Annotated in this window: 55 protein-coding genes (1 of these 55 cut by a window edge); 33 read left to right on the plus strand and 22 right to left on the minus strand. The window is 68.8% G+C overall.

Features of this window, described 5'->3' with window-relative positions; all coding sequences use genetic code 11:
* The first annotated feature begins 221 nt into the window (after positions 1–221).
* Both DIE22_RS32135 and DIE22_RS32140 read left to right on the plus strand, forming a co-directional pair.
* A complete protein-coding gene (locus tag DIE22_RS32135; RefSeq protein WP_124606945.1) occupies positions 222–806 on the plus strand; it encodes a hypothetical protein in 585 nt (194 codons plus the stop codon).
* A 113-nt stretch (positions 807–919) separates the two neighbouring features.
* Positions 920–2,341, plus strand: a complete 1,422-nt coding sequence (locus DIE22_RS32140; RefSeq protein ID WP_124606946.1) for a sigma-54 dependent transcriptional regulator — start codon at positions 920–922, stop codon at positions 2,339–2,341.
* Positions 2,342–2,365: 24 nt separating this feature from the next.
* Here DIE22_RS32140 and DIE22_RS32145 read toward each other — a convergent pair whose 3' ends face one another.
* Positions 2,366–2,857: a hypothetical protein gene (locus tag DIE22_RS32145; protein WP_124499217.1), complete on the minus strand. Its 492-nt coding sequence runs from the start codon at positions 2,855–2,857 to the stop codon at positions 2,366–2,368.
* A 361-nt stretch (positions 2,858–3,218) separates the two neighbouring features.
* On the opposite strand from DIE22_RS32145, the gene DIE22_RS32155 reads away from it, so the two are divergent.
* Complete coding sequence (locus DIE22_RS32155; RefSeq protein WP_124499216.1) at positions 3,219–3,896, plus strand: response regulator transcription factor; 678 nt, start codon at positions 3,219–3,221, stop codon at positions 3,894–3,896.
* 123 nt (positions 3,897–4,019) lie between these two features.
* On the opposite strand, the gene DIE22_RS32160 is transcribed toward DIE22_RS32155, so the two are convergent.
* On the minus strand, positions 4,020–5,573 hold the full coding sequence (locus DIE22_RS32160) for a methyl-accepting chemotaxis protein (protein WP_124606947.1): 1,554 nt from the start codon (positions 5,571–5,573) through the stop codon (positions 4,020–4,022).
* A 257-nt stretch (positions 5,574–5,830) separates the two neighbouring features.
* On the opposite strand from DIE22_RS32160, the gene panE reads away from it, so the two are divergent.
* The 8 genes from panE to DIE22_RS32200 all read left to right on the plus strand — a co-directional run bounded on the left by panE (position 5,831) and on the right by DIE22_RS32200 (position 15,151).
* Complete coding sequence (gene panE / locus DIE22_RS32165; RefSeq protein WP_124606948.1) at positions 5,831–6,769, plus strand: 2-dehydropantoate 2-reductase; 939 nt, start codon at positions 5,831–5,833, stop codon at positions 6,767–6,769.
* A 314-nt stretch (positions 6,770–7,083) separates the two neighbouring features.
* Entirely contained in the window at positions 7,084–8,043 is a 960-nt protein-coding gene (locus DIE22_RS32170) for an AraC family transcriptional regulator (RefSeq protein WP_124499213.1), read from the plus strand.
* Positions 8,044–8,161: 118 nt separating this feature from the next.
* Entirely contained in the window at positions 8,162–9,103 is a 942-nt protein-coding gene (locus tag DIE22_RS32175; protein WP_124606949.1) for a substrate-binding domain-containing protein, read from the plus strand.
* Entirely contained in the window at positions 9,022–10,686 is a 1,665-nt protein-coding gene (locus tag DIE22_RS32180) for a sugar ABC transporter ATP-binding protein (protein WP_409410207.1), read from the plus strand. Before DIE22_RS32175 ends, DIE22_RS32180 begins: the two co-directional genes overlap by 82 nt.
* On the plus strand, positions 10,673–11,680 hold the full coding sequence (locus DIE22_RS32185) for an ABC transporter permease (RefSeq protein WP_124606951.1): 1,008 nt from the start codon (positions 10,673–10,675) through the stop codon (positions 11,678–11,680). The genes DIE22_RS32180 and DIE22_RS32185 overlap by 14 nt, the downstream gene beginning before the upstream one ends.
* Before the next feature lie 48 nt (positions 11,681–11,728).
* Positions 11,729–12,817: an alcohol dehydrogenase catalytic domain-containing protein gene (locus tag DIE22_RS32190; protein ID WP_124606952.1), complete on the plus strand. Its 1,089-nt coding sequence runs from the start codon at positions 11,729–11,731 to the stop codon at positions 12,815–12,817.
* 31 nt (positions 12,818–12,848) lie between these two features.
* Positions 12,849–14,396, plus strand: coding sequence for an FGGY-family carbohydrate kinase (locus DIE22_RS32195; RefSeq protein ID WP_124606953.1), 1,548 nt, complete (start codon positions 12,849–12,851; stop codon positions 14,394–14,396).
* On the plus strand, positions 14,393–15,151 hold the full coding sequence (locus DIE22_RS32200; protein WP_124606954.1) for an SDR family oxidoreductase: 759 nt from the start codon (positions 14,393–14,395) through the stop codon (positions 15,149–15,151). The genes DIE22_RS32195 and DIE22_RS32200 overlap by 4 nt, the downstream gene beginning before the upstream one ends.
* Before the next feature lie 100 nt (positions 15,152–15,251).
* Here the strand turns inward: DIE22_RS32200 and DIE22_RS38385 are convergent, their stop codons facing one another.
* From DIE22_RS38385 to DIE22_RS32230, 7 genes are all read right to left on the minus strand, one after another.
* Positions 15,252–15,395, minus strand: a complete 144-nt coding sequence (locus DIE22_RS38385; RefSeq protein WP_006752960.1) for a hypothetical protein — start codon at positions 15,393–15,395, stop codon at positions 15,252–15,254.
* 190 nt (positions 15,396–15,585) lie between these two features.
* Positions 15,586–16,170, minus strand: a complete 585-nt coding sequence (locus tag DIE22_RS32205; protein ID WP_124499206.1) for an NTP transferase domain-containing protein — start codon at positions 16,168–16,170, stop codon at positions 15,586–15,588.
* 370 nt (positions 16,171–16,540) lie between these two features.
* On the minus strand, positions 16,541–16,936 hold the full coding sequence (locus DIE22_RS32210; protein WP_124606979.1) for a type II toxin-antitoxin system VapC family toxin: 396 nt from the start codon (positions 16,934–16,936) through the stop codon (positions 16,541–16,543).
* Positions 16,933–17,172: a type II toxin-antitoxin system Phd/YefM family antitoxin gene (locus DIE22_RS32215; RefSeq protein WP_010089452.1), complete on the minus strand. Its 240-nt coding sequence runs from the start codon at positions 17,170–17,172 to the stop codon at positions 16,933–16,935. The genes DIE22_RS32210 and DIE22_RS32215 overlap by 4 nt, the downstream gene beginning before the upstream one ends.
* Before the next feature lie 120 nt (positions 17,173–17,292).
* The gene (locus DIE22_RS32220; RefSeq protein WP_124606955.1) at positions 17,293–17,976 is read right to left on the minus strand and encodes a Fe2+-dependent dioxygenase; all 684 of its coding nucleotides are present in this window, start codon (positions 17,974–17,976) and stop codon (positions 17,293–17,295) included.
* On the minus strand, positions 17,973–18,728 hold the full coding sequence (locus DIE22_RS32225; protein WP_124606956.1) for a tetratricopeptide repeat protein: 756 nt from the start codon (positions 18,726–18,728) through the stop codon (positions 17,973–17,975). The genes DIE22_RS32220 and DIE22_RS32225 overlap by 4 nt, the downstream gene beginning before the upstream one ends.
* Before the next feature lie 3 nt (positions 18,729–18,731).
* Positions 18,732–20,975, minus strand: a complete 2,244-nt coding sequence (locus DIE22_RS32230; RefSeq protein ID WP_124499203.1) for a TonB-dependent siderophore receptor — start codon at positions 20,973–20,975, stop codon at positions 18,732–18,734.
* Positions 20,976–21,288: 313 nt separating this feature from the next.
* Between DIE22_RS32230 and DIE22_RS32235 the strand changes: the two genes are divergently transcribed.
* Positions 21,289–21,528, plus strand: a complete 240-nt coding sequence (locus DIE22_RS32235) for a FitA-like ribbon-helix-helix domain-containing protein (protein ID WP_124499283.1) — start codon at positions 21,289–21,291, stop codon at positions 21,526–21,528.
* On the plus strand, positions 21,525–21,944 hold the full coding sequence (locus tag DIE22_RS32240; RefSeq protein ID WP_124499202.1) for a type II toxin-antitoxin system VapC family toxin: 420 nt from the start codon (positions 21,525–21,527) through the stop codon (positions 21,942–21,944). Before DIE22_RS32235 ends, DIE22_RS32240 begins: the two co-directional genes overlap by 4 nt.
* Positions 21,945–22,081: 137 nt before the next feature.
* Here the strand turns inward: DIE22_RS32240 and DIE22_RS32245 are convergent, their stop codons facing one another.
* Positions 22,082–23,377, minus strand: coding sequence for an aspartate carbamoyltransferase (locus DIE22_RS32245; protein ID WP_124499201.1), 1,296 nt, complete (start codon positions 23,375–23,377; stop codon positions 22,082–22,084).
* 204 nt (positions 23,378–23,581) lie between these two features.
* On the opposite strand from DIE22_RS32245, the gene DIE22_RS32250 reads away from it, so the two are divergent.
* Positions 23,582–23,716: an entericidin A/B family lipoprotein gene (locus tag DIE22_RS32250; RefSeq protein WP_009688930.1), complete on the plus strand. Its 135-nt coding sequence runs from the start codon at positions 23,582–23,584 to the stop codon at positions 23,714–23,716.
* Positions 23,717–23,817: 101 nt separating this feature from the next.
* Here DIE22_RS32250 and DIE22_RS32255 read toward each other — a convergent pair whose 3' ends face one another.
* From DIE22_RS32255 to DIE22_RS32265, 3 genes are all read right to left on the minus strand, one after another.
* On the minus strand, positions 23,818–24,366 hold the full coding sequence (locus tag DIE22_RS32255) for a permease (RefSeq protein ID WP_124499200.1): 549 nt from the start codon (positions 24,364–24,366) through the stop codon (positions 23,818–23,820).
* Between the two features lie 125 nt (positions 24,367–24,491).
* Positions 24,492–25,451, minus strand: coding sequence for a DMT family transporter (locus DIE22_RS32260; RefSeq protein WP_124606957.1), 960 nt, complete (start codon positions 25,449–25,451; stop codon positions 24,492–24,494).
* Between the two features lie 203 nt (positions 25,452–25,654).
* Positions 25,655–26,449 (minus strand): AraC family transcriptional regulator, encoded by a 795-nt coding sequence (locus tag DIE22_RS32265; protein ID WP_124499198.1) that lies wholly within the window; start codon positions 26,447–26,449, stop codon positions 25,655–25,657.
* A gap of 170 nt (positions 26,450–26,619) precedes the next feature.
* On the opposite strand from DIE22_RS32265, the gene DIE22_RS32270 reads away from it, so the two are divergent.
* Both DIE22_RS32270 and DIE22_RS32275 read left to right on the plus strand, forming a co-directional pair.
* On the plus strand, positions 26,620–27,453 hold the full coding sequence (locus DIE22_RS32270; protein ID WP_124606980.1) for a molybdenum cofactor biosynthesis F family protein: 834 nt from the start codon (positions 26,620–26,622) through the stop codon (positions 27,451–27,453).
* The gene (locus DIE22_RS32275) at positions 27,450–28,259 is read left to right on the plus strand and encodes an SDR family oxidoreductase (protein ID WP_124606958.1); all 810 of its coding nucleotides are present in this window, start codon (positions 27,450–27,452) and stop codon (positions 28,257–28,259) included. Before DIE22_RS32270 ends, DIE22_RS32275 begins: the two co-directional genes overlap by 4 nt.
* Before the next feature lie 99 nt (positions 28,260–28,358).
* Here the strand turns inward: DIE22_RS32275 and DIE22_RS32280 are convergent, their stop codons facing one another.
* Positions 28,359–29,036, minus strand: coding sequence for a dihydrodipicolinate reductase C-terminal domain-containing protein (locus DIE22_RS32280; RefSeq protein WP_124499196.1), 678 nt, complete (start codon positions 29,034–29,036; stop codon positions 28,359–28,361).
* 568 nt (positions 29,037–29,604) lie between these two features.
* Between DIE22_RS32280 and DIE22_RS32290 the strand changes: the two genes are divergently transcribed.
* Together DIE22_RS32290 and DIE22_RS32295 are read left to right on the plus strand one after the other, a co-directional pair.
* Positions 29,605–30,318: an SDR family NAD(P)-dependent oxidoreductase gene (locus DIE22_RS32290; protein ID WP_124499195.1), complete on the plus strand. Its 714-nt coding sequence runs from the start codon at positions 29,605–29,607 to the stop codon at positions 30,316–30,318.
* Between the two features lie 191 nt (positions 30,319–30,509).
* A complete protein-coding gene (locus DIE22_RS32295) occupies positions 30,510–30,707 on the plus strand; it encodes an oxidoreductase-like domain-containing protein (RefSeq protein ID WP_124499281.1) in 198 nt (65 codons plus the stop codon).
* Positions 30,708–30,782: 75 nt separating this feature from the next.
* Here the strand turns inward: DIE22_RS32295 and DIE22_RS32300 are convergent, their stop codons facing one another.
* Positions 30,783–32,234: an MFS transporter gene (locus tag DIE22_RS32300; RefSeq protein ID WP_124606959.1), complete on the minus strand. Its 1,452-nt coding sequence runs from the start codon at positions 32,232–32,234 to the stop codon at positions 30,783–30,785.
* 160 nt (positions 32,235–32,394) lie between these two features.
* Here DIE22_RS32300 and DIE22_RS32305 point away from each other — a divergent pair, with 160 nt between their 5' ends.
* Genes DIE22_RS32305 through DIE22_RS32315 form a run of 3 tightly spaced genes read left to right on the plus strand, consistent with a single transcriptional unit; the run spans position 32,395 to position 33,933 of the window.
* The gene (locus tag DIE22_RS32305) at positions 32,395–33,267 is read left to right on the plus strand and encodes a LysR family transcriptional regulator (protein ID WP_059509127.1); all 873 of its coding nucleotides are present in this window, start codon (positions 32,395–32,397) and stop codon (positions 33,265–33,267) included.
* 7 nt (positions 33,268–33,274) lie between these two features.
* Positions 33,275–33,586, plus strand: coding sequence for a hypothetical protein (locus DIE22_RS32310; RefSeq protein ID WP_124499193.1), 312 nt, complete (start codon positions 33,275–33,277; stop codon positions 33,584–33,586).
* 26 nt (positions 33,587–33,612) lie between these two features.
* Positions 33,613–33,933, plus strand: coding sequence for a hypothetical protein (locus DIE22_RS32315; protein ID WP_124499192.1), 321 nt, complete (start codon positions 33,613–33,615; stop codon positions 33,931–33,933).
* Between the two features lie 42 nt (positions 33,934–33,975).
* Here DIE22_RS32315 and DIE22_RS32320 read toward each other — a convergent pair whose 3' ends face one another.
* Complete coding sequence (locus DIE22_RS32320; protein WP_124499191.1) at positions 33,976–34,875, minus strand: LysR family transcriptional regulator; 900 nt, start codon at positions 34,873–34,875, stop codon at positions 33,976–33,978.
* Positions 34,876–34,974: 99 nt separating this feature from the next.
* Here DIE22_RS32320 and DIE22_RS32325 point away from each other — a divergent pair, with 99 nt between their 5' ends.
* Positions 34,975–35,955, plus strand: a complete 981-nt coding sequence (locus DIE22_RS32325; RefSeq protein WP_124499190.1) for an NAD-dependent epimerase/dehydratase family protein — start codon at positions 34,975–34,977, stop codon at positions 35,953–35,955.
* 76 nt (positions 35,956–36,031) lie between these two features.
* On the opposite strand, the gene DIE22_RS32330 is transcribed toward DIE22_RS32325, so the two are convergent.
* The 5 genes from DIE22_RS32330 to DIE22_RS32350 form a co-directional block, all read right to left on the minus strand.
* Positions 36,032–36,733: a DUF2848 domain-containing protein gene (locus DIE22_RS32330; protein WP_124499189.1), complete on the minus strand. Its 702-nt coding sequence runs from the start codon at positions 36,731–36,733 to the stop codon at positions 36,032–36,034.
* 48 nt (positions 36,734–36,781) lie between these two features.
* Positions 36,782–38,101, minus strand: a complete 1,320-nt coding sequence (locus DIE22_RS32335) for an MFS transporter (protein WP_124499188.1) — start codon at positions 38,099–38,101, stop codon at positions 36,782–36,784.
* 89 nt (positions 38,102–38,190) lie between these two features.
* On the minus strand, positions 38,191–38,877 hold the full coding sequence (locus tag DIE22_RS32340; protein WP_124499187.1) for a DUF4286 family protein: 687 nt from the start codon (positions 38,875–38,877) through the stop codon (positions 38,191–38,193).
* Between the two features lie 100 nt (positions 38,878–38,977).
* A complete protein-coding gene (locus DIE22_RS32345) occupies positions 38,978–40,024 on the minus strand; it encodes a LysR family transcriptional regulator (protein ID WP_124606960.1) in 1,047 nt (348 codons plus the stop codon).
* A gap of 172 nt (positions 40,025–40,196) precedes the next feature.
* Entirely contained in the window at positions 40,197–40,988 is a 792-nt protein-coding gene (locus DIE22_RS32350; RefSeq protein WP_124606961.1) for an SDR family NAD(P)-dependent oxidoreductase, read from the minus strand.
* Positions 40,989–41,410: 422 nt separating this feature from the next.
* Here DIE22_RS32350 and DIE22_RS32355 point away from each other — a divergent pair, with 422 nt between their 5' ends.
* The 11 genes from DIE22_RS32355 to DIE22_RS32405 all read left to right on the plus strand — a co-directional run bounded on the left by DIE22_RS32355 (position 41,411) and on the right by DIE22_RS32405 (position 54,395).
* Complete coding sequence (locus DIE22_RS32355; RefSeq protein ID WP_124499185.1) at positions 41,411–42,286, plus strand: neutral zinc metallopeptidase; 876 nt, start codon at positions 41,411–41,413, stop codon at positions 42,284–42,286.
* Between the two features lie 327 nt (positions 42,287–42,613).
* On the plus strand, positions 42,614–43,345 hold the full coding sequence (locus DIE22_RS32360; protein ID WP_124499184.1) for a helix-turn-helix transcriptional regulator: 732 nt from the start codon (positions 42,614–42,616) through the stop codon (positions 43,343–43,345).
* A 212-nt stretch (positions 43,346–43,557) separates the two neighbouring features.
* Entirely contained in the window at positions 43,558–45,060 is a 1,503-nt protein-coding gene (locus DIE22_RS32365; protein ID WP_124606962.1) for an aldehyde dehydrogenase family protein, read from the plus strand.
* 79 nt (positions 45,061–45,139) lie between these two features.
* A complete protein-coding gene (locus tag DIE22_RS32370) occupies positions 45,140–46,480 on the plus strand; it encodes an aspartate aminotransferase family protein (protein ID WP_124606963.1) in 1,341 nt (446 codons plus the stop codon).
* A 260-nt stretch (positions 46,481–46,740) separates the two neighbouring features.
* On the plus strand, positions 46,741–48,243 hold the full coding sequence (locus tag DIE22_RS32375) for an APC family permease (protein WP_124606964.1): 1,503 nt from the start codon (positions 46,741–46,743) through the stop codon (positions 48,241–48,243).
* A complete protein-coding gene (locus DIE22_RS32380) occupies positions 48,240–48,830 on the plus strand; it encodes a DUF3156 family protein (RefSeq protein WP_124499180.1) in 591 nt (196 codons plus the stop codon). The genes DIE22_RS32375 and DIE22_RS32380 overlap by 4 nt, the downstream gene beginning before the upstream one ends.
* A gap of 59 nt (positions 48,831–48,889) precedes the next feature.
* A complete protein-coding gene (locus DIE22_RS32385) occupies positions 48,890–49,828 on the plus strand; it encodes a helix-turn-helix domain-containing protein (protein WP_124499179.1) in 939 nt (312 codons plus the stop codon).
* Between the two features lie 171 nt (positions 49,829–49,999).
* Positions 50,000–51,208, plus strand: coding sequence for a porin (locus tag DIE22_RS32390; protein ID WP_124499178.1), 1,209 nt, complete (start codon positions 50,000–50,002; stop codon positions 51,206–51,208).
* A 187-nt stretch (positions 51,209–51,395) separates the two neighbouring features.
* On the plus strand, positions 51,396–52,634 hold the full coding sequence (locus tag DIE22_RS32395) for an ABC transporter substrate-binding protein (protein WP_124606965.1): 1,239 nt from the start codon (positions 51,396–51,398) through the stop codon (positions 52,632–52,634).
* 34 nt (positions 52,635–52,668) lie between these two features.
* Complete coding sequence (locus DIE22_RS32400; protein ID WP_124606966.1) at positions 52,669–53,538, plus strand: carbohydrate ABC transporter permease; 870 nt, start codon at positions 52,669–52,671, stop codon at positions 53,536–53,538.
* Positions 53,535–54,395 (plus strand): carbohydrate ABC transporter permease, encoded by an 861-nt coding sequence (locus DIE22_RS32405; RefSeq protein ID WP_124606967.1) that lies wholly within the window; start codon positions 53,535–53,537, stop codon positions 54,393–54,395. The genes DIE22_RS32400 and DIE22_RS32405 overlap by 4 nt, the downstream gene beginning before the upstream one ends.
* 9 nt (positions 54,396–54,404) lie before the next feature.
* Here DIE22_RS32405 and DIE22_RS32410 read toward each other — a convergent pair whose 3' ends face one another.
* Positions 54,405–55,369, minus strand: partial view of a LacI family DNA-binding transcriptional regulator gene (locus tag DIE22_RS32410; protein WP_124606968.1) — the 3' portion only. It continues 58 nt past the right edge of the window; 965 of the gene's 1,023 nt are visible here — the last part of the coding sequence; its start codon lies off the right edge, out of view; it ends in the stop codon at positions 54,405–54,407.

Consider the following 55,369-nt stretch of genomic DNA (forward strand, 5'->3'; position numbering starts at 1 on the left):
CGCCCCCGCCGCCCGCGGGGCCCTGCCGGCCCCGCCCCTCACCCGGCTCGCCCCCGCGTTAAACCGCCGGGGGCCCGGCCGGCCGTGCCGCGCCCCGGCGGGGCGCACGAGAGCCGTCGGGATTCGCTGTGCGATGCACGTTGCAAGTTTGACGGGTGTTGGTCCCATCCCCGAGGTCAACACCTCTTTTTGCCTGACGAGGGTACGAGGAGGCCTCAATCATGAGGATCTTTTTGGTCGCTCTGCTGCTGTACGGCACACAAGCCGCCGCACAGTCGGTTTTCCGGAACCCTGCGGTCTTCGTCATCCTGAGCGAGCAGACCCTCGCGAACGCCGCGAGCGTTCAGCAGGCGCTGACGACGCTCGGCCGTCCGGACAACACGGCATGCGTGCCGATGATGATGGTCGGCGACCCGCAGATGATTTACATGATGCCGGAGGAAGGGCACGCGCCGTCGTGGCAATCGCCGGTGTACGGTCGCGGCGCGCCGTTCGAGGCGCAGAACGGGCCGGCCCCGACCGGCAAGACGGTCGGGGCGATGCAGCACGCGGAGGACATGCGGACGCAGCCTTGGAGCGACAGCAGCGCGATCACGCAGAAGATCGCCGGCGAGCCGAGCCTGTCCGCGTCGGCGCGGGTCAGCGACTGGCAACGCAAGGGGCTGAACACGATCGAGACGGCGCCTGCGACGGAGGTGACGGTGAACGGAAAGACCTACCGCACCTATCGCGAAGACCTCAACCAGGCCGCGCGGCCCGTCGTCGAACCGCAGATCTACACGCAGCGTGTCGTGTTCTGCCGATGACGAAACTTTCCCGAGCGGAGAGGCCGGCAGCGGTAGCGCGCGGGCAGGGAGGCCCGTCGCGCACCGGTGCGCGACGCCCGCTCCGCCAGACAACCCTACGCGGCGAGGCCATCATGAACCATTGCTGCCCGATCAGACTGTCAGGCCCGCAGGAGGGCGAACGGGCCGCATGCCCGAGCCCGTTCGTCGCGCTCCGGCTTCACCATACCGTGCCGTCGCGCCCGCTCGTGTATCTGTCGCAGCATCCCGACGCGGGGCTCGTCGACTGTCTCGCATCGCGCGGCTGGGACGTGCGGCGCGCGAAATCCGTTGCGGACGCACTCAATCTCGTGAAGGCGAACCGCCTGCATGCGGGCATCGTCGATTTCGGCGACTTCGCGTCACCCGACGTCGCGTCGTTCGAGGCGCTGCTGCGCGATTCGCGTATCGGCTGGGTCGCGCTCGCCGACGACGCGCGGCTGCGCGACGCCACCATCGCGCGCCTGATCCGCCAGTGCTGCTTCGGTTACGTGCGCAATGCGTCGGCCTGCACGACGATCGGCTATCTCGTCGGCCATGCGTACGGGATGCTGAAACTGGCGGACAGCGAACCGGCCGTCGATGCCGCGCCGCCCGGCGGTGCGATGATCGGCGCATGCGACGCGATGCGCCGCCTGTTCGCGACGATCCGCAAGATCGCGAACACCGAGGCCACCGTGTTCATCGCCGGTGAATCCGGGACCGGCAAGGAACTGACCGCGGCGGCGATCCACCAGCATTCGTCGCGCGCCGACGCGCCGTTCGTCGCCGTGAATTGCGCGGCCATTCCGTCGACGCTGCTGCAGGCCGAGCTGTTCGGACATGAGCGCGGCGCGTTTACCGGCGCGCACCAGCGCAAGATCGGCCGCATCGAGTCCGCGCACGGCGGCACGCTGTTTCTCGACGAAATCGGCGACATGCCGTTCGAGAGCCAGGCGAGCCTGCTGCGGTTCCTGCAGGAGGGCAAGATCGAGCGGCTCGGCGGGCGCGCGTCGATTCCGGTGGACGTGCGGATCGTGTCCGCGACCCACGTCGATCTCGAGGCCGCGATGCAGGCGGGGCGGTTTCGTGCGGACCTGTATTACCGCCTGTGCGTGCTGCGCATCGACGAGCCGCCGCTGCGCGCGCGCGGCCGCGACATCATGCTGCTCGCCGACCACGTGCTGCGGCGTTATCGCGGCGACGGCTCGCACCGGATTCGCGGCTTCATGCCGTGCGCGATCGAGGCGATCCACAGCTATGCGTGGCCGGGCAACGTGCGCGAACTGATCAACCGGATCCGCTTCGCGGTCGTGATGACGAACGGCCCGCTGATCTCGGCCGTCGATCTCGAACTGAACCAGTACACGTCGCACCGGCCGCCGACGCTCGCCGACGCGCGCAGGCAGGCCGAGCGGCGCACGATCGAGGAAACGCTGCTGCGGCATCGGCACCAGCATGCCGACGTCGCGGCGGAACTCGGGATTTCGCGCGCGACGCTGTACCGCCTGATGAGCGCGCACGGCCTGCACGGCTGACGCCGGTTGCGCCGGCGCGTGGCGTCAGGCCGGCCGTTCGAAGCCCGATTCGACCCAGCGCGCGGCGCTGGCCTTGTTGAGCTTGAACCCGGCGGACACCTTCGCGTCGGCCAGCAGCTCGCCGTACGGGTCGAACGCCTTCAGTTGCGCATACGGCTCGAATTCGTCCGGCACGATGTCGAGCGTCACCGACACATCCTGCCCGTCGTCGTCCTGGACCGTCACTTCCTTGTGCAGCATCGCGCGGCGCTGCTGCTCGTGACGCATCAGCACCTCGGTCGCGGTCTTCACCAGCGTGCGGAACGCGTTCGCGTCCATCGGCTTCGGGTTCTTCTTGTCGCGGCCCATCGTCCACGGGCCGACGAGCGCGGGCTCGGCTTCGCCGTCCTTGATCATCTCGACGGCCCAGCCGTCGTCGTCTTCGTTCTTGATGATGCGGGCCGTCCAGCCGTTGTCGCGCCAGAGGCCGTCTTCGTGGAGGGTGGTGTCGTCGGATTGCAGATCGGATTCGGTCATGGAGGAAGCGCGGCGAACGAGCGGGGCGCGCGGCCGGGAGCGGCGCGCTGCCCGCGGCCGGTCGCCCGGAGTGGCATGCAAAGGCCGCAATTTTAACCCGCGGGCCGTCCGTGCGGCCCGCGCCGCCCGCAACGTCGGCCGTCCGGCCGACTCAGGCCGCCGCCGAACGGTCGGACCGGCGCAAATATCAAACTCGTATTACGTTCCCGCAGGCCAATCTATACGCCGTCCGATATCCCGGCGGAGCGCCGCTTCCTAGAATAACGACCGGGATAAAAATATCCCGAACGTCCAACCAACGCCGATCCGGCCGCGCGCGCATGTCGCGCCGCGCGGCCCGGCGAACCTTCTGGAACTGCGCATGGGGAAATTCAGTATTCGCACTGTGTTCGCGTACGACTGGCCGCTGACACTGGCGGGCATGGAGCACATTGCCGGCAACGCGTGCGCGATCGATCTCGTCGGCGTCTCCCGGACGCCGGGCGAACTGGTCGAGGCGCTCGGCAGCATCGACTGCGACATCGCGCTGGTCGACTACGCGATCGGCCGCGACGCGCAGATGGACGGCCTCGCGCTGTTCGACTGGCTGCGCCGCTCGCGCCCGAACGTCGGGATCGTCGTGCTGGTCGGGAACGAGAATCCGGTGATCTTCCGCTCGATCCTCGCGCAAGGCGGCGCGAGCCTCGTCAGCAAGTTCGACGACGTCGGCCACATCGTCACCGCGATCCATTCGAGCTACAGCGGCGGGCGCTACCTGTCACCGCTCGTCCGGCGCGCGCTCGAGGCGCTCGCCGAGCACGACCAGCCGCCGGTGAAGCTGTCGACGCGCGAAATCGAGGTGATTCGCCTCTATCTGGCCGGCGTGCCGATCAAGACGATTGCGCAGCGGCTGAACAAGGGGAAGCAGACGGTCAGTGCGCAGAAGATCAGCGCGATGAAGAAACTTGGCGTGACCAACGACATCGAGCTGGTCCAGCGGGCGGCCGGGCTGGGGTTCGGTGGCGGCAAGGCCGTGAGCCGGCCGGCCGGCGCTGGGTAGGCGTGAAAGAGGCGTGAAAGAGGCGCGGGTCGGGCAGGGGCCGGCACCGCGCGGCGCCGGCCCGTCAGGTGGAATCCGCCCGAATCGGCGGGATTCGGCCGGATTCGGCCGGATTCGGCGATGTCAGGCCGGCAATGCGAATCGCGTGACCGCGTCGCGCAGCGCTTCGGCCTGGTCGCGCAGCGAATGCGCGGCGGCCGCGGCTTCCTCGACGAGTGCCGCGTTCTGCTGCGTGACCTGGTCCATCTCGCCCACCGCACGGTTGACCTGCTCGATTCCCGCGCTCTGCTCGCGCGACGCGTGGCTGATCTCGTCGAGGATTTCGTTCACGCGCCGCACCGACTGCACGATTTCGGCCATCGTCTCGCCCGCGTGCGTGACGAGCGTCGCGCCGTGCTCGACGGTTTCGTTCGATGACACGATCAGCGACTTGATCTCCTTCGCAGCCGTCGCCGAGCGTTGCGCGAGGGAGCGCACCTCGGCCGCGACCACCGCGAAGCCGCGGCCCTGTTCACCCGCGCGTGCCGCTTCGACGGCTGCGTTCAGCGCGAGGATGTTGGTCTGGAACGCGATCCCGTCGATCACGCCGATGATGTCGCCGATCTTGTGCGAGCGGTCGGTGATCTCGTTCATCGTGCGCACGACATCGTCGACCACCTCGCTGCCGCGCGTCGCGACCTGCGCGGCCTGGCCGGCAAGCGTCGCGGCCTGGGCGGCGCTGTCCGCGTTCTGCTTCACGTTCGCGGTCATCTGGTCCATGCTCGACGCGGTCTGCACGAGCGCGGCCGCCTGTTCCTCGGTGCGCTGCGACAGGTCGGTGTTGCCCGACGCGATCTCGCTCGCGCCGACGTTGATGTTTTCCGTGCCCATCCGCACGCGCGACACCATGTCGATCAGCCCGGCCTGCATTGTATGCAGTGCATGCAGCAGGCTGCCGCGATCGTCCTGCTTCACGTTCACGCGCGCGGTCAGGTCGCCCTGCGCGATCCGCTGCGCGGCGTCGAGCGCGACTTCGAGTTCGCCGCCGAGGTTCGCGCGCACGCTTTTCAGCACGAGCACCATCACGGCGGTCGCGATCGCGCCGAGCACGGCCGTCATCGCGAGCCAGCGGCCGACGCTCGCGAGCACGGTCGAACGCACGTCGTCCATGTACATGCCCGTCACCAGATACCAGTCCCACGGCGCGAAGCGCTGCACCGCGCTGGTCTTGTCCTGCGGCTTGTCGGCGCCCGGCTTCGGCCACAGATACTCGACGAAGCCCTTGCCGCCTTCCCCGTTGCCGGCCTTCACGATCTCGACGAACAGGTGCTTGCCGTTCGGGTCCGTGAAATTCGACACGTCCTTGCCGTTGAGTTCGGTCTTGATCGGATGCATCACGATCACCGGCTTCGAGTCGTTGATCGAGATGTAGCCGTCAGTGCCGTAGCGCATCGCGGCGATGGCCTCGAGCGCCTTCTGCCTGGCGTCGGCTTCCGGCAATGCATTCTGCTGTGACAGCTTGTAGTAATGGTCGGCGACGTTCGTCGCCTGCGCGACCAGCGACGCAAGCTGGTCGCGGCGGTCCGTGATCATCGACGCGCGCGTCTGCCATGCGCCGATGCCGGCGATCACGAGCAGGCCGAGCCACAGAATGACGATCATCGAGGCGAGTTTCTGATTCAGGGAAAGGGTGCGCATGAGTAGTGAGGTCGGTCGGTCGAACAAGCGCGCCGGGACGGCGTGAGGGGATAACTCTTTGACGGCACGCAGCGCACGTTGCCGTAGGCGGGAAATCCCTGAGAAACGGCAGCGGTTCGATACCGTGGAGCGCGGTGCGGGCATCCATGCATATACATAGTCGGCGTCGCTATACTGTCGGGCGATGACGGTTGCGTGTCGTGCCCGGACGGTCGGGCGCGGGCGGCGGCGTCGAACGAACCCGAAAGGAGGCAGCGATGCGAATTCTGGTGGTGGGGGCCGGCGCGGTCGGCGGATACTTCGGCGGCCGGCTCGCGGCGGCGGGGCGCGACGTGACGTTCCTGGTGCGCGACGGCCGCGCGGCCGCGCTTGCGCGCGACGGGCTCCTGATCCGCAGCCCGCGCGGCGACCTGACGCTCGCGAACGTGCAGACGCTGCGCGCGAGCGATGCGGCCGCGCCGTTCGACCTGGTGCTGCTGAGCTGCAAGGCCTACAGCCTCGACGATGCGATCGCGTCGTTCGCGCCGTTCGTCGGGCCGTCGACGCTGATCCTGCCGATGCTCAACGGGATGCGCCATCTCGACGTGCTGCGCGACCGGTTCGGTGCCGCGCAGGTGCTGGGCGGCCTGTGCGTGATCGCGGCGACGCTCGATCGCGAGCAGCGGATCATGCACCTGAACGACACGCACGGGCTGTCGTTCGGCGAGCTCGCCGGCGGCGCATCAGCGCGCGTGCGCGCGGTGGCCGACGTGCTCGGCGGCGCGGGGTTCGATGCGACGCTCAGCGAGGACATCGTCGCGCGGATGTGGGACAAGTGGGTGTTCCTCGCGACGCTCGCGGCGAGCACGTCGCTGTTTCGCGGTTCGATCGGCGACGTTCTCGCCGCGCCGGACGGCCGCCGCCTGCTCGAGACGATGCTCGACGAATGCAGCGCGATCGCCGCGCACAACGGTCACCGGCCCGATCCGGCCGCGATCGGGCGGATGCAGCGGATGGTGCTGACGCCATCGCCGCTGACCGCATCGATGCTGCGCGACGTCGAGAACCGCGCGCGCGTCGAAGCCGATCACGTGATCGGCGACCTGCTCGCGCGCCGCGATCCGCAGGCGGCGGATGCGCTGTCGCTGCTGCGAATCGCGTACAACCATCTGAAGACGTACGAGACGCGTGCCGCGCGGGAAAGCGCGGCTGCATAACGCGGCTGCATAACGCGGCGGGATAAGCTCGGCTGGATAAGCGCGGTTGCGGCCGCGCCTGACCCGCGTTTCCGGGTACGCGTGGCGGCCGCCGTTCCCGTCGTTCCGCACTGCACAATCTTGCCGTCCGGCGCCGTTTCGGCCCGCAACCCGCAAAAAAGTATCGAAAATCAGGCGTAAAGTTGGTGGAGCCGTGCGCGCGATCGACCTACATTGCTTCCCATGCGACCGGTCACGTCGCCGCACGATTCCGCGGCGTACGGACGAACCGCCGAACGGCCCGGTCAGCGATACATGGGAATGGAGACGCCACGATGATGCACCCCGATCTGGAAGTGGTCGAAGTGCGACGCGACGAGTCGTTCAAGGTCTGGTCGCACGGCTATCCGTATCGCACGATCCGCTGGCATTTTCATCCCGAATTCGAACTGCACCTGATCGTCGCGACGCGCGGCAAGTATTTCGTCGGCGACCACATCGGCTCGTTCGGCCCCGGTCATCTCGTGCTGCTCGGCCCGAACCTGCCGCACAACTGGGTCAGCGACATGGCCGAAGGCGAAACCGTCGAGCGCCGCAATCTGGTGATCCAGTTCGATCCGTCGTTCGTGCGACGCTGCATGGACGCATTTCCCGAATGCCGCGATGCGCAGGCGCTGCTCGACGACGCGCGACGCGGTGTCGGCTTCGACGACGACACGAGCGCGGCGATCGCGCCGCTGTTCGACGAACTGCTGACGGCACGCGGCATGCGTCGCATCGCGCTGTTCATGACGATCCTCGAGCGGCTGTGCGGCGCGGCCGAGCGCACGCTGCTCGCGAGCCCCGCATACGACCAGGCGCACGTGAGCCCGACGCGGCTCAGCCATGCGCTGTCGTACATCGGCAAGAACCTTGCGTCCGAACTGCGCGAATCGGATCTCGCGCAGCTGACCGGGCAGAGCGTCAGCGCGTTCTCGCGCGCGTTTCACCGCCATACCGGCTTGCCGTTCGTCCAGTACGTGAACCGTCTGCGGATCGAGTCCGCGTGCCAGATGCTGCTCGCCGACGATGCGAACATCACCGACATCTGCTTCCAGGCCGGCTTCAACAACGTGTCCAACTTCAACCGCCAGTTCCGCGCGGTGAAGGGGATGGCGCCGTCCGAATTCCGCGCGCTGCAACGCCTGAACGCACGCAGCCGCGAACTCGCGCTGCACGCGGCGCCCACCGGCAACCCGATGCCGCCGCGCGTGATCACGCCCGGCGCGCCTGCGCTCGCACCGCAGCCGGGATGATCGCCGGGCCTTCGCCCGCCTGAGCTTTCCTTGCCGTTTCACCCAGCCAATCGCGCCGTTCGCGTCGCGAGGGGCTCGCTCATCCACGAAAAAGCCGCACATAACCGGAGACACCGTCATGACGCACGCATCGCCCGCTTCACCCCGTCGCCGCGCCGCCTTCATTGCGGCGGCTGCCACGGTCACGGTCGCAGCCTTGTTCCCGATGGTCACGCATGCCGCGCCGCTGCGGATCGGCATGACGTTCCAGGAACTGAACAACCCGTACTTCGTGACGATGCAGAAGGCGTTGAACGACGCGGCCGCGTCGATCGGCGCGCAGGTCGTGGTCACCGACGCGCATCACGACGTCAGCAAGCAGGTCAGCGACGTCGAGGACATGCTGCAGAAGAAGATCGACATCCTGCTCGTGAACCCGACCGATTCGACCGGTATCCAGTCCGCGATCACGCAGGCGAAGAAGGCCGGCGCGGTGGTCGTGGCCGTCGACGCGAACGCGAACGGCCCGGTCGATTCGTTCGTCGGCTCGAAGAACTACGACGCGGGCGTGATGTCGTGCGAATACCTCGCGAAGGCGATCGGCGGCAGCGGCGAGGTGGCGATCCTCGACGGCATTCCGGTCGTGCCGATTCTCGAACGCGTGCGCGGCTGCAAGGCCGGGCTCGCGAAATTCCCGAACGTGAAACTGGTCGACACGCAGAACGGCAAGCAGGAGCGCGCAACCGCGCTGTCGGTGACGGAGAACATGATGTCCGCGCATCCGAACCTGAAGGGCATCTTCAGCGTGAACGACGGCGGCTCGATGGGCGCGCTCGCCGCGATCGAGGGTTCCGGCAAGGACATCAAGCTGACGAGCGTCGACGGCGCGCCCGAGGCGATCGCCGCGATCCAGAAGCCGAATTCGAAGTTCATCGAGACGACCGCGCAGTTTCCGGCCGACCAGGTGCGCATCGCGCTCGGCATCGCGATCGCGCGCAAGTGGGGCGCGACGGTGCCGAAGGCGATTCCGGTCGACGTGAAGGTCGTCGATCGCGGCAATGCGAAGGGGTTCAGCTGGTGAACGGCGCGCAACGCGACGTGGAGGGCGGCGGCTCGGTCGCGGCCCTTCGCACGGAGAAGCCGATGGACACGATACTCAGGCTCAGCCATATCACCAAGCGCTTTCCCGGCGTGCAGGCGCTGTCGGACATTCATCTCGAGATCGCACGCGGCGAGGTGCACGCCCTGCTCGGCGAGAACGGCGCCGGCAAGTCGACGCTGATGAAGATCCTTTGCGGGATCCATCAGCCCGATGCCGGCACGATCGAGATCGACGGCGCCGCGCGGCATTTCGCGAGTTATCACGACGCGGTCGCGGCCGGCGTCGGCATCGTGTTCCAGGAGTTCAGCCTGATTCCGCACCTCGATGCCGTCGACAACCTGTTCCTCGGCCGCGAACTGCGCACGCGCTGGGGCGGGCGCGACCGCGCGCGGATGCGCCGCACGGCGGCCGGCATCTTCGCGCGGCTCGGCGTGTCGATCGATTTCGATGCGCCGCTGCGCACGCTGTCGGTCGCGCAGCAGCAGTTCGTCGAGATCGGCAAGGCGCTGTCGCTCGACGCGCGCATCCTGATCCTCGACGAGCCGACCGCGACGCTCACGCCGGCCGAGGCCGGACACCTGTTTGCGATCATGCGCGAGCTGAAGCGGCAGGGCGTCGCGATGATCTTCATCTCGCATCACCTCGACGAGATTTTCGCGGTATGCGATCGCATCACGGTGCTGCGCGACGGCCGGCATGTCGCGACCACCGAAGTCGCGCGCACGGACGTCGAGCAACTGGTGCGCATGATGGTTGGTCGCCGGCTCGAGAGCAGCTTTCCGCCGAAGCCGGCGTGGTCGGCCGATGCGCCGGCCGTGCTCGAAGTCGACGCGCTGCAGATCGAGCGCGACGGCCCGGTAAACCGCTTCGCGCTGCATGCGGGTGAAATCCTGGGCTTTGCCGGCCTCGTCGGCTCCGGCCGCACCGAGACCGCGCTCGCGGTGATTGGCGCGACGCGCGCGCACCGCAAGGACGTGCGCGTGCGCGGCGCGGCGGCGAAGCTCGCCGATCCGGCCGATGCGCTGCGCGCGGGCATCGGCCTGCTGCCGGAAAGCCGCAAGACGGAAGGGCTCGTCACGTCGTTCTCGATCCGCGACAACATCTCGCTGAACAACCTCGGCAAGTACCGGTCGCTGCGCTGGCTGATCGACCGGCGCGGCGAGGCGCGCACGACGCACGACGTGATGCGGCGCGTCGGCGTGAAGGCGCCGTCGATCCACACCGAGGTCGCGACGCTGTCCGGCGGCAACCAGCAGAAGGTCGTGATCGCGCGCTGGCTGAACCACCACGCGACCGTGCTGATCTTCGACGAGCCCACGCGCGGCATCGACGTCGGCGCGAAAGCCGAAATCTACGGGCTGATGCGCGAACTCACCGCGCGCGGCCACGCCATCATCATGATCTCGTCCGAGTTGCCGGAAATCGTCGGCATGTGCGATCGCGTCGCCGTGTTCCGGCAGGGGCGCATCGAAGCGACGCTCGCAGGCGACGAGATCGATCCCGATACGGTCATGACCCATGCCACGGCCGGCACGCGAGGAGCGACCCATGAACCTGCCTGAATCTTCTTCCACGCCTTCCACGACGCTCGCGGCCGCGGCCGCCGATGCGCCGCCGCCACGCGCGATGTGGACGCAGCTGCGGCGCTCGACGCTGTTCTATCCGCTCGTCGGCCTGATCGCCGTATGCGTCGCGATGATGATCGCGAGCCCGAGCTTCCTGTCCGCCGCGAATCTCGAGAACGTGCTGCGCCAGGTGTCGATCAACGCGATCATCGCGGTTGGCATGACCTGCGTGATCCTGACCGGCGGGATCGACCTGTCGGTCGGCTCGGTGATGGCGCTGTCCGGCACGCTCGCGGCCGGGCTGATGGTCGCGGGCGTGAACGCGGTTGCCGCGCTTGCGATCGGCATCGCGGTCGGCCTCGGTTTCGGCTTCCTGAACGGCGTGTTCGTCGCGTTCGCGGGGATGCCGCCGATCATCGTCACGCTCGCGACGATGGGCATCGCGCGCGGCCTCGCGCTGATCTACACGGGCGGCTATCCGATCGACGGGCTGCCCGACTGGGTCGCGTTCTTCGGCAGCGGCAAGGTGCTCGGCATCCAGGCGCCCGTGCTGATCATGCTGGCCGTCTATGCGATCGCGTGGCTGCTGCTCGACCGGATGCCGTTCGGCCGCTACGTGTACGCGATCGGCGGCAACGAGCAGGCGACGCGGCTCACCGGCGTGCGCGTCGCGCGCGTGAAGCTGATCGTCTACACGCTGGCCGGGCTCACGTCGGCGCTTGCCGCGATCGTGCTGACCGGGCGCCTGATGAGCGGGCAGCCGAACGCGGGCATCGGCTTCGAGCTCGACGCGATCGCGGCCGTCGTGATGGGCGGCACGTCGATCTCCGGCGGCCGCGGCGCGATTCTCGGCACGCTCGTCGGCGCACTGCTGCTCGGCGTGCTCAACAACGGGCTCAACATGGTCGGCGTGAACCCGTATGTGCAGAACGTGATCAAGGGCGGAATCATCCTGCTCGCGATCTACATCAGCCGCGAACGGTCGCGGTAACGCGTCATTCATCAGATATCCGAATCACTAACGGACGAGAAAACTTTCATGACGACACCCGAATCCCAGCCGCGCATGACCGCGGTGGTTTGCCACGGCCCGGAGGATTACCGCGTCGAACAGGTCGCGAAGCCGCGCGCGGGCCCGAACGAGCTCGTTATCCGCATCGCCGCATGCGGGATCTGCGCGAGCGATTGCAAGTGCTATACGGGCGCGAAGATGTTCTGGGGCGGACCGAGCCCGTGGGTGAAGGCCCCCGTGATACCCGGCCACGAATTCTTCGGCTACGTGGAGGCGCTCGGCGACGGCGCGGCCGAGCACTTCGGCGTGGCGGTGGGCGACCGCGTGATCGCCGAGCAGATCGTGCCGTGCGGCAAGTGCCGCTATTGCAAGTCGGGCCAGTACTGGATGTGCGAAGTGCACAACATCTTCGGCTTCCAGCGCGAGGTGGCCGACGGCGGGATGGCCGACTACATGCGCATTCCGCCGACGGCGATCGTGCACAAGATTCCGCTTGGCGTATCGCTCGAGGATGCGGCGATCATCGAGCCGCTGTCGTGCGCGATCCATACCGTGAACCGCGGCGACCTTCAGCTCGACGACGTCGTCGTGATCGCCGGCGCGGGCCCGCTCGGGCTGATGATGACGCAGGTCGCACACCTGAAGACGCCGAAGCAGCTCGTCGTGATCGACCTGATCGACGAGCGGCTCGAACTCGCGCGGCAATACGGCGCCGACGTGACGATCAACCCGAAGCGCGACGACGCGCGCGAGATCGTCCGCACGCTGACCGACGGCTACGGATGCGACGTGTACATCGAGACGACCGGTGTGCCGGTCGGCGTGAACCAGGGGCTCGAACTGATCCGCAAGCTCGGCCGCTTCGTCGAGTTCAGCGTGTTCGGCGAGGACACGACCGCCGACTGGTCGATCATCGGCGACCGCAAGGAGCTCGACGTGCGCGGCGCGCATCTGGGGCCATACTGTTATCCGGTCGCGATCGATTTGCTCGCGCGCGGGCTCGTCACGTCGAAAGGCATCGTCACGCACGGCTTCGCGCTCGAAGAGTGGGACGACGCGATCCGCGTCGCGAAATCGGCCGAATCGATCAAGGTGCTGCTGAAGCCGGCCCGTTGAACGCCGGCGCGTGCGCCTCACCGGAGACATCATGGAATACGTCATAGGCGTCGACATCGGCACGCAGAGCACCAAGGCGCTGCTCGTCGACCGGCACGGCACCATCGTCGCGCGCCGCTCGGCCGGCTACCAGCCCGACACGCCGCGCCCGCTGTGGGCCGAACAGTGGCCGCAGGTATGGTTCGACGCGGTGCTCGACTGCATCGCGGGCTGCGTGAGCGACGCGCGCGCGCGCGGCGTGCCGGCCGACGCGATCCGCGCCGTGTGCGTGAGCAGCCTGTACGGCGGCTCGGGCATTCCGGTCGATACCGACATGCGGCCGCTCCATCCGTGCCTGATCTGGATGGACCGGCGCGCGACCGCGGAAGTCGACTGGGTCAACGAACACGTGAACGTCGAGCGGCTGCGCGTGATCACCGGTAACGGCGTCGACAGCTACTACGGATTCACGAAGATGCTGTGGCTGCGCGAGCAGCGCCCGGACGTGTGGGCGAACGTGCGCTATTTCCTGCCGCCGAACGCCTACGTGATCTACCTGCTGACCGGCGAGGTCGCGGTCGACCACAGCTCGGCCGGGAACATCGGCGGCGTGTACGACGTCGCGCGCCGCGAGTGGTCCGACGACGCGCTCGACATGCTCGGCATCCCGGCGACGATGATGCCCGAGCGGCTCGTCGAGTCGACCGACGTCGTCGGCGGGCTGCTGTCGCAATGGACGGAGCAGCTCAGTTTGCCGGCCGGCACGCCGGTCGTCGCGGGCGGCGTGGATGCGGCCGTCGCCACCTTCGCGGCCGGCGCGACGCGCAGCGGGCAGCACGTCGCGATGATCGGCACCAGCATGTGCTGGGGCTATGTGAACCAGCACGTCGATGCGCGGCACGGGCTCGTCAGCATGCCGCACGTGTTCAACGGTCAGCGCGACCTGTACGTGTTCGGCGGCGCGATCACGGCCGGTGCGTCGGTCGCGTGGTTTCGCGATCAGTTTTGTCATGCGGAAATCGATGCGGCGAGGCTGCTGCCGCATGGCGATCCGCATGTGCTGCTCGAGGAAGCGGCCGAGCGCGTGCCGCCCGGCGCCGACGGCGTGCTGTTCCTGCCGTATTTGATGGGCGAACGCAGCCCGGTGTGGGATGCGAAGGCGAGCGGCGCGTTCGTCGGCCTGAGTCTCGCGCATACGCGTGCGCACCTGTATCGCGCGGTGCTCGAGGGCGTCGCGTTCGCGCTGCGGCACAACATCGAGGCCGGCCGGCGCGGCGCGGCGGCGCTGGACGACCGGCTGATCGTCGTGGGCGGCGCCGCGCATTCGGCGCTGTGGATGCAGATCGTCGCGGACGTGACGGGTTTTCCGGTATGGACGATCGAACAGGACGTCGAAGCCGCGATGGGCGCCGCGCTGCTCGCGGGCGTTGGCGCGGGACTCGTATCGCACGACGACGCGCAAGGCGGCTGGGTCACGCTCGTCGAACGCGCGCGGCCCGATGCGGGGCGCGCGAATGCGTATGCGGCGCGCTTCACGCGTTATACGGCGCTGTATCCGGCGCTCAAGCCGATCATGCACGCGCTGCGCACTTCACCATGAAGACACGATTCGATTTCAGCGGTTCAAGGGTGCTCGTCACCGGTGCGTCGAGCGGGATCGGGCGCGCCTGCGCGGTTGCGCTCGCCAATGCGGGCGCGCGCGTCGTCGCGGCGGGGCGCGATGCGGCCGCGCTCGATGTGCTGGCGGGTGAAATCGCCTGCGATACCTTGCGCATGGACATCGGGGGCGACGCACATGCGCTGGATGCGGCGCTCGCCACGCACGACGCGTTCGACGGGCTCGTCAATTGCGCGGGCGTCGCGTCGCTCGAACCGGCGCTCGAGGTCGATGCGGACAACTTCGATCGCGTGATGGCCGTCAATGCGCGCGGCGCGGCGCTCGTGGCGCGGGCCGTCGCGCGGAAGATGGTCGCGCGCGACGGGCGTGGCGCCGCGCATGCGCGGGGCAGCATCGTCAACGTATCGAGCCAGGCCGCGCTCGTCGGCCTGCCCGCGCATCTGAGCTATTGCGCGTCGAAGGCGGCGCTCGATGCGATCACCCGCGTGCTCTGCATCGAACTCGGGCCGCACGGGGTTCGCGTGAACAGCGTGAACCCGACCGTCACGCTCACGCCGATGGCGCGGTTTGCGTGGAGTGAGCCGGAGAAGCGTGCGCCGATGCTCGCGGCGATTCCGCTCGGGCGTTTCGCCGAGCCGGACGAGGTGGTCGAGCCGATCCTGTTCCTGCTCAGCGACGCGGCGTCGATGGTCAGCGGGGTGTCGCTGGCGATCGACGGCGGGTATACGGCGCGGTAGCGGGCGCGATGAAGCGGGGTGCGACCGGCGGTCGTCCCGCGCAGGCGCGTGCCGGATCAGGCCGAAAGGCGCGAGCGACGCGAAGCGGGCCGCGCGCGGGCTAGACAGGGTCCTTGCTCGGCGGTCCGTCGGGCTGCTGCGGGTTGTCGTGAGGATGCCCCGGCGGCGGTGGCGACAGCGGATCGTCTTCCGGATCGCGGTTCGGGTCGGCCGGGGGCTCGGGCATCGGGGTCGTGTGGTCCATGGGGAACTCGCGCAATGCGTGACGGCGGTGGCGCGGCGTGCGCCTCGTCTCCGTTATAGGCAATCGGGCGGGTGTTTGCAGCGGGATTCTGGCGGCGGCGTGCGGATTGCTCGAGATAGACGGCGTTTCGCGGGCAACGCGCCGGATTTCGCGACGACAGGCATGCGCGGTGCGGTCGGCGCGATTGGCGTCAGCGCAGATCCGCCGGCGTATCCACGTCGCGCAGGATGCCGGGATCCTCGACGGCGAGCAGGTTCACCGGCGCGCTGGCGAACAGCGCGCGGGCGCCCGTGTCGCCGTCGAGCGTGGCGAGCGCATCATAGTGGTGCACGGCGAAACCGACCGGATGGCCGCGCACGCCACGATGCGCGGGGGCGACGATCGACGCGTCGTCGGCATCGAGGGCTCGCGTGACTGCTTCGTAGGTGGACGGCGCGATCCACGGCATGTCGCCGAGCGCGACGAGCCAGCCGGTCGCTTCCGGCGTGGCGCGGACGCCGGCCGCCAGGCTCGCGCCCATGCCGCGCATCGCATCGGGCGCATAGACGACCTGGCAGCCGGCTTCGTTCAGCAGAATCGCGAGCTTTTCGGCGCCGGGGCGCACGACGGCGATCACGTCGGCCGTGGCCGCCGCGAGGCGACGGGCGGCCGCGACCGCAACCGGCGTGCCGTCGGGAAGCAGCGCGAGCAGCTTGCTGTGCAGACCGCTTGGGTCGAAGCGTTGACCGAGACCGCCGGCGAGCAGGACGCCGGTGGCGAGTGACGCATAGGACATCGGCGCGGGGGGAGGAAGGCAGGTGGGCCGATTGTGCGGGAGCGGGCGGGGATCGGCAAGTGCGGATGTTACCGACGTGCGGGCATTGCAGTCGGAAAGAATGTCAGTGGACGGCTTCGGCGAGCAAGCTTTCGCCGGTGGCGCGGTAAATGGCGTGCTATTCGCGTTGTATCGCGGACCATTGGCGGTTGCCGGACAACTCGCGCCGCCATTCGGACGGGTCATTCAATTTGTGAAGCAGGGGCGGGGTAGCGCGTCGATCGGTGGCTGACGGTTTCGCGCGACCGTCACATTCGGTTCGATCAGACGAATCGCCTGTCGAGTGGTGGCCGGGGGCCGTGTCGCGATTCGGCCAACGCGTATATGACGATCACCAAAGTGTCTTGACGTGCGCGTAAGCGCGGATCTTTTCGTCGCGGGTGACGAGCGGCGCGCCGAGCCGCCGCGCGGTGGCGACGATCATGCGGTCGGCCGGATCCTTGTGGAACGTGCCGGGCAGCGCGGTGGACTTCGCGGCGATGTCGGCGTCGACCGGCACGAAGCGCATGCCGTCGATTTGCGCGACCGTGGCGAGCCATGCATCGACGTCCATCGTCAGCGCGAGGCGCTCGTTGCGCACCAGCATCGCGATTTCCCATGCGGAGATCGCGGAAGCAGCGAGCGTACCTTCGCCGCGCGCGCGATCGATCGCGCTGCGAGCCTTCTTGCCGAGCGACGGATCGCCCGCCACCCACCACACCAATGCATGCGTATCCAGCACGATCACCGTGACGCCTCCCAATCATCTTCCGCAATCGGATCGAGAGGATTGTCGTAGCGCATGACCGAGCCGCGCAATATGTCCAACGGCTGAGCCTCGCGTGCGCGATACGGCCGGATCTCGAGCGTCGGCTTGCCGTGATCGGTGACGATGAGGCTTTCACCTGAAGCCTCGACGAGCCGGAAGTATTCGAGTGCGCGAGCCTTGAATTCGGATTTCGATACGGGTGCGTGCGGCATCATGATATGAGCATGGTCATTTGACGATGGTCATTTTAGACGCGCGTGGCGATCCGATGCAAGCGACGGCGGACCTCCCTCGACCGATGTTTTTCCGCACGGGTGCACCGCTACCGGTTTACCCTACGCATCCGCCCACTTCCTCAACAGGTTGTGATAAATCCCCGTCAATGAAATGACCATCGGATCCTTCGCGCCTTTTTCCGCGGACAGCGCCTGAATCTGCGTATCGAGCTGAAACAGCAGCGTGCGATCGCCATCGTCGCGCACCATGCTCTGGATCCAGAAGAACGACGCGACCCGCTCGCCGCGCGTAACAGGCGTCACCCGATGCAGGCTCGACGCCGGATACAGCACGAGATCGCCTGCCGGCAGCTTCGCGCGATGCACGCCATACGTATCTTCCACGCACAGCTCGCCGCCGTCGTACGCATCGGGCTCCTCGAGAAACAGCGTTGCCGACAGATCGCTGCGCACGCGAAAATCCGTGCCGCGCAGCAGCCGGATCGCGTTGTCGACATGCGTGCCGAACGTCTCGCCGCCTGAATAGCGATTGAACAGCGGCGGAAACACCTTCAGCGGCAGCGCCGCCGAAAAGAACAGCGCATGTCGCGCGAGCGCATCCTGGATCGCCTCGCCAAGCGCACGCGCGACGGGCGAGCCTTCCGGCAACTGCCGGTTGCGTTTCGCCAGCGCGGACTGCGCGCCGGACGTCGCGTTGCCGTCGACCCAGTCGGCGGTATCGAGCATGTCGCGGCATTGCGCGACCTGTGCCTTGGTCAGCACGCCGGGGATATGAAGCATCATGATTCGCATTCCATGCCGCGAGACGGCAACTGCAGTGCCGCCGCGCGCAACGCAGCGAGCGGCGACGACGCAAGATACGCGTGCATCTTCGCGACGAACGCAGGGGTGGCGGTGGCCGGCACACGCGCGAGCCAGGCGAGTGCCTCGTCGATGCGCCCGCGCTCGGCGAGCAGCCGCGCATAGTTGAACTGGCCGCGAAAATCGCCGGCCTCGGCCGCTCGGCGATAGTGGTCGAATGCGGTGTCGGCATCGACGGCCACGACCCAGCCATCCTCGTAGAAGCCGCCGATCAGGTTGATCGATTTCGCATGGCCGAGCGCGGCCGCACGGCGAAACCAGTCGAGCGCGGCGGCGCGGTCCGCGTCGACGCCGTTGCCGAGCGCGAGCGCCGTCGCGTAGTTGTACATGCCCCAGTGGAGCCCTGCCTGCGCGGCGAGCCGGTACCAGTACACGGCCACCGGCGCGCACGCGGCCGTGCCCCAGCCGAGCTCGTAGCAGCGGCCGAGCATGTTCATCGCCATCGGGTGGCCGGCTCGCGCCGCGTGCCGGAACCAGCCGAATGCGGCGGCCGGATCGCGCGCGACGCCATGCCCGTCGAGCAGGTACTGTCCATAGACGGCCTGTGCGTCGACGATCCCGTTGTCGGCGGCCGCCGCGACCCACGCGGCGGCGCGTTCGGGCGGCCCGGCCAGGATGGCGGCGAACTCGCGCGGCGACACCGACGCGAGCGCCTTCAGCGATACGGCCTCCATCGATCAGTAGCGCGCGTTCAGCGTGACGAACGCGGAGCGGCCCGGCGCGATCGACGCGTAGTGCGACGGATAGGCCTGATCGAAGTACGTGCGATTGAACAGGTTGTTGACGTTCAGCTGCAGGTCGAGCTTCTTGTTGATCCGGTATTGCGCCATGGCATCGAAACGCCAGTACGACGGCACCGCGCGCAGGTTCGCGGGATCGCCGAACACTTCCGACATGTAGAACGCGCCGCCGCCGACGGTGAATTTCGGCGTCACGTCGTAGTTCGACCACATCGTCAGGCTGTGCTTCGGCGTGTTCGGGAACCGGTGGCCGTCGTTCGCGGCGTCCTTGCCGTTGTTGCGCAGCTCGCTCTTCATGTACGTATAGCCGCCGAACACCTGCCACTGCCGGGTGATCTGGCCGGCGACGCCGAGCTCGAGACCTTGCACGCGCTTGTTGCCGACCATCGCGTACTGGTTGTTCGGCAGCGTCACGCGCGCATTCGTCGTGTCGATCTGGAACAGCGCGCCGGTCAGCGACAGCGTGTCGTTCAGCACGTTCCACTTCGTGCCGAGCTCGATGCTGCGATTCTTTTCGGGTGCCATCTGATCGGCATTCGGCCCGACGCCGCCGCGGCCCGGCGTGAGCGACTGCGTTTCGCTGCCTTCGCCGAGCAGCATGCCGGCCGGCGTCGACGACGTCGCATACGACGCGTAGATGCTGCCGTTCCGCGCGGGCTTGAACACGAGGCCGGCCTGCCAGTTGAAGAGCGTGTCGTCGCGCGTGTAGGTCTTGCCGCCGTTCGCGCGGGTGTCGGTGAAGCGGGTCGAGTAGTCGTCGACGCGCACACCGGCGTTCACCTGCCAGCGCGGCGTGAGCTCGATCGTGTCGAAACCGTAGATCGACTGGGTCGTGGTGCGCGCATGCGCATAGTCGTTGTTGCGCGTGACGGAACCGGCCCACGGGTCGTTCGGGTTCGGCGACCACAGGCTCGTGCAGTTGTAGCCCGACGGCGCGCCGATGCCTTTCCGGCAGATCGTGCCCTTGTCGGTCGCGACCGTGTACGAATCGCGCTTGCCCCATTCGCGCGACAGCTCGATGCCGGTCGTGAAGCCGTGCTTGAACGGGCCGGTGCGGAATTCGCCGAACAGTTCGGTCAGGTTCGCGAGACTGTTGATCGAGCTGTTGCGGTTGTTGTTGCGGCGCCAGACCTTGCCGTTGACCACGTTGCCCTGGCTGTCGTCCGGCTGCGTCCAGATATAGTCCTGCGTCGATTCCGTGTAGCGCGTGGTGTTGCGCACCGTCAGCCCCGGCGTGATGTCGTGCTCGATCTTGATCGTGCTGATGTCCGACGTGGTCTTGCGGAAGTCGCGGTCGATCAGGCCGTAGAAGTTGTGGCGGTCGACGGGCGCCGGATAGATCGTGTCGACGTTCGCAGGCTTGTTCGACGTCGTGTAGAAGTACGGAATGCCGCCGTCGGGCATGTCGTCGGTCGACAGGTGGTAATAGCTCGCGGTCACGCGCGTCGGCGTGCCGAGGCCGAACGCGATCGACGGCGCGACGCCCCAGCGCTCGTTGTTGACGGCGTCGCGGCCGGCGACGTCGTTGTTGTGGCTCATCAGGTTCAGGCGGAACGCGGCGTGATCGGCGAACTGCCAGTTGCCGTCGGCGGTGAAGCGGCGGTAGCGGTCGGTGCCGAGGCCCGCGCTCGCGGCGGCCGTTGTGCCGAGGTGCGGTGCTTTCGTGATCAGGTTGATGCTGCCGCCCGCGCCGCCGCGGCCGCCGTACGCGCCATCGGAGCCCTTGGTGATCTCGACGCGCTCGGTGTTGAAGATCTCGCGCGTGGTCGCGCCCGTGTCGCGCATCCCGTCGACGAACATGCTGCCCTGCGTGTCGTAGCCGCGGATGAACGGGCGATCGCCGAGCGGGTTGCCGCCTTCGCCGGCGCCGAACGTGATGCCGGGCACGGTGCGCAGCGCTTCGGTCAGCGTCGCCGCGCCGCTGTTCCGGATCAGCTCCTGCGGGATCACGGTCACCGACTTCGGCGTGTCGACGAGCGGCGCGGTGAATTTCGCGGATGCGGAAAAGTCGGCCTTGTAGCTGTGCTCGGTCTTGCCCTGGATCTCGATCGGCGCGAGATGGCCCTCGGTGCCGACCGGGGCGGGCGGCGGCGTGCCGTCGGCGAACGCAGGGCTCGCGGCGAGCACGCTGCACAGGGTGGTGAATTTGCCGAGCTTCAACTCTTCAGGACGGGACTTCATGGTGCGCTTCGACCTCGCGGTGTGGCCCCGGAAACGGCGCGCCACGGAAATGTGCACGCCGCCGGGAATTATTACGATTTGTTTTCAGGCGGCATTCTATGTAATTTATTCGCGAATGAGAAGCGTTCTTGTTAGCGTTTGCGAGGAGAATGTTGACGAATGTTGCGGAGGCTTCAGAGGCTTGCGTGGCGGGGAGAATGGCCGAGTATGAAGGCCTTGTCGAGCCGGCTACAGTAGTCGAGTCTTCACTCGTCCAAACTGACAGCAAGGTGATAGGATGCATGCATTGAAAGCAATTGTGGCGGGGTGCATCATGCCTGTGATTACCGTTCGAAATTTGCCCGACGAAGTGCATCGCGCGCTCCGGATCCGTGCGGCGCAACACGGCCGCAGTACCGAAGCCGAGGTGCGCGAGATCCTGGAGCAGGCGGTCCGGCCCGGCGGCCGGCCCAGGCTTGGAACGCTGCTGGCTGAAATCGGGCGGGAGGCGGGAGGATTCGATTTCGAGATGCCTCGTGACCGGGCGTCAACCGATCCGATGAGCTTCGAATGATCCTGGTCGATACCAACGTCATTTCCGAGCCGCTGCGGCGCGAGCCGAGCCAGGCCGTGATCGAATGGCTCGACGCGCAGAACGTCGAGACGCTGTTTCTTGCGGCGATCAGTCTCGCGGAAATGCGCTTCGGCGTGGCCGCTCTGCCGGAAGGGCGACGGCGGGACTGGCTGCACCAAAGCATCGAGCAGCGCGTCGTGCCGCTGTTTCGCGGTCGAATCCTGCCGTTCGACGATGCCGCCACCAAAGCGTACGCGGGGCTTCGCGCGAAGGCCCGCGCTACGGGCAACGCGATGGCGTCTGCCGATGGCTTTATCGCCGCAACCGCCGCGGCAAACGGCTTGATCGTGGCCACACGCGACGTCGCGCCGTTCGAGGCGGCCGGCCTGCGCGTGATCGATCCGTGGGCCCGGTAATACCTGTCGGATTGCCCTGCGTCACCCGCGCCGAAAATGAAAACGCGCCGTGCGAGGCGGCGCGTCGTGCGTGACGTCAGCGTGCGCGGCCCTCGAACAAAAGTGTTCAAGTGCAGCCGCGCGGCACCGGATGCGGGTCAATCAATCCCGTGAAACACCGCATCCTCCGGCCCGAGGTACGCCGGCGGGCGCCACGTCGCGTCGCGCATCGAATGCTGGACGAGGTTCTCGACGCCGAGCAGCACCGCGAAGATTGCCATCCGCACCGGAATGCCGTTGTCGGTCTGCCGGAAGATCGCGAGGCGCGGATCGCGGTTCAGGTCGACCGACAGGTCGTTCGCGCCGGGCCGGCTGTCGCGCGGCAGCGGGTGCATGATCAGCGTGTCGGGCTTGCAGGCGGAATCGACGAGTGCCTGGTTGATCTGGAAATCCGGCGTGTACCCTTCGAACGACTCGTCGGTGAAGCGCTCCTTCTGGATCCGCGTCGCATAGACGACGTCCGCGCCGCGCAGCCCGGCCGCGAGGTCGTTCGTCTGCTCGATCACATGGCCGTTCGTCGCGATCTGGTCGATGATGTACGCCGGCATTTCGAGCGTCGGCGGCGACACGAGCGTGAACTTCAGCCCGCGGTACAGCGCGAGCAGCTTGACGAGCGAGTGCACGGTGCGGCCGTATTTCAGGTCGCCGACGAGCGCGATATGTGCGCCGTCGACGATCTTGCCGAGCCGCGAGAACTCGCGCTGGATCGTATAGAGATCGAGCAGTGCCTGGCTCGGGTGTTCGCCCGGGCCGTCGCCGCCGTTGATCACCGGCAGGTTGGTCGCGCGCGCGAATTCGGCCACCGAGCCTTTCTCGGGGTGGCGGATCACGAGCGCGTCGACATAGCCGGCCATCACGCGGCTCGTGTCGTAGATCGATTCGCCCTTGGCCATCGACGAGAACGTGAAGCCGGTCGTGTCGCACACCGAGCCGCCGAGCCGGCAGAAGGCCGCGCCGAACGACACGCGGGTGCGCGTGCTCGCCTCGAAGAACAGGTTGCCGAGCACGGCGCCTTCGAGCACGCGCGAGATCTTGTGGCGGCGCGCGATCGGCTGCATCACGTCGGCGACGCGGAACAGCGCCTCGACCGAATCCCGCGAGAACTGGTCCACCGAGATCAGCTGCGGCTTGCCTTCGAACAGGAATTGCTTCGCGAGCCCCTGTTTGTCTACGCTTTGCGTATAGTCCCCGCCGTCCGGTGCCGCGCGTTCGACGATTTCCGACACGAACCGCTCGACGATCTCGGGCATGCCGCGCGATTCCTGCGAGTCGTCCGGCAATAGCCAGGTGTCCAGCGCGCGGCGGCTCACGCCGATGCGGTTCGCGAACGTTTCGCGGGTCATGTTCAGGCGGCGCATCGCGTCGCGCAGGAAGGCTTGCTGGGGAACGGTCATCGGCGGCACCCTGGTGGAAAATATACGCGGTGCGTATATTAGTTCGCGTGCTGACGAAGTCAAGGAAAATCTGTTCGACCGGCTGTGTGGCGCGCGGCGGTCGTCTCCGTATAATCAGGTCAGGCCCCGTGTCCTGCGCGCCGCAGGGCGCCCCGCCTCATCCGATTCGCCCGGTCGGGCTTGTTGATTCGAAGGAGAGTGAGAATGACGCGTACGATTGCTGCAATGCTGCTGGTGGTGACCGCCGCGCTCGCCGGTTGCAATACCGTTGCCGGCATGGGGCAGGACATTTCGAAGGGTGGCCAGGCAATCAGCGATACGGCTGAGAAGGCCAAGTAAGAAGCTGCCGGATTCCGGAATGCAGAAGGCGCCGGCCTGCCCCGCGATTGCGGGGCGGCCCGGCGCCTTTTTTCGTGGTCGCGGTGAACGTGGAGGCGGCGTCAGGCGCTTTCCACGAATGCGTAACGGCCTTCGACCTTGCGCGGCGTGAACCAGCCGAAGTCGGGGAACAGCCGGTTGCGGACGAACCACACGTAGCCCACCAGGATGACCGTCACCCCGAGGCTCGGCAGTGCCGACGACGGATCGTGGCCGAGATCGGCGATGGTCTTCGGCAGTTGCAGCAGCGACAGGATGATGAACGCGTGATACGCGCCGACGCGATGGGTCGCGAAGCCCCAGATGAACAGCAGCGACAGCGGCACCGTCAGTGCGAGGAACAGCAGCGAGGCGCCTCTGCTGAGTCCGTCCGCCAGGAGGAGATAGGCGAGCCAGACGCTGATCGCCAGTTGCGCGATGCCGAGCCCGATCAGGATCCGGGTGTGCACCTTGTTCTTTCTGCACAGCTCGGGGTCGGGGTGCGACGCGATCAGGCGCGCGAGCACGCGATCCTTGAGGCCCTGCCCGGCCAGCTCGGCCAGCACGTCGGCTTTCCTCGCGCCCGCGGACAGCAGCGCCGCGATTCTTGTCTTGGCTTCCTTCTTGTTCATGGCGATGCGGTTTATTGTTCGGTGGTGGTCAAATGGCCCGGCCACGCGAATATTGCATCTTGCGCGACGATACGCAACGGTTTTGCCGCGCGTGGACACATTCCTGCAGTCGTCGCTCGCGCGGATCAATCGGCAGCGGCCGATGTGGATGCCGCCGACCGCGTCGGCAGCCTCGACTGCGCGTCTGCTTCGCTTGCCGGTGGTTCACGTCGCCGCGTCGCGCCCACCCCCATCCCCGCGACGACGAGCGCGATGCCGAGCAGCCGCGTGCCGCCCAGCGTCTCGCCGAACAGCGCGACGGCGAACAGCACGGCCGTGACTGGCGCGACCGCCGTGAACAGCGCGGCTTCGGTGCCGCTCGTGCGTGCCGAACCCGCATACCAGCACAGGTAGCCGAGCACGGTCGGCACCAGTGCGTAGTACGCGATCGCCGACATCGCGCCGACGGTCCAGCCGGTCGTCAGTGCGTGCCATTCGAACGCGGCCGGCACCAGCGCGAGCATGAAGCCAAGACCCGACATCGCCGTCGACAGCACGAGCGGCGGCAGCGGCGCCGCCAGCCGCCGGTTGAGCAGGATGAACACGGCCTCGCATGCGACGGCTGCCAGCACCAGCGCGTCGCCGGCGAGCGTCCGCAGCGACGGCATCGCCTGGCCGGGTGCGAACGTGACGAACAGCACGCCGGCGGTGGCAAGCGCGGCCGCGCTCCAGTCACGCGGCGTCTGCGGCTCGCGCAGCACGACCGCCGCGATCAGCGTCGACATCGCCGGCAGCGTGCCGAGCATCACACCGGCGTCGACCGGCGACGACAGCGCCGTGCCGCTGATCAGCAGCACCGTATAGCCGACCCCGCCCGCCGCGGCCTGGACGACCAACAGCACGGCGTCGCGCGCGGAGATCCGCGGCCATCGCATTCGCTGCGCACGCATCAGCGCGTACAGCAACGGGGTGGCGATCAGGAAGCGCAGCGCGGTGGCCGCGAACGGCGGCAGGCCGTCGGCCGCGAGGCGGCTCGCGATGACGGTGCTGCCGACGCCCGCCATCGCGGCGGCGAGATAGAGATAGCCGATCAGTCGTGTCTTCATGCGCCGCATCATCGCGTGCCGCGGCGTGGGCGTCTTGAACGAAATTGCAGCGGTGAAGGCGAGTGGAACGGGCGCGTGGCAGGGTGCGCGTCCGATATTTTCCGGATGGCTGCAAGCGCCGCCGGCAAGAGCCGCCGATACCGAACGGCAACGATCGGCGTCGTCGAGCCCGCGGCCGCTGCGCGGTGGCCGGGAAGCCCGCGTCAGCCGGCCTGCGTGAATCGTCCCGGCGTGATGCCGAACTGGCGTGCGAACGCGCGCGTGAGGTGGCTCTGGTCGGCAAAACCGGCTTCGGCCGCGGCATCCGCGATCGGCCGGCCGCTCGCGAGCAGTGCACGCGCCAGTCGAGTGCGCGACTGCAGCAGATACGCGTGCGGCGTGATGCCGAGTTCGCGCGCGAACCCGCGCAGCAACTGGAAGCGGCTCACGCCGCTCAGGCCGGCGAGTTCGGCCAGCGAAACGGGTGTGGCGGGTGCTGCATCGAGCCGCTCGCGGGCCACGCGGATCGCCGGTGCGACGCCCGCGGCCGGCAGCGCGCGGTTCGAATGCCGCGCAAGCAGTGCGGCGACCAGCGTCACGAGCGCTTCGTCGCGCGCGAGCGGCAGCGTGTCTCCTGCGACGATCCGTGCATGCAACCGGCCGAAGGCGGCGGCGAGCCGCGCGTCGCGCACGGCCGGATGCGCGAGTTCGACACCATCGAGGCCTTCTTCCGCCGCGACGCACGCGACCAGCGCGGGCGCGAGGTACAGCATCCGCCAGCGCCGGCCCGTGCCTGCATCGAGCGGCATGCCGTCGTGCATCTCGCCCGGATTGACCATGATCGCGTCGCCGGCCAGCGCGTCGACCTGCCCGCGGCCGCTCCACGACCGGTGTGCGCCGCTGACGATCACGCCGATCCCGAATTCGTCGTGCGCATGCCGCGGAAACGTGCGATCGGACTCGAGGCTGATCGCCTCGATCCCTTCATCGGTCCGTCGGTAATGGGTGACACGGTGCATGAGCGCTCCTCGCGCCGGCAGCGGCGCGGATCACGTGCACTTTAGCGCGTTCCGGCGCCGCGCGCCCTTCATCCTTTTGGCCGATACCGCGCGGCGCACGCAGCCCGCACCATGTGCGCATGAGCAGCGTACACGGCCCGCCGGGCCTGAAGCTGCGCGGGAGACGGCAGGTGGAACGACAGGATCCGGTATTCATCCAGGTAGGCGCGCTCGCGGACGGCTTCGCGCCGGACGCGCACATCCTCGCGCCCGTGAACGCGCTCGTCGGGCAGTCACTGGCCCTCGGCGATGCAGCGGGCGCGTGGCGCGTCTATACGTTCGAGGCGGACGCGCTGCAATGGCGCGACGCGGCGGCCGACACGGGCGGCCGTGCGCCGTGCCGTGTCACGCGGCTGCGCGACGACCTGTACTTCGTCGACTACATCGACCCGGTGGCGCGCGCGACGTCGGTCAGCCTCGTGATCGACGTCGGCAACGGCGTGTGGACGTCGGTGGTCGGCACGCTGCCGACCGAAGCCGATACGCATGTCGACGCGTTCACACGCGTCGCGCGCGGGTTGCCGCTGACGGGCGTCGACGCGACGTTCCGGCACGGCACGCTCGGCGGTCATGCGCAGCCGGGCCCGCTGCACGGGCTCACGCGCGAACTGATCGGCAAGCGGACGATGTATCGCTACAGCCCGACCGAATGCTACGAGCACATCTACCTGAACGCGCACTTCTACGCGTGGCAATGCCTGCAGGGCGTCGAAGGCGGGCTGGCGGACGTGGACCGCTGCCATTACTTCAGGATTGCAGAGCAACTGTATCTGTTCGTGTGGCGCGAGAAGGTGGTGCCGACGCTCGGCGTCGTGCTGATCGACCTCGCGCAACGCAAGACGGACGGCAAGATCTTCGGTTATCAGGGCGGCGATTTCGGCACGCTGTCGAACTTCCCGATCGGCGCGCATGCGCAGGTGCTGAACGAAACCGTGCATCCGCTCGGCGGCGAGGCGCAGCGATGAACGCCATGCTCGGCAGCGGCCGCCTGCGTGCGGATTTCAGCGGACGTGTCGTGCTGGTCACGGGCGCCGCGCAGGGGATCGGCGCGGCGATCGCGCGCCGTTTCGCGCAATCCGGTGCGTTCGTCGCGCTCGCCGATCTCAACGGCGATGCGGCTGACGCGCAGGCGGACGCGCTCGCCAGCGCGGGCGGCGAGGCGCGCGCGTATCGTGCCGACGCCGCGAGCCGCGACGAACTCGTCGCGCTCGTCGCGGCGGTCGAGCGAGACAGCGGCCGGCTCGACGTCGTCGTTCACAACGCCGCGTACTTCCCGCTGACCCCGTTTGCGCGGATCGACGAGCCGACGCTCGAGCGCACGTTGTCGGTCAACCTGTCGGCGCTGTTCTGGCTTGCCCAGGCTGCGTTGCCGGCATTCGAGCGAGCGGGGGCCGGGCGGCTGCTCGTCACGTCGTCGGTGACCGGGCCGCGCGTCGTCTATCCGGGGCTCGCGCACTACGCGGCGTCGAAGGCCGGCGTGAACGGCTTCATTCGTGCGGCGGCGCTCGAACTCGCACGCCGCAACGTGACGGTCAACGGCGTCGAGCCGGGGATGATCCGCACGCCGGCAGCCGGCAATCTCGGCGATGCGTCGGTCGCCGCACGGATCGCGCGCGATATCCCGCTCGCGCGGATGGGCGAGCCGGAGGACATCGCGAACGCGATGCTGTTTCTCGCGTCGGCTGATGCGGCGTATATCACCGGGCAGACGATCGTCGTCGACGGCGGTGCGACGTTGCCGGAGAGCGGGGCCGTGCCGGGCGACGGGTAACGCGAGCGTCGCCGATGGCGCGATTGCGACCGTCGGGCGTGCCGGACGGCGCGTCGGCGGCCGGCACGCGCACCGTCGCGTCTACAGCACCTACAGCACCTACAGCCAGCCGTTGTGGATGAACTCGACGATCGAGTACCGGCGAGGTTCGAGTTCGTGCTGCCGGACGGCCTCGACGATCCGCGACACGCCGTCCGCGTAAGGCGACGCGCCGTACACGCGGGATTCGAACTGCAGGCTGCAGGCGCCATCCTCGATGCGGATCCGGTGGAACGCATGGCGGCCGAGCTGATCGTCGGGAATCTGCAGGGCGTCGCGCTGCTCGCCGGGGTCGCGCACGGAGCGGATGTCGTGCGCCGGCACGCCGAGCGACTGGCCGATGCCGACCGCGGTGCCGGGCACGGACGTCTTGCTGGCCTGGTGCGACTCCGTCACGCTGATCTGGCAGTCGCGAAACAGATGGCCGCTGGTTTCCAGCATGCTCATGAACTTGAGCATCAGGATGTTCGTATTCGGACAGAGCACGACGGGGAAGTCGTGCGATCCGGTCTCGACGTCGGAGCCGGTGGACAACTCGACGAGCGGCGAACCCGTTGCGCGGCAGAATTCGATCACGGCGGGCAGCTCGCGGCCGGATCCGGCGTGCACGACGATCGAACGGGCGTCGATGCGTGCATGGTCCGACCAGGCCATCACGCGACAGGTTGCCGGGTCGAGCCGGTGCGAGCCGAGCAGTTCGGTTGCCAGCTTGCCGGTGCCAACGACGAGTACTTGCATGGGATAGACGGGTTGAGTTCGGGTTTCGTGACGAAAACGGCGCAGGCCGATCGAGGGCGCGGCGGCGAGCGCGATGCACCGCGCGGCGTGCCGTGTCGCGCATTATGCCGGGCCGCCCGCCAGTGCGCGCAGTCGTGCCCCACAGGCGCGGCACCGGCGTATCAGCTCGCCGACGTGGTCGGCACCCACGCATGCGTCGTGTTCTTCGCCGCGAACTGTTTCGCGATCGGGTGCGCGAGACGGTCCGTATCCGATGCCACCGTGTCGTGCTTCGCTTCCGAGGCGCGTGCAGGCCGGCGCCGACCGTCGCCGTCACGACGTGTCCCGCCACCGCGCCCACCCCCGCGGTGTCCACCATGCCGGGCAAATGGCCGCTGTTCGCGCTGGCGCGGCTCGTGTTCATCGGCCAGGTGTTCTGCTACTGCCGGTATCACCACGCGTCACCGCGCGCACGGAAGCGTGAACGGCGCTACGCTGTCGAAACGCCGGCCGGACCTACCCGCGTCGCGGCCGGCATCGACCCTGAACCACACATCAACCACCCCCCTCGACCCAGGAGAGCACATCGATGGAACACGACCTGAAAGGCAAGGCAGTCGCGATCACCGGCGGATTCGGCCATCTCGGCGCCGCCACGGCTGCCTGGCTCGGCCAGCGCGGTGCCCGCGTCGCGCTGATCGGCCGCGGCGCGGCGCCGGACGCGCAGGCGTTGCCCGGCGTGCCGGCCGATGCGCTGCGCATCGGCGGCATCGACCTTGTCGATCCGCAGGCGGCCGTGCGTGCGCTTGACACCGTGCATCGCGAATTCGGCCGGGTCGACGCGCTGCTGAACATCGCGGGCGCGTTCGCGTGGCAGACGATCGCCGACGGCGATGCGGCCACGTGGGACCGCATGTACGAACTGAACGTGAAGACGGCGCTGAACGCGTCGAAGGCCGCGCTGCCGTACCTGGTGGCGAGCCCGGCCGGCCGCATCGTCAACATCGGCGCGGGTGCGGCGTTCAAGGCCGGCGCGGGCATGGGCGCGTATGCGGCCGCGAAGGCGGGCGTCGCGCGGCTTACCGAGGCGCTGGCGGCGGAACTGCTCGATCGCGGCGTGACCGTGAACGCGTTGCTGCCGAGCATCATCGACACGCCGCCGAACCGCGCGGACATGCCCGATGCGGATTTCTCGCGCTGGGTCCGGCCCGAACAGCTCGCGGCGACGATCGGGTTCCTGCTGTCGGCCGACGCGCAGGCGATCACCGGCGCGTCGATTCCGGTGAGCGGCCGCGTGGCGTAGGGGGCAGGCTATCGCACGCGAGTACGACGTCAGGGCATGCGAAATCGCGCGCGCGGAATGTCCGCGATCGCCGCGATTTCGCTCAGCCGATCGGGGCGGCAGATGCGGATGCACGGCTCCGTGAACGCGCGTGCCTGCGGGGCGCCGATCATCACCGTATACTGTTCGTTCGACATCGTGTGACTGAAGACGTGACCAAGCCTGCCTCTGCGGATACGCCTGACGATGATCCGCGTCCGACCCCGCCCGAACAACCCGAACTGGAAGACTGCTGCAACAGCGGCTGCTCGCCGTGCGTTTTCGACCTGTACGACGAGGCGCTGGCGCGTTATCGCGTCGAACTGGCCGAATGGGAAGCGCGGCACGCGCAACTCAAGCATCACTCGTGAGCCCGATGCCGGCGAGCGGTCGCGCATGCGCCGTTTCCATGTCGCTGCCGGCGATGGGTCCCGAACACGGCGCCGTCACGCGCCGGCCCGCGCCCGCCGATGCATCGGCCCCAGCGCGGCCGACAACGCGACGCACACGAGCAGCACGATCGTCAGCGCCCACATCGCCGTCCTGAACCCCTGCACGTAGTCGAGCGCACCCGGCTGCGCGCCGAGCCGTGCGAAGAACAGCCCGCCGAGCGTCGCCGCGCCGACGGCCGCGCCGATCTGCAGCATCGCGGTGACCATGCCGGACGCGACCCCGGCGCGCGCCGCGTCGACTTCCGCCAGCACGATCCGCACGACCGACGGCAGCACGAGCCCTTGCCCGATGCCGATCGCCGCGATCCCCGCATGGAAACCCGGGCCCGGCGCGTGCTCCCCGGCCAGTGCGGCGGCGGTCGCGACGCCGGCGGCGAGCATCGCGAAGCCGAGCGTGAGCACGCGATAGCCGCCGAACTGCTCGACGAGGCGCGGCATCAGCAGCGGGCTCGCGAGGAAGCCGATGCCGAGCGGCAGGATCGCGAGCCCCGACGCGAGCGGCGACCAGTTCAGGCAGCCCTGCAGATAGATCCCGTAGCTCAGGAAGAACGCGCTCAGCATGTAGAACAGGAACGCGAGCGTGAGCCCGAGCGCGACGACCGGGTTGTGCAGCAGGCGCACGTCGAGCAGCGGATCGCGGCCGCCGGCGAGCCGGCGCGCTTCGACCGCCAGCAGCGCGCCGAGCATCGGCAGCGCGCCGACGACGCACGCGACCATCCACAGCGGCCAGCCCGCCTCCCGCCCGTGCGTGAGCGGATAGATGAGCATCAGCAGGAACAGCGACAGCAGCACCATGCCGGGCACGTCGATGCGCTGGCCGCGCGGCGGCCGGCTTTCCGGGATGAAGCGCCAGCTGCCGAGCAGCGCGAGGATGCCGATCGGCACATTGACCAGGAAGATCGCACGCCAGCCGAGCCCGAACGGATGCAGGCTGATCAGTGCGCCGCCGCCGAGCTGACCGATCACGGCCGCGAGGCCGAACACGAAACCGTAGAAGCCCATCACGCGCACCTGCTCCTGCGGGCTGAACACGCTGCGGATTGTCGCGAGCACCTGCGGCGCAAGGATCGCGGCGAACAGGCCCTGCAGCACGCGGCCGCCGACCAGCACCGCGCCGCTGCCGGCGAGCCCGCACAGCGCCGAGGCGACGACGAAGCCGGCCATCCCGATCATGAACATCCGCTTGCGGCCGTACAGGTCGCCCAGGCGCCCGCCGGTGATCTGCACGACCGCGTTCGCGCACGCGTAGGCCGACACGACGAGCTGCAGTTCGGCCGGATGCGCACCGATGCCGTCGCGGATGGCCGGCAGCGCGAGATTCACGATGAAGTAGTCGAGCGGCGGCAGAATGGCGCCGACCAGCAGGACCACGAGCGCCCAGCCGTGATGGCTGCGCGGCGGTGCCGCGGCGGCCGGCGCGCAAGGGACGAGGGTGTTGTCGGTCATGAACGGAGGTCCGGAAGAATGAGGGCCGCAACGCATGCTGAATCCGGTCGAAACGGGTTCAGGCGGGCCGTTGAACCGATATTCTGCGGATCGTCGATGAATCGGAAAAGCGGGAATTGGTGGTAGCATCAATCGGGTTACTCGATGGATGGAGGGGGCGATGCGCGGTTTCGACCTGGATCAATTACGCACGTTCGCGGCGGTGGCGGATGCGGGCAGCCTTACGGCGGCCGCGCCGCTGCTGCATCTGTCACAGTCGACGGTCAGCGAGCAGGTGCGCAAGCTCGAATCGCGCGCCGGCGTGCCGCTGTTCGTGCGCAGCAAGCGCGGCGTCGAGCCGACGCCGGCCGGCGCGCGCCTGCTGCAGCACGCGCGGCGCATCGTCGCGCTGAACGAGGCCGCGTTCGACGAAGTGCGCGGACAGGCGATCAAGGGCGAGTTGCGCGTCGCGATCACCGACTACTACCGGACGCATGAAGTCGCGGGCCTGCTCGCGCGGCTGCGGGAGTGCTACCCGCAACTGAGCCTGCACGTGAGCGCGATGAAGAGCGCGGAGATCGAAGCCGCCCACGCGCGCGGGCAGATCGATCTCGGTGTGGTGATGAACCTGTCGAGCGGCCCGTTCCGGCCGGCGTCGGCCGATACGCGCTGGGTGCTGCGGCGCGAGCCGCTGTCGTGGGTCGCGTCGCCCGCGCTCGCCGAGCAACTGCCCGAGCCGTTGCCGCTCGTGCTGCTGCCGGACGACTGCATGATGCATCAGATCGCGGTGCGCTCGCTGGACGAGCAGCACGCGCCGTACGTGCTCGTGCACAGCGCGTCGGGTGTCGCGGGGCTGCAGTCGATGCTCGCGGCGGGGCTCGGCGTCGGCTGCCTGTGCGCGTCGGCGATCGGCGAGGGCCTCGTGCGGCTCGGCGCGAAATACCGGCTGCCGGCGCTGCCCGACGCGGTGTTCTCGCTGACGCCGCCGATGCCGGGCGAACGCGAGACGGTCACGCAGGCGCGCGAGGTGCTGTCGCGGCAGTTGCTGATGTGAAGCGAGCGTGCGCGTCGGCGCGCAGACACGTATTCGACGGGAGTCGGTACCGATGAAGATATCGAGAGATTTCGGGATTGTCGTTCGACGAGCGGCGCTGATCGAGAAAGCGGTCGACCTGTCTGCGGTCATGCGCGAATTCAATTTCGCTGACTGCTTCGACGCGTCGGACCGGCTGGTGTCGCTCGGCCCGTTCTTCGGCGGCGATGCCGCGGATGCGTGCATGAGGTCGCTCGAACGGCTCGGGCTGGTCTACTTCGACGATTTCTTCATCGTTGAGGAAACGTATCCCGGTTGGTGCGAGATGGAAGCTTTCTGAACGTTGCGTAGCAGGGGGCGATACGCATGAACGACGAACTGAAAAGCCAGATGGCCGCGCGGCTGCAGCACGCGCTGGAGCGGGTGGTCGACGAGCGCTCGCTGATTCATTTCCTGCGCGTGCTGGGCCATGACTGGCACAAGGAGCGCCAGCTCGAGGCCGACGTGCCGCCGTCGCCTTACGCGGCCGCCGCGCTCGGCTGGGAAAACCGCTCGATCGGCGAGTACCTGGAGGCGATGGTCGACTGGGCCGAGGCGTCCGAAGAAGGGCTGCGCTGCTACGACCTGCCCGACAATCCGTGGCGGCGCATGGCGGACATCCTGTTCGCCGGCAAGATCCACGAATAGCGCGCGCCGCGGCGATGCGCCTGCGCGGCGGGTTCGAACGGCCTAGTCAGCCGTCCCTTCGGCATAGGCGCGCAGCCCGTTCGCCAGCGCATCGAACACGGCCCGGCAACGCGGGCTCGTCCGCAGGTCCTCGTGCATGACCACCCAGGTTTCCAGTTTCATCGCGGGCCCGTCCGGCAGCACGCGCACGAGCCGCGCATCGCGTTTCGCGAGCCCGTTCTGGCAGAAGCCGATCCCGTAGCCGGCGCGGATCATCGCGAGTTGCGCGAGATTGCTGTCGGTGCGCAGTGCGAACGCATCGCGCGTCCACAACGGCATCCCGCGCCCGGCCGAGCGGATGAACGGCGTGACCGTATCGAAACCGATCAGCGCGTGATGCGCGAGTTCGCCGGTCGTCGACGGTGTGCCGTTGCGCGCCAGGTAGTCGTCGCGCGCATGCAGCCCGACGTCGATGTCGCCGACGCGCCGTGCGACGAGCGCGTCCTGCGCGGGCGGCGCCATCCGCACCGCGATGTCCGCCTCGCGGTTCAGCACGTCCTGGATGCGGTCGGTCGGCACCAGTTCGATCACGAGCCCCGGATGGTCGCGCCGCAACTGCGCGAGCATCGGCGGCAGCACTTCGACCGCGATCACGTCGCTGGCCGAGATCCGCACGGTGCCGCGCACGCCCGCGCCGTGGCTCGCGGCCGCCCGCTCGAACGCGGCCGCCGCGCTGCGCAGCGCCTCCGCATGGCCGCGCAGCGCGAGGGCCGCGTCGGTCGGCAGCAGCCCCGACGGCGAGCGCGTGAACAGCGTCTGGCCGAACGCGGCCTCGAGCGCCGCGACGTGGCGGCCGGCCGTCGGCTGCGTGATGCCGAGCGCGCGCGCCGCGCCCGACAGCGAGCCTTCCGTCAGCACGGCGAGGAAGGTGCGGTAGCGTTCCCAGTTCAGATCGATGGCCATGCATAAATGTATAACTGATCCATTGTGTTCAGCAATTCCTTGTCAGGTGGCCGAGCGCCAGAATGCGTGCTGACGACGGTTCATTCACGGAGAGCGGCAATGACGGTGAACGCAGGCGGGACGCAACGACAGGCACTCGTGCTCGGCGCGAGCGGAGGCATCGGCGGCGAGGTCGCGCGTCAGTTGCGCGATGCCGGCTGGCAGGTGCGCGCGCTCAAGCGCGGGCTCGACGCCGAGACGGTGGAGCGCGACGGGATCGCGTGGATGCGCGGCGACGCGCTCGACCGCGAGGCGGTGGTCCGCGCGGCGCGCGGCTGCAGCGTGATCGTGCATGCGGTGAACCCGCCCGGCTACCGGAACTGGAGCGGGCAGGTGCTGCCGATGATCGACAACACGATCGCGGCGGCGACCGTCGCGCAGGCGACCGTCGTGCTGCCGGGGACGGTCTACAACTACGGTCCCGACGCGTTTCCGGTGTTGCGCGAGGAGGCGCCCCAGCATCCGGTGACGCGCAAGGGCGCGATTCGCGTCGAGCTGGAGCGGCGGTTGCAGGCGGCGACCGCGCAGGGCGTTCGCACGATCATCGTGCGGGCCGGCGATTTCTTCGGCGCGCACGCGGGCAACAACTGGTTCGGGCAGGGACTCGTCAAGGCCGGGCGACCCGTCGCGGCCATCAGCGTGCCGGGCCGGCCGGGCGTCGGCCATCAATGGGCGTACCTGCCGGATGTCGCGCGCACGATGGTCGAACTGCTCGAGCGGCGCGACACGCTGGCGCCGTTCGCGCGCTTCCATCTCGGCGGTCACTGGGACGCGGACGGCACGCAGATGGCCCAGGCCGTGCGCCGCGTCGCGCAGCGGCACGGGATGCGGCCGACGGTGCGGCGTTTCCCGTGGTGGCTCGTGTGGGTCGCCGCGCCGTTCGTCACGACGATGCGCGAGATGATCGAGATGCGTTATCTGTGGCGCGAGCCGCTGCGGATGGACAACGCACGGGTGACGGCGGTGCTGGGCCGTGAGCCGGTGACGCCGCTCGATACGGCGGTGGAAGCGGCGCTGGCGGGGCTGGGGTGCTTGCGGTGACGGTGGTCGACGAGGGCGGGTGGCGGATCAGCATGCTGTTCAAGCCATTTATTGCCTGCGCACCCGCCACCCTCCGTCACGCCACAACCGGCAACACCTCGACCGCATAGCGATGCCGCAGGCTGCGCCCGAGCACCGGATCGTGCAGTTCCATCTCGAACGCGTCGCCGTCGCCCATCGCCGCGATCGCGCTGTGCACGGTGACGGTGCCGCCGAACATCGCGCAGCGCGCGGGCATCGTGCGCCGCTCGTCGAAGCGCTGCCACAGCGCATCCGGCGCGAGCAGTCCGCTGACCGCGCCATGCTGATACGCGACGCGTTCGCCGCCGGGCCTGACCAGCCACGAACGCATCTCGATCGCGTCCCAGTGACCGGCGACGTCCGCATGGCGCCATGCGTCGCGGCCGAGCGGCTTCGCGCATACCTGTTTCGACACCGCGACGCCGTAGGCCTCGACCTTCCGATCCGTATGATCGGAACCGACCGTCACCAGCGTGCCGGCCGGACTGTCGATCAGCACGCATTCGATCTCGCCGCCCGAGCGCGCGCCGAGCACACCGATCGACGGCGCCTGCGTGAGCAGCGCGGACGCCACGCGATAGAAACACGGCGTGGTCGACGGCGGCGCGACGCCGAGCGCCGCGAGTTCGTCGATGTGCGCGCGGATCGCAGCCGGATCGCGGCCGGCCCAGCCGGCGATCACGACGCGTTCGATCTCGACGTCGACCTGGGCCGGCGCGCCTTGCACGGACATCACGTTGAACGACAGGGCTTGCATGCGGGTATCCGTTTGAAGTGCGAATGAATGAGGTGATCGACGGGGCGCTCAGTCGGCGAGCGGCCGGTGCGCGGTCTCGCGCGCGGCCAGCAGCGCGATCGACGTCACGACGAGCGACGCGGTGACGTACAGCGACACGGCGGTCGTCGTCCCGGTCTGGCGGAACAGCGTGGCGATCACGAGCGGCGCGAAGCCGCCGCCGACGATGCCCGCAAGCGTGTAGGCCAGCGACGAGCCCGCATAACGCACGCGCGTCGGGAACTGTTCGGTGACGAATGCGCCTTGCGGGCCGTACATCACCGCATGGATCACGAGGCCGATCGCGACGGCCGCGACGATCGCACCGGGCCGCGCCGTGTCGAGCATCGTGAAGAAAACGAACGCCCACACGACGCCGGCGAGCGCGCCGGCGAGGTACACCGGACGGCGTCCGAAGCGGTCCGACAGCGCACCGAAGAACGGCACCGCGAGCGCGTTGCAGGCCGTGCCGGCCATCACCGCCGTCAGCGCGACGGGGCGCGACAGGTGCAGCACGGTCGTCACGTAGGTCAGCGTGAACACGACGATCAGCGCGTACAGCACGTCGGAGCCGATGCGCGAACCGCCGGCGATCAGCAGGCGCCGCCAGTGGTACTTCAGCACGTCGGCGACGGGCACGTCGGCGGTTGCGTCCGATTCGGCGAGCTGCTCGAACTGCGGCGTTTCGTCGACGCCGCGCCGCAGCCAGAAACCGAACACGACAAGCAGCGCGCTGGCCGCGAACGGCACGCGCCAGCCCCACGACAGGAAGGTGTCGGACGTGGCGGACAGCGTCACGAGCGCGATGCAACCGGTACCGAGCAGCGTGCCGAACGATGGGCCGATCTGCGTCCACGACGCGGACAGTCCGCGCCGCTTCTGGTCGCCATGCTCGACCGACAGCAGCACCGCGCCGGCCCATTCGCCGCCGAGCGCGACGCCTTGCACGAAGCGCAGCGCGACGAGCAGGATCGGGCTCAGGATGCCGGCCTGCGCATAGGTCGGCAGCGCGCCCATCAGCGCGGTCGTGACGCCCATCAGCACGAGCGTGAGCATCAGCACCGCGCGGCGGCCGATGCGGTCGCCGAGGTTGCCGAACACGAAGCCGCCGAGCGGGCGCGACACGTAGCCGACCGCATAGGTCGAGAACGCGAGGATCGTGCCGGCCAGCGGATCGACCGACGGAAAGAACAGATGGTTGAAGACGAGCGCGGCGAGCGTGTTGTAGATCGTGAAGTCGTACCACTCGAGCGACGTGCCGATCATGCTCGCGGTCGCGAGTCGGCTGTTGCGGACACGGCGAGGCGCGTGGGCGGCGGGCTGGGCGAGCGTGCTCATGGTGTCGGGCATGTCGTGAAGGATGACGGGATGATGCGCAGGGGCTGACGCGCCGGCCGCGTGCGCAGGACGTGCGGTGGGGCCGGTGGCGGCGTCCGGGTTCAGGCAAACAGCGCGGCGGCGGCCGGCTTCGCGTCGGCATCGCGGTGCGCAACCGGCAGCGGCGCGGCGGCACGCCACAGCAGGTCGAAGGTGCGCAGGTCGTCGTGACCGGCGATGGCGGCGGCGACGCGGCGCGTGGTCGCGGCGTCGCTGCCTTCGATCAGGACGAGCGCGTCGGCGGCCGGACGCGCGGCCGCATCGGCGCCGACCGGCGCGGACAGCTCCGGCGCGGTGCGGAACAGCCGCGCCGCATGGATGCCGGGTTCGCGCAGCGCCGTGTCGAAGCGCTCGCGCAGGTGCGGCACGTCGATGTGTTCGGGCGGCAGCACGAACAGCGCGAGATGCATGCCTTCGCCGTCGCCGGCCTCGATCGTCAGGGCGCCGACCCGCCGCTGCGTGCCCGTCATGCGTTCGAAGTTCGCGAGCGACCAGGCGGTCTGCTGCGTGAACGCGCGCCGGTACGCGTCGCTGCGGAACACGTCGAGCGTGTCCGTTACGTACAGCGCGAGATACTTGCGCGGGCCGCCGTCGGTCGCGCGAAACCGCCGCGCATGCGTGAAGCCGGGCAGCGCGACACGCTCCTGCATGTGCTCGCGGTCGTACCACGCGTTGAAGTCGGCTTCGTGCGCGGGGTCGATATCCGTCCAGACGCAGAGCTGGCCGTGCGGAAGGGAAAGGCGGGTCATTGCGGGTTCCTTGTGACGGGGGTGTGTCAGGAACCGCAGTGTCCCGAAGCCGGGCCGCGCCCGTCCAACAAGAAAACAAATTCGCGGTGAACAGGTTTTCTTATGAGCGGCGCGGACGGCGTTTCGCCGGGGCGGCGGGCGGCGCGGATTCGGGGGGGCGTTTTGCCGCCGCGGTTCGGCTTTTTGTCGCCGGCCGGGCAGGGGTCTTGTCGACGGAAGCGGAAGCGGCATCGGCCTTTGCCGATGCGACCGGTTTTGCATGACTCGCGGCGGCCGGCATCGCGCGCGCGACTTCGCTCGCCAGTTCCGCGATGCGCGCGGCGACCGGCAGGCCCTGCGTGCGGTACGACGCGACGAGTGGCAGCGCGGGGAATTCGGGTTCGACGTCGAGCAGTTCGAGCGCGCCTTCCTGCAGTTCGCGCCCGATGATCGCGGGCGGCAGCGCGGCCACGCCGAAGCCGTCGGCGACGAGCCGGATCATCGCGGCGACCGACGTGATGCAGTTGATGCTGGCCGGCCGCTCGACGGCCGCGAACAGCCGCTCGATCGTCGCGTGCGGCCCCGAGTGGCGCGAGAAGCTGATGATCGGGTACGCGGCAAGCCGCGCGACGCCGAGCCGTTCGCCGCCGAGCCCGAGACGCGGGCTCGCCGCCCAGCGCACCGGGAATTCGCACAGCGGCAGGTTCGTGAAGTCGGGGCCCGGCACCGGATCGGTCTGCAGGATCAGGTCGACGCCGTCGGTGCTCAGCAGGCGGATCAGGTGCAGCGTCGTGTCGCTCGTGATCTCGACGTCGAGGCGCGGATAGCGCTCGCGCAATTGCGCCATCAGCGCCGGAAACCAGCTGTGCACGATCGACTCGATCACGCCGATCCGGATCAGGCCCGCGTCGCTCGCCGCGTCGATGTCGCGCCGCATCTCGCCGTCGAGCCGCACGATCCGCTCCGCGTACGCGAGCATGCGCCGGCCCGCGGGCGTGAGCGTGGCCGAGCGCGTGTTGCGGTCGAACAGCCGCACGTCGAACGCTTCTTCCAGCGACGCGATGCGGCTCGACACGGCGGCCTGCGTCGTGTGCAGTTTCTCGGCCGTGAGCCGGAAGTTCTCCAGCTTCGCGAGCCAGACGAAGGTTTCAAGAAACCGGATGTTCATCGCATTCCGAACGGTGAGGCGGTGCCGCGCGGGGCGGCGGGACCGGTCGATGTTAGCGGATTTCAGGGGCGAGAAACGAGCGGGTGTAGGCGACGGAGTAGCGGACGACGCGCGCGGCACGTCGCGCGGCCGCCCTCGAGGACGCATCGCGCGGCCGTGCCGCCCCCACGCGTCAAAGCTTGTCGAACGCGAGCGTCGGCACGTCGACGGCCATCGCGCCGCCGTCGGCGACGAGCGTCGCGCCGGTCACGAACGACGCGTCGGGCGATGCCAGGAATGTGCACACGGCCGCGATCTCGTCCGGATCGGCCGCGCGCCGCAGCGGCACGTCGGCGCTCACGCGCGCATACGCACCGTCGAGCGTGTCGCCGTACGCGTTCATCAACGGCTCCATTTCCGCATCGGCCATCGGCGTGCGGACCCAGCCCGGGCACACCGCGTTCGCGCGCACGCCGTGCGGCCCGTAGTCGCGTGCAAGCGAACGCGCGAGCCCGAGCAGCGCATGCTTGCCGACCGTATAGCCGCACACGCCCGGCCCGGCCGCGAGCGCGGCGATCGACGCAACCAGCACGATGCTGCCGCGCTGCGCGATCAGGTCGGGCAGGCACGCGCGTGCGCTGACGAACGCGGTGCCGAGATTCGCATGCATCGCGTCGCGCCACTGCGCGTCGTCGGTTTCGTCCGCGCGGCCGAGACCGTGGCCGCCGGCACATGCGACGAGTGCGTCGACGGCGCCGAACCGTTCGGCGATCTCCGGCAGGAAGCGGGCCCAGTCGGCCGTGCTCGCGGCGTCGCCGGCGAGTGCGAGGCCGCCTGTCTCGGCGGCGAGCGCGTCGAGCGGTGCCCGACGCCGCCCGATCAGCACGACGCGGTCGCCGCGGGCGGCGAAGCGCCGCGCGCATGCGGCGCCGATGCCGGTGCCTGCGCCGGTGATCGCGATCGTACGGGGTTGCGGGTGCGTCATGTCGTGCTCCGGAAAGGTGTCGTTTCCGGTCACTTTAGGCGGCGCCGACGCACGCCGGTATCCGCCGAAAGGATGAATGTGAACCAGCCGGACGATCGAGGATCGCACGCGGCACCTGGCCGATCGCAAAATCGCGGCCATTTTGCAAAGGCTGACGATGTTCGGCGCCGAATCGCTCTATCCTCCGTATTTTTGCGACAAGTCGTGAAAGCCCGGCAAAATAGCGCGGGCGAGCCCGCGCACCGGTGCGCGGCGTGCCGGCCGGTTCCGTCGTGCAAGCGGAGCGGCAGGCGGCCATATCGGCGTGAGCGCGCGCCCGATACGAATGCATCGCGTTCGCCGATCGCGCCTGTCGCGGCGGCGGATCGCCCGGCTGCGCGTCGCGCGGCCGGACCATCGACAAGAGCAGGGAGGGGCCGGCAATGAGGCTGGACGACGAAAGAGAAAGCGTGAACGTCGAGGATCGACGCGGCGGCGGGTTCGGCGGCGGGCGCGCGACGATCGGCATCGGCACGATCGTGGTCGCGCTGGCCGCATCGTATTTCTTCGGGATCGACCCGCGCGTCGTGCTCGAAGGCGCGTCGGCGCTGCAGGGCCGGCAGCAGCAGGCGCAGCCCGCGCCCGCGCAGCGCCAGGGCGCGCCGGCGAACGATCCCGGCGCGGTGTTCACGCGCAAGGTGCTCGGCAATATCGAGCGCACGTGGACGGGCGTCTTCAACACCCAGCTGCATGCGCAGTACGAGCCGCCGAAGCTCGTGATGTTCACGAACTCGACGCCGACCGCGTGCGGCACCGGCCAGACCGCGATGGGGCCGTTCTACTGTCCGGGCGACCGCAACGTGTATATCGATCTCGGCTTCTACGACGAACTGCGCAAGCGCTTCGGCGCGGGCGGCGATTTCGCGCAGGCGTACGTGATCGCGCACGAAGTCGGCCATCACGTGCAGAGCCTGCTCGGTATTGCCGACAAGGTCGATGCCGCACGCCGCCGTTCGAGCCAGGCACGCTCGAACGCGCTGTCGGTGCGGATGGAACTGCAGGCCGACTGCTTCGCCGGCGTGTGGGCGAACAACGCGCAGCGCGCGAACCAGCGGCTGATGGAGCCCGGTGATTTCGAGCAGGGGCTGAAGGCGGCCGCCGCGATCGGCGACGATCGGCTGCAGCAGCAAGGCCAGGGCTACGTCGTGCCGGAAAGCTTCACGCACGGCACCAGCGAGCAGCGCGTGTACTGGCTGCGGCGCGGGATGGAGTCGGGCGAACTGAGCGTCTGCGACACGTTCGCCGCGAACGCGCACTGATGCTGACTGACAGGGCGGGGTGTGCACGCTGCGACGCCTCCGTTTCGCGGCCGCACGCACGGCCGCGCCGGAAACTTCGCTGATCGTTCCGATCGCGCTTGATCGGTGCGCGCGATGTTTCGCGCCACCGTCGACGTCCATTTTCGATCGCACGGCTCGCGGCGCATGATTTCCTGACGCAGATCCTGTTGTCGCGACACGGCCGGCGCGCCCGCGATCCGTCACCCACCGACGATTTGCCGATTCGTGCTCACCGGCCCGTTTCGGCGCCGGTAGGCTGGCCCGAACTTCGATCTTCGATACGTTCGGCCGCCGGCCGCTCCCATCATGCCGACCTCATGCGTTCCCGCCGACCACGAAGCCGCCGACTGGCAGCGCGCGCTGCGTGCGTGCGTGGATGCGTTCGACGCGTTCGCGAGCCCGTCCGCGATCGTGTTCTACCGGCTCGACCTGAGCGGCGAGCCGGCCGATTTCGAGCTGTTCGGGATGCCGGAGCCGATGCATCGCATCTACATCGCGCGCTACCGGATGCTCGATCCGCTGCATCCGTCGCGCTGCGCCGCGGGCGAACGCGCGGTCGTCACGCTCGCTTCCCAATTGCCTGACGAACGACGCGATGCGTCAGCGTACTGGACCCGTTTCCTGCGGCGGCACGATGTCGCCGATGTCGTCGAGATCTGGCTGCGCGACGACGCGGGCCGCACGGTCGGCGCGTTTTCGCTGCTGCGCTTCGGGAAGGGCGACACGGACGGCAACAACGCGGCGGGACGGTTCGCTTCGGGCGAGATCGATGCGCTGGCACGGCTGCAGCCGGTCGCCGAGGCCGCGCTGGCCCCGCTGCTGCGCGCGCGGCGCGGGATCCACCGGATCGGCTGCGAGGCGCGGCTGACCTACCGCGAGGAACAGATCGCGCGCCTCGTGCGCGACGGCCGCTCGAACAAGGAGATCGCCCGCGATCTCGCGCTCGGGCAGCCGACCATCAAGACGCATCTGATGCGCATGTACCGGAAGCTCGGCGTGTCGAATCGCACCGAGCTGGTCGGCGCGTTGTTCCTGTAATTTTTCCCGCGCCCGCATTCACCCCGCGCCATTCATCCGACGATAGCGCGGCGTTCGCACGCTGCCATTCCACGTTCCCGAGTCACCCGCGTGTCGATCGCGCACGCGCTGCCAATTTGCGCTCACCGGGCGCGATCCCCCGTCGATACAGTGGTTCGACGCCCGCATGCCCGAGCGCACGCGGCTCAGCCATGACAATCATCGAGACGCCCATGAGCACCACGAACTTTGTCGCCGTCAGCGACACCGTGCGCACCTTCGTCGCACGCGACTTCGGCCTTTTCATCGACGGCGCCATGCAGCCCGCGCACTCGGCCGCGCGGCTCGACGTGTACGACCCGGCGACGGGCGAGCGGCTCGCGACGGTCGCGGATGCCGACGCGCACGACGTCGACCGCGCGGTCGCCAGCGCGAAGCACGCATTCGACACCCGCGTGTGGAGCGGGCTGCGCCCGGCCGACCGCGAGCGCATCCTGCTGAAGCTCGCCGACCTGATCGAAGCCGACGCCGAAACGCTGGCGCAACTCGAAACGCTGAACCAGGGCAAGTCGATCCACGTGTCGCGTGCGATCGAGGTCGGCGCGAGCGTCGAATACGCGCGCTACATGGCCGGCTGGGCGACCAAGATCACCGGCCAGACGCTCGACGTGTCGATCCCGTTCCCGCCGGGCGCGCGCTACACGGCCTATACGCGCAAGGAGCCGGTCGGCGTGGTCGCCGCGATCGTGCCGTGGAACTTCCCGCTGATGATCGCGGTGTGGAAGCTGATTCCGGCGCTCGCGGCCGGCTGCACGATCGTGCTGAAGCCGTCGCCGGAAACGCCGCTCACCGCGCTGCGCCTCGCCGAGCTCGCACGCGACGCCGGCGTGCCGCCCGGCGTGTTCAACGTCGTCACGGGCGGCCGCACGTGCGGCGCTGCGCTGTCGAGCCACCCGTCGATCGCGAAGATCTCGTTCACGGGCTCGACCGCGACCGGCAAGCAGGTCGGCGCGGCGGCCGTGCAGAACATGACGCGCTTCTCGCTCGAGCTTGGCGGCAAGAACCCGATCGTGATGCTCGACGACGTCGACGTCGCGCAGGCGCTCGACGGCGTCGCGGCCGGCGCGTTCTTCAACCAGGGGCAGGTGTGCGCGGCCGCGTCTCGCATCTACGTGCACCGCAGCAGGTTCGCGCAGCTCGCGGATGGCCTCGCGGGCGTCGCGCGGTCGATGAAGCTCGGCGCGGGCCTCGACACGACCGCGCAGATCAACCCGCTGGTGTCCGCGCACCATCGCGACAAGGTCGTCCAGCACATCGAAGGCGCGCGCCGCGCGGGCCTCACGTTCCTCGCGGGCGGCACGCCGGCCGACGACCTGCCCGGCTACTACGTGAAGCCGGCCGTGATCGCCGATCCGCATCCGGACAGCGCGATCGTGCGCGACGAAGTGTTCGGCCCGGTGATCGTCGTCGTGCCGTTCGACGACGCGGCCGACGCGGTGCGGCTCGCGAACGCGTCGCCGTACGGCCTCGCCGCGAGCATCTGGAGCAACGACCTGAAGCGCGTGATGAACCTCGTGCCGCGGATCGAGGCCGGCACCGTGTGGGTGAACTGTCACATCCCGCTCGACCCGTCGATGCCGTTCGGCGGCTACAAGCAATCGGGCATCGGCCGCGAGTTCGGCCAGTACGCGATCGAGGGCTTCACCGAAACCAAATCCGTCTGCATCGCGCACTGACGCGCGGCGCCAGATCCGGCAACCTCGAACCTCGACCCTGGGCGATCCAGGTTCAAACGATCCGAAAGTGGAGACTGCAATGAGCTACAACGAAGCGAAGTTCTGGCACCCGATGCTGCACCCGAACGAAATGAAACAGCGCAAGCCGATCCGCATCGTGCGCGGCGACGGCTGCTACGTGTTCGATGAAACCGGCAGGCAGCTCGTCGACGGCGTCGCGGGCCTGTGGAACGTGAACGTCGGGCACAACCGCCAGGAAGTGAAGGACGCGATCGTGCGTCAGCTCGACGAACTCGAATACTTCCAGCTGTTCGACGGCATCTCGCATCCGCGCGCGGAAGAGCTGTCGAAGCAGCTGATCGACATGCTCGAGCCGGAAGGCATGCGCCGCGTGCTGTACAGCTCGGGTGGCTCCGACTCGATCGAGACCGCGCTGAAGATCGCACGCCAGTACTGGAAGGTGCGCGGCCAGGCCGACCGCACGAAGTTCATCTCGCTGAAGCAGGGCTATCACGGTACGCACTTCGGCGGCGCGTCGGTGAACGGCAACACGGTGTTTCGCCGCAACTACGAGCCGAACCTGCCCGGCTGCTTCCACGTCGAGACGCCGTGGCTGTACCGCAACCCGTTCACACAGGATCCGGAGGAACTCGGCCGGATCTGCGCGGAAATGCTGGAGCGCGAGATCCAGTTCCAGAGCCCCGACACGGTCGCCGCGTTCATCGCCGAGCCGGTGCAGGGCGCGGGCGGCGTGATCGTGCCGCCGGCCAACTACTGGCCGCTCGTGCGCGAGGTGTGCGACCGCTACGGCGTGCTGCTGATCGCCGACGAAGTCGTGACGGGCTTCGGCCGCAGCGGCAGCCTGTTCGGCAGCCGCGGCTGGGGCGTGCGCCCGGACATCATGTGTCTCGCGAAGGGGATCTCGTCCGGCTACGTGCCGCTCGGCGCGACGGCCGTGAACGCGCGGATCGAGGACGCGTTCGCCGCGAACGCGGACTTCGGCGGCGCGATCATGCACGGCTACACGTACGCCGGGCACCCGGTTGCGTGCGCGGCCGCGATCGCGAGCCTCGACATCGTCGTGAAGGAAGACCTGCCGGCGAACGCGGCGAAGCAGGGCGCGTATCTGCTCGAAGCGCTGCAGTCGTTCCCGCAGCGCTTCGCGGCGGTCGGCGAGGTGCGCGGCAAGGGGTTGATGCTCGCGCTCGACCTCGTCGCGAACAAGCAGACCCGCGAGCCGATCGATCCGCTGTCCGGCTATGCGAACGCGGTCGCGGAAGTGGCGCGCGAGCACGGCGTGCTGGTGCGTCCGGTCGGCACGAAGATCATCCTGTCGCCGCCGCTCGTGATCCAGCGCGCGCAGCTCGACCGGATCGTCGACGCGCTCGCGGCGGGCTTCGAGGCCGTGCCGTTCGCGTGAGGCCGGGACGCCGAAACGCCGTGATCGCGTGACGACGAACCGGCGGTGGCGGTCGGGATAACCCGTTCGCCACCGCCGGTTTGCCGATTTGCGCTATGACCGGATTATTTTGCCTGCGTATTTTTTCGACATCGGATCAGGACTGGATCGACAGGGGCCCGGGGGCCGGCGCGCTGAAGCGCCGCCCAGGGCCGAGCGCGAAGTACGGAAGGAGCGGGCGCCGCGGCGCCGGCGCCGGCCGAAAAAGGAAGGAGACAAGGATGTCGGAATGGTCTGGAGTGACCGGCGCCGCGGGCGATACGCCCGCCGCTGCGCCGGCTGAAGCGGGCGGCGGCACGGTGCTGAAGGCGGGCGCGGTCGGTTTTCCGACCGCGCTGGCGAGTGCCGTCGGCCTCATCATGGCAAGCCCGGTGATTCTCACCGCGACGTCGGGTTTCGGGATGGGCGGCTGGGCGTTCGCGGTCGCGATGATCATCGCGTTCGTGATGATGCAGGCGCAGGCGACGACGTTCTCCGAAGCCGCCGCGATGCTGCCGACGGCCGGCTCGGTTTACGATTACCTGTCGTGCGGGCTCGGCCGCTTCTGGGCGATCACCGGCACGATTTCCGCGTATTTCCTCGTGCACGTGTTCGCCGGTACGGCGGAGACGATCCTGAGCGGCATCATGGCGCTCGTGAACTTCGAGTCGCTGAACGCCGCGCTCGAGAAGCACAACAGCGCGTGGCTCGTCGGCGTCGGCCTCGTGGTCACGTTCGCGATCACCAACATCATCGGCATCAAGGTGTTCAGCAAGCTCGAGATCGTGCTGACGGCCGGCATGTGGCTGTCGCTGATGATCTTCGGGATCCTCGGGCTCGCAGCGGCGCCGGCCGTGCATCTCGACGGCTGGTTCGGCGGCTCGGAAGTCGGCACGTCGGTGCCGGCCGTGCTGTCGCTGGTCGGGATGGCGATGTTCATGTTCGTCGGCTGCGAGTTCGTCACGCCGCTCGCGCCGGAAATGAAGGCGCCGGGCCGCACGATTCCGCGCGCGATGGCGCTCGGCCTCGTCGGCGTCGCGATCTGCATGTTCCTGTACGGCGCGGCGATCCGCCGCCAGGTCGCGAACGTGCCGGTCAGCCCGGACGGCCTCACGCACCTGCTCGACACGCCGGGCGCGATTCCCGCGTTCGCGCTGCAGGTGCTTGGGCCCTTCGGCCGCGTCTGGTTCGGCATCGCGTTCCTGTGCGCGGGCGCCGCGACGATCAACACGCTGATGGCCGGGCTACCGCGCATCCTGTACGGGATGGCGATCGACGGCGCGCTGCCGCGCTGCTTCGCGTACCTGCATCCGCGCTTCAAGACGCCGGTGGTCGGCATCGTCGCGGCGGCGGTCGTGCCGATCTTCCATGCTTGGCTGATCAACGGCAACCTCGACAGCATCCTGCACCTCGTGCTCGCCGCGACCTGCGCGTGGGGCACCGCGTATCTGCTCGTCACCGCGTCGGTCGTGATGCTGCGCATCCGGCGCCCGAGCCTGCCACGCCCGTACCGTTCGCCGCTGTTCCCGCTGCCGCAGATCGTGTCGAGCGTCGGCATCGTGCTCGCGATCTGGTACATCACGCCGCCCGGCATGAACGCGCGCGACATCTACGTGCCGTTCGGCGCGATGCTCGGGCTCACCGCGCTGTACGCGCTGTTCTGGACGGTCGTCGTGCAGCGCCGGCATCCGTTCAAGCCGGTGCCGGTGGAAGAAGTGCTGCGCAACGAGCACGTCGCGTCGTGAGGCTCGCATTCGCCCGGTGGCGCGCGGCGCCCGACTCACCGCCGCCCGGCCACCGGCCCGGCGCGATCGCCGCGCGCGTGCTGGCTGACCTCGGTGCGGTGCGCGAGGCGGACGGCGAGGTCAGCGAACCCACGGTCCGGCTGCCGAACGGCGTGCGCGTGAGCATCGACGAACGCGTCGACCGTCAGTTCCTGATGCATACGGTCAGCGTGCAGGTGTCGATCAACGCGGACGGTCCGGCCGGGCAGGGCGTTGCACGCGTGCTGCAGACCGGCTGGCTGCGGCGCACCGGCGTCGCGGCGGAGCCCGCACCGGGATGCGACCCCGGATTCGTGCGGATGGTGGCCGCGCTCGTCGCCGATTCGTCACTTGCCGGCGCGCTCCGCCCGCTGCACCTGACCGACTGCACGATCGCCGCGCGCGACGGGCGCTGGACGCTCGCCGTCGTGCCGTTCGGCGGCAGCGAGGTCGTGAACCGGATGCCGTCGTTTCGCCGCTACGTTCGCCTGACCGGCGAGCAGGCCGCCGCGCTGTCGGCGGCCTGTCTTGCATTCGAAACCGCACTACGCGGAATTTTGCGGGGGTAAGCTGTGGCGTTGCGCGCCGTGCGGCCGCAGCGTGGATCAGGGTTTTACCGGAGATGCCGATGCTGTTCCAGTCACGCTCACACGAAGACGTGCATGACCACGGGCTCGCGATCGCGGGTTGGCATCAGGTCTACCGCCAGATGACGCCGGGCCGGTTCAGGGGCACCGTCACGCAGGTGCTGTACGACGATTTCCATTTCTTCCGCGAGACGACCAACCGGCGTGTCGCGCAAACCGGTCTCGCGCCGGCGGGGCGCACGTCGCTCGCGGTGCCGTTGTCGGTGCCGCTCGCCGGCACGTTCCAGGGCCAGCCGGTCGACGGCTATGCGCTGCTCGCGCTGCGCGCCGGCGAGGATTTCGAATTCCATACGCCGGAAGGGATGGGGCTGGTCGGGATCAGCGCCGCGTCGGACATGATCGACGAGCTGTGCGAAGCCGAGTTCGGCGCGGCCGGCGCGCGCAAGCTGCGGCACGTCACGCGGCTGTCGGACGCGCAGGGCGTCGCGCTCGGCGCGCGGCTGTCGTCGCTGATCGACGATGCGCAGCGCAATCCCGGCTGTCTCGAATACGCGGCCACCCGCAAGATGTTCCGCGACGCGATGCTCGGCATGTTCCTCGATGCGCTCGACCAGGGCATCGGCGTCGAGCGCCGCGACATCACGCACGCCACCTACAGCGATATCGTCAGCCGGTGCGAGAAACACCTGCGCGACCGGCCCGAGGAACCCGTCACCGTGCTCGAACTGTGCCGCGCGCTGCGCTGCAGCCGCCGCACGCTGCAGACGAGCTTCCAGCGCGTCGCCGACGTCACGCCCGTCGGCTATCTGCGCACGATCCGGCTGAACGCGGTGCGGCGCCTGCTGCGCACCACTTCCGGCCAGCAACTCGGCGTCGGCGAGGCCGCCGCGAGCTGGGGCTTCACGCATCTCGGCTATTTCGCGCGCGAGTATCGCGACCTGTTCGGCGAGCTGCCGTCGCAAACCTTGCGCCCCGAATGACGTCTTCGCGCCGCGACGGCGCCGCCGGGCGCCGTCGCGTGTCGCCCGTTCGCTTCACCGTTTGCTGATTTGGGATAGAGGTCCCGAATTTTCGCTGGATAGAGTCCTGTCAGCCATATCGACAACTCCATCGGTTTGCACTGCGAATCGATGACAACAGAGGGACGGGACATGAAGATCGGACGACGACTGGCCGCGGCGGCGGCCACGCTGGGTTGCATGCACGCCCACGCGCAGACCTCCGGCAGCGTGACGCTGTACGGCACCGTGGATACCGGCATCATCTATTCGACGAACCAGCAGTTCACGCGCGCCGACGGCAGCACGGGCGGCGGCCATGCATGGCAGATGGGCGGCGGCAACCTCGTGCCGTCGCGTTTCGGGTTCCAGGGCGCGGAGCCGCTCGGTGGCGGCCTCAATGCGGTGTTTTCGCTCGAGCAGCAGTTCCTGTCCGCGAACGGGCAGGCGCTGCAGGGCGGCACCGCGTTCAGCCGGCAGGCGTGGGTCGGGCTGCGCCAGGACGGGATCGGCACGCTCGGCCTCGGACGCCAATACGATTCGTACACGGACATGCTCGGCGCGTACGTGTCGAGCAACAACTGGGCGACGCCGTACGGCTCGCACCTCGGCGACGTCGACAACCTGAACGCCGCGTTCAACTTCAACAACGCGGTGAAGTTCACCAGCGCGGACTTCAACGGCCTGACGTTCGGCGGCACGTTCAGCTTCGGCGGGCAGGCCGGCGACTTTTCCGCGAAGCGCGGCTATGCGGTCGCGGCGACCTACACCCGCGCGCCGGTCGCGTTCTCGGTCGGCTATCTCGACCTGCACCAGCCGCTCGATGCGGCGCTCGGCGGCGCGAGCGGCTATATCGGCGACTTCGCGTGCAGCAACCCGGGCGCGATGTATTGCCTGCTGCAGGACGCCGGCTCGATGCGCGCGTTCGGCGCGGGCGGCTCGGTGACGCTCGGCGCGGCGACGGTCGCGCTGACCTACACCCACACGCGCCTCGGCGACAGCCGTTATTTCTCGACCGGCGCGCAGCCGCGCACGCAGGCGTTCACGTTCGACATCGGCGAGCTGAACGTCACGTACCTGTTCACGCCCGCGCTGCAGGGCGGTGTCGCGTACATCTTCAACGCCGCGCATACCGACGGGCGCGGCACGACGCGCTTCCATCAGGTCAACGTCGGCACGAACTACAGCCTGTCGAAGCGCACCGCGCTGTATGCGGTCGCGATCGGCCAGATCGCGAGCGGCACGGGGCTCGGCACCGACGCGAACGGCAATGCGGCGAACTACGCGCAGATCCCGGTGCTCGCGAACAGCAATTCGAGCCGGCAACTCGCGGTGATGGCCGGGATTCGCGTGAACTTCTGACGGCATGCGTGGGCTGACACGGGCGGGGCGGCCGGCCGCGATGGCGGCCGATCCCGCCGCGTGCCACAAATTCTTAACGATCGACGTGAACAATGGCGTTCGCTTCAGGCCGCCAGAAGCGCCGCCCGCGTTGCACACGTGTGCAACGCGAGGCCGACCCGCCACCACGCCGATCGAGAGAGACCTCATGACCCTGCTGAGCCGCCTGCGCGCGCTGTCCGCCGCCGTTGCGCTGTCCCTTGCCGCCTCGCATGCCTTTGCCGCGGATCTCGTCATCGCGGGCCGCGACGACATCTACGGCAAGGGGCTGGCCGACGCCGTCGCCGGCTTCACCAAGCTGCATCCGGGCACCGACATCGAGCTGCTCAAGCTGCCGAACGCGAACCTGTACCAGAAGATGAAGCTGTCGATGCGCGAAGGCACCGGCACGTACGACCTCGTGATGATGGACGACACGTGGGCGCCCGAATTCATCGGCAACGGCTGGCTGAAGCCGCTGCCGGCGTCGCTCGCGGACGCCGATCTCGTGCCGTCGGCGGTCGCGCTCGGCCGCAACGCCGCAGGCGCGCTGTATGCGCTGCCGATCGTCGGCAACGTCGAGATGTTCGCTTACCGGAAGGATCTGCTCGCGAAATACAAGCTGCAGCCGCCGCGCAACTGGGACGACGTGCTGAAGATCGCGCAGACCGTCGGCGGCGCGGACAAGAGCGTGTCGGGTGTCGTGTTCCGCGGCACCAAGGGCAACCCGGTCGTGACGGGCTTCCTGCCGATCCTGTGGGCCTACGGCGGCGACGTGTTCGACCGTGCGGGCAACGTGACGATCGATTCGCGCGAGTCGCAGGCCGCGCTGAAGACTTTCCTCGCGCTGAAGGCCTCCGCACCGAAGGACGTCGACGTGTACGGTGCCGCCGAAGTGCGCGACGCGCTGCAGCGCGGCACCGCCGCGCAGTCGATCGAGGTGTGGCCGGCGTGGATTCCGGCGCTCGACGATCCGAAGCAGTCGCGCGTGGTCGGGCAGATCGCGCTGCAGCCGCCGCCCGGACAGACGGCCGGCCCGGCGCCGATGCTCGGCATCTGGCAGATGGGCATTCCGAAGGATGCGCCGCATGCGAAGCTCGCGCAGGACTTCCTGGCCTACCTGACCGCACGCGACACGCAAACGCGCCTCGCGGGGATCGGCATTCCGCCGACGCGCCGCAGCGTGTTCGCCGATCCGGCGCTGGTGCGCCAGTACCGCTGGTACCCCGATCAGCTGAAGGCGCTCGAGGCCGGCCGTGCGCGGCCGCGCGTGAAGGACTGGCAGCAGGTCGAGAGCATTCTCGGCGACCAGCTGCAGCTCGCGCTGACCGGGCAGGCCGCACCCGACGCCGCGCTGCGCCAGGCGCAGCAGAAGATCGCGCAGGCGATGGCCGCGGCCGGCAAGTGACGGCCCGTCGTCACGCATCGTCCGGAATCCGCGCATGAAAGCCCTCGGCCGCAGCCTGCCGTTCGTCGCGCTGCTCGGGCCCGCGTTGCTGGTGCTGGCCGCGCTCGCGCTGTACCCGGTCGCGCAGGTGCTGATCGATTCGTTCTGCCAGGTCGACTATGCGGCCGGCCGGCGCGCGTTCATCGGGCTGACGAACTATCGCGCGGTACTCGGCGACGATGCGTTCGCGGCCGGCTTCGGCAACACGCTGCGTTTCACGATCGCGGCATCGCTCGTCGAGGTCGCGCTCGGCTTCGGTCTCGCGCTGCTGTTCGTGCGCGCGTTTCCGGGGCGGCGCCTCGCGCTGCCGCTCGCGATCCTGCCGATGATGCTGTCCACGCTCGTGTGTTCGGCGATCTGGCGCAACTGGCTCAACTTCGACGGCTTCCTGAACGCGCTGCTCGCCGCGTTCGGCATCGAAGGCGTGCGCTGGCTGTCCGATCCGCATCTTGCGTTGTGGTCGCTCGCGCTCGTCGACGTGTGGCAGTGGACGCCGATGGCGTTCCTGATCGTGCTGGCCGGGCTGCAATCGATCCCGCAGGAACTGTACGAAGCCGCGCGCACCGACGGCGCGAGCGAGTGGCAGTGCCTGCGCGACATCACGCTGCCGCTCGCGGCGCCGCAGATCGGCCTCGCGCTGCTGCTGCGCTCGATCGACACGTTCAAGCTGTTCGACAAGGTCTATGCGCTGACGGGCGGCGGCCCCGGCAACGCGACACAGACGCTGTCGACCTACATCTACGACACGGGCTTCCGCTTCTTCAACGTCGGGCCGGCGAGTGCCGCGTCGGTGCTGATGCTCGCGGCGTCCGCGCTGCTGGTTTCGGGGTACGTATGGCAGACGGTTCGCAAGCGGCGCGCATGACGGCGCGATCCGCAGGCATCGCGCACGCGCGAACGGGTGCCGTATTCGGTCGCGCCGTGCCATGGGCGCTGCGCATCGTCGCGCTCGCGCTGTTGCTGCTGCCGTGTCTGTGGATGGCCGGCGCGGCGTTCATGCCGACGCTCGAGCGTCTCGATCATCCGCTGCGGATCTGGCCGGCCGCGCCGACGCTCGAGCATTTCGCGTCGGTATGGTCGAACGGCATCGGCGCGCCGCTCGCCAATTCGCTGCTGGTCGGGTTCGGCACGACGCTGCTCGCGCTGACGCTCGCGTTTCCGGCCGCGTATGCGCTCGTGCGGCTGCGCTTTCCTGCGCGGCTGGATGTGCTGTTCCTGATGCTCGTGCTGGCCTTGAAGCTGATGCCGCCGATCACGATCGCGGTGCCGCTGTTCGCGCTCGCGAAGCGGCTGCATCTGCTCGACTCGACGCTCGGGCTGATGCTCGCTTACCAGATCTACGCGCTGCCGATGGCGATCTGGATGTTGCTCGCGTTCGTGCGCGACGTGCCGGTCGAATACGAGGAGGCCGCGTGCATCGACGGCGCGGGGCTCGCGCGGCGGCTCGTGCAGATCGTGCTGCCGCTGTGCGCGCCGGGGCTTATCGCGACCGCGATCTTCGTGTTCATCGCCGCGTGGAACGAGTTCCTGATCGCACTGCTGTTCGTGTCGACGCCGAGCCGCTTCACGCTGCCGCTCGCGATTGCCGGTTACGTGACGGAGAACGGCATCGACTGGGGCGACCTGATGAGCGCGGGGCTGCTGGCGTCGCTGCCGACGCTCGCCGTGGCCGGCTACGTGCAGCGCTATCTGCTGCGCGGCTTCGCCGGCGGGCTGAAGTGACCCGGCGCGTTACGCGCAGCTATGCCGGACCACGTGCGTAACCGGAACGACGCGCGTGCGCGACGCACCGTCGAACGACTGGATCCGGTCGGTGAGCAGGTCGACGGCCGCGTGCGCGAGGCCTTGCGTGTCCTGGCGCAATGTCGTGAGCCGATAGGCGTCGTATGCCGCGGCGGGGATGTCGTCGAAGCCGATCACGCGCAGGTCGTCGGGCACGCGCAGGCTGAATGCGTCGCGTGCGGCGTCGATCACGCCGAGCGCGAGCAGGTCGGACGAGCAGAACACGCCGTCCGGGCGCTTGCCGGATGCGAACAGTTGCCGCGCGGCATCGATGCCGCACGCATGCGTGTCGGAGCGCGTGTCGATCACGCGGACGAGCGTCACATCGAATGCGTCACCGCGTTGCAACCCTTGCTCGAACGCATCCGCGCGCGAGCGCGCGCTGTAGCTCGCGGTACGCGGCCCGATGAACGCGAGCCGGCGCGCGCCGGCCCGCGCGAGCCGTTGCGCGGCGTGGGCGGCCCCCGCCGCGTTGTCGCTGACGACGACATCCGCGCCCGGCAGGTTCGCTTCGCGATTGATCATCACGACGGGAATCCGGTGGTCGAGATACTGCCGCGCGACCGACAGCGGCGGCGATGCGGACGTCATCACGAGGCCCGCGATCCGGTAGCTGAGCAAACGTTCGAGCGATTGCCGGACCTGATGCGGGTCGTCGGCGTTGGTCACGAGCGGTGTGAACGCGCGCTGGCCGAGCGCGGCCATCAGGTCGGACAGCAGCCGCGCGCGGAACGGATTCTCGAACCCGGCCGTCACGACGCCGATCATGCTGCTGCGCTGCGTGATCATGTCGCGCGCGATCAGGTTGACCTGGTAGCCGAGCGCGCGCGCGGCCACCATCACGCGTTCGCGCGTTTCGGGCGCGATGCTTGCCGTCAGCGAAAACGCGCGCGACACCGCGGAGCGCGACACGC

The sequence above is a fragment of the Burkholderia sp. Bp9142 genome, assembly GCF_003853415.1.
Lineage (GTDB): Bacteria > Pseudomonadota > Gammaproteobacteria > Burkholderiales > Burkholderiaceae > Burkholderia.

Bases quoted from the DNA above. Each gene is read 5' to 3' on its own strand.
- DIE22_RS32175 (WP_124606949.1), top strand. From the start codon at position 8,162: ATGACGCACGCATCGCCCGCTTCACCCCGTCGCCGCGCCGCCTTCATT.
- DIE22_RS32395 (WP_124606965.1), top strand. From the start codon at position 51,396: ATGACCCTGCTGAGCCGCCTGCGCGCGCTGTCCGCCGCCGTTGCGCTG.
- DIE22_RS38385 (WP_006752960.1), bottom strand. From the start codon at position 15,395: ATGGACCACACGACCCCGATGCCCGAGCCCCCGGCCGACCCGAACCGC.
- DIE22_RS32195 (WP_124606953.1), top strand. From the start codon at position 12,849: ATGGAATACGTCATAGGCGTCGACATCGGCACGCAGAGCACCAAGGCG.
- DIE22_RS32250 (WP_009688930.1), top strand. From the start codon at position 23,582: ATGACGCGTACGATTGCTGCAATGCTGCTGGTGGTGACCGCCGCGCTC.
- DIE22_RS32370 (WP_124606963.1), top strand. From the start codon at position 45,140: ATGAGCTACAACGAAGCGAAGTTCTGGCACCCGATGCTGCACCCGAAC.
- DIE22_RS32255 (WP_124499200.1), bottom strand. From the start codon at position 24,366: ATGAACAAGAAGGAAGCCAAGACAAGAATCGCGGCGCTGCTGTCCGCG.
- DIE22_RS32235 (WP_124499283.1), top strand. From the start codon at position 21,289: ATGCCTGTGATTACCGTTCGAAATTTGCCCGACGAAGTGCATCGCGCG.
- DIE22_RS32355 (WP_124499185.1), top strand. From the start codon at position 41,411: ATGAGGCTGGACGACGAAAGAGAAAGCGTGAACGTCGAGGATCGACGC.
- DIE22_RS32350 (WP_124606961.1), bottom strand. From the start codon at position 40,988: ATGACGCACCCGCAACCCCGTACGATCGCGATCACCGGCGCAGGCACC.
- DIE22_RS32400 (WP_124606966.1), top strand. From the start codon at position 52,669: ATGAAAGCCCTCGGCCGCAGCCTGCCGTTCGTCGCGCTGCTCGGGCCC.
- DIE22_RS32340 (WP_124499187.1), bottom strand. From the start codon at position 38,877: ATGACCCGCCTTTCCCTTCCGCACGGCCAGCTCTGCGTCTGGACGGAT.
- DIE22_RS32245 (WP_124499201.1), bottom strand. From the start codon at position 23,377: ATGACCGTTCCCCAGCAAGCCTTCCTGCGCGACGCGATGCGCCGCCTG.
- DIE22_RS32315 (WP_124499192.1), top strand. From the start codon at position 33,613: ATGAACGACGAACTGAAAAGCCAGATGGCCGCGCGGCTGCAGCACGCG.
- DIE22_RS32375 (WP_124606964.1), top strand. From the start codon at position 46,741: ATGTCGGAATGGTCTGGAGTGACCGGCGCCGCGGGCGATACGCCCGCC.
- DIE22_RS32290 (WP_124499195.1), top strand. From the start codon at position 29,605: ATGGAACACGACCTGAAAGGCAAGGCAGTCGCGATCACCGGCGGATTC.
- DIE22_RS32300 (WP_124606959.1), bottom strand. From the start codon at position 32,234: ATGACCGACAACACCCTCGTCCCTTGCGCGCCGGCCGCCGCGGCACCG.
- DIE22_RS32145 (WP_124499217.1), bottom strand. From the start codon at position 2,857: ATGACCGAATCCGATCTGCAATCCGACGACACCACCCTCCACGAAGAC.
- DIE22_RS32390 (WP_124499178.1), top strand. From the start codon at position 50,000: ATGAAGATCGGACGACGACTGGCCGCGGCGGCGGCCACGCTGGGTTGC.
- DIE22_RS32275 (WP_124606958.1), top strand. From the start codon at position 27,450: ATGAACGCCATGCTCGGCAGCGGCCGCCTGCGTGCGGATTTCAGCGGA.
- DIE22_RS32330 (WP_124499189.1), bottom strand. From the start codon at position 36,733: ATGCAAGCCCTGTCGTTCAACGTGATGTCCGTGCAAGGCGCGCCGGCC.
- DIE22_RS32345 (WP_124606960.1), bottom strand. From the start codon at position 40,024: ATGAACATCCGGTTTCTTGAAACCTTCGTCTGGCTCGCGAAGCTGGAG.
- DIE22_RS32260 (WP_124606957.1), bottom strand. From the start codon at position 25,451: ATGAAGACACGACTGATCGGCTATCTCTATCTCGCCGCCGCGATGGCG.
- DIE22_RS32240 (WP_124499202.1), top strand. From the start codon at position 21,525: ATGATCCTGGTCGATACCAACGTCATTTCCGAGCCGCTGCGGCGCGAG.
- DIE22_RS32265 (WP_124499198.1), bottom strand. From the start codon at position 26,449: ATGCACCGTGTCACCCATTACCGACGGACCGATGAAGGGATCGAGGCG.
- DIE22_RS32220 (WP_124606955.1), bottom strand. From the start codon at position 17,976: ATGATGCTTCATATCCCCGGCGTGCTGACCAAGGCACAGGTCGCGCAA.
- DIE22_RS32205 (WP_124499206.1), bottom strand. From the start codon at position 16,170: ATGTCCTATGCGTCACTCGCCACCGGCGTCCTGCTCGCCGGCGGTCTC.
- DIE22_RS32170 (WP_124499213.1), top strand. From the start codon at position 7,084: ATGATGCACCCCGATCTGGAAGTGGTCGAAGTGCGACGCGACGAGTCG.
- DIE22_RS32360 (WP_124499184.1), top strand. From the start codon at position 42,614: ATGCCGACCTCATGCGTTCCCGCCGACCACGAAGCCGCCGACTGGCAG.
- panE (WP_124606948.1), top strand. From the start codon at position 5,831: ATGCGAATTCTGGTGGTGGGGGCCGGCGCGGTCGGCGGATACTTCGGC.
- DIE22_RS32185 (WP_124606951.1), top strand. From the start codon at position 10,673: ATGAACCTGCCTGAATCTTCTTCCACGCCTTCCACGACGCTCGCGGCC.
- DIE22_RS32325 (WP_124499190.1), top strand. From the start codon at position 34,975: ATGACGGTGAACGCAGGCGGGACGCAACGACAGGCACTCGTGCTCGGC.
- DIE22_RS32405 (WP_124606967.1), top strand. From the start codon at position 53,535: ATGACGGCGCGATCCGCAGGCATCGCGCACGCGCGAACGGGTGCCGTA.
- DIE22_RS32155 (WP_124499216.1), top strand. From the start codon at position 3,219: ATGGGGAAATTCAGTATTCGCACTGTGTTCGCGTACGACTGGCCGCTG.
- DIE22_RS32200 (WP_124606954.1), top strand. From the start codon at position 14,393: ATGAAGACACGATTCGATTTCAGCGGTTCAAGGGTGCTCGTCACCGGT.
- DIE22_RS32215 (WP_010089452.1), bottom strand. From the start codon at position 17,172: ATGATGCCGCACGCACCCGTATCGAAATCCGAATTCAAGGCTCGCGCA.
- DIE22_RS32320 (WP_124499191.1), bottom strand. From the start codon at position 34,875: ATGGCCATCGATCTGAACTGGGAACGCTACCGCACCTTCCTCGCCGTG.
- DIE22_RS32135 (WP_124606945.1), top strand. From the start codon at position 222: ATGAGGATCTTTTTGGTCGCTCTGCTGCTGTACGGCACACAAGCCGCC.
- DIE22_RS32305 (WP_059509127.1), top strand. From the start codon at position 32,395: ATGCGCGGTTTCGACCTGGATCAATTACGCACGTTCGCGGCGGTGGCG.
- DIE22_RS32140 (WP_124606946.1), top strand. From the start codon at position 920: ATGAACCATTGCTGCCCGATCAGACTGTCAGGCCCGCAGGAGGGCGAA.
- DIE22_RS32190 (WP_124606952.1), top strand. From the start codon at position 11,729: ATGACGACACCCGAATCCCAGCCGCGCATGACCGCGGTGGTTTGCCAC.
- DIE22_RS32225 (WP_124606956.1), bottom strand. From the start codon at position 18,728: ATGGAGGCCGTATCGCTGAAGGCGCTCGCGTCGGTGTCGCCGCGCGAG.
- DIE22_RS32385 (WP_124499179.1), top strand. From the start codon at position 48,890: ATGCTGTTCCAGTCACGCTCACACGAAGACGTGCATGACCACGGGCTC.
- DIE22_RS32160 (WP_124606947.1), bottom strand. From the start codon at position 5,573: ATGCGCACCCTTTCCCTGAATCAGAAACTCGCCTCGATGATCGTCATT.
- DIE22_RS32335 (WP_124499188.1), bottom strand. From the start codon at position 38,101: ATGCCCGACACCATGAGCACGCTCGCCCAGCCCGCCGCCCACGCGCCT.
- DIE22_RS32280 (WP_124499196.1), bottom strand. From the start codon at position 29,036: ATGCAAGTACTCGTCGTTGGCACCGGCAAGCTGGCAACCGAACTGCTC.
- DIE22_RS32230 (WP_124499203.1), bottom strand. From the start codon at position 20,975: ATGAAGTCCCGTCCTGAAGAGTTGAAGCTCGGCAAATTCACCACCCTG.
- DIE22_RS32365 (WP_124606962.1), top strand. From the start codon at position 43,558: ATGAGCACCACGAACTTTGTCGCCGTCAGCGACACCGTGCGCACCTTC.